Annotated in this window: 50 protein-coding genes and 1 pseudogene (1 of these 51 running past the window's edge); 18 read left to right on the top strand and 33 right to left on the bottom strand. The window is 54.8% G+C overall.

Annotated features, from left to right (window positions below):
* Positions 1-137, bottom strand: the 5' end (the start) of a protein-coding gene (fbaA, locus tag HMPREF2981_RS06175; RefSeq protein ID WP_048778035.1) for a class II fructose-bisphosphate aldolase. 889 nt of this gene lie to the left of the window's left edge; only the first 137 of its 1,026 coding nucleotides appear in the window; it begins with the start codon at positions 135-137; its stop codon lies off the left edge, out of view.
* A 207-nt stretch (positions 138-344) separates the two neighbouring features.
* On the opposite strand from fbaA, the gene HMPREF2981_RS06170 reads away from it, so the two are divergent.
* The 3 genes from HMPREF2981_RS06170 to HMPREF2981_RS06160 all read left to right on the top strand — a co-directional run bounded on the left by HMPREF2981_RS06170 (position 345) and on the right by HMPREF2981_RS06160 (position 3,821).
* The gene (locus HMPREF2981_RS06170) at positions 345-650 is read left to right on the top strand and encodes a hypothetical protein (RefSeq protein WP_013398058.1); all 306 of its coding nucleotides are present in this window, start codon (positions 345-347) and stop codon (positions 648-650) included.
* 370 nt (positions 651-1,020) lie between these two features.
* A complete protein-coding gene (locus HMPREF2981_RS06165) occupies positions 1,021-2,604 on the top strand; it encodes an amino acid permease (protein ID WP_048755366.1) in 1,584 nt (527 codons plus the stop codon).
* A gap of 176 nt (positions 2,605-2,780) precedes the next feature.
* Entirely contained in the window at positions 2,781-3,821 is a 1,041-nt protein-coding gene (locus HMPREF2981_RS06160) for an ornithine cyclodeaminase (RefSeq protein WP_048753558.1), read from the top strand.
* 106 nt (positions 3,822-3,927) lie between these two features.
* Here the strand turns inward: HMPREF2981_RS06160 and HMPREF2981_RS06155 are convergent, their stop codons facing one another.
* The 5 genes from HMPREF2981_RS06155 to HMPREF2981_RS06135 all read right to left on the bottom strand — a co-directional run bounded on the left by HMPREF2981_RS06155 (position 3,928) and on the right by HMPREF2981_RS06135 (position 9,101).
* Positions 3,928-4,668: a TrmH family RNA methyltransferase gene (locus HMPREF2981_RS06155; protein ID WP_070661681.1), complete on the bottom strand. Its 741-nt coding sequence runs from the start codon at positions 4,666-4,668 to the stop codon at positions 3,928-3,930.
* A gap of 123 nt (positions 4,669-4,791) precedes the next feature.
* Positions 4,792-5,373 carry an orotate phosphoribosyltransferase gene (pyrE, locus tag HMPREF2981_RS06150; protein ID WP_070661679.1) on the bottom strand — a complete coding sequence of 194 codons (582 nt, stop codon included), beginning with the start codon at positions 5,371-5,373 and terminating at the stop codon, positions 4,792-4,794.
* Between the two features lie 930 nt (positions 5,374-6,303).
* Positions 6,304-7,089, bottom strand: coding sequence for an HAD-IIB family hydrolase (locus HMPREF2981_RS06145; RefSeq protein ID WP_070661676.1), 786 nt, complete (start codon positions 7,087-7,089; stop codon positions 6,304-6,306).
* Positions 7,086-8,591: an anthranilate synthase component I family protein gene (locus tag HMPREF2981_RS06140; protein ID WP_070661675.1), complete on the bottom strand. Its 1,506-nt coding sequence runs from the start codon at positions 8,589-8,591 to the stop codon at positions 7,086-7,088. Before HMPREF2981_RS06140 ends, HMPREF2981_RS06145 begins: the two co-directional genes overlap by 4 nt.
* 177 nt (positions 8,592-8,768) lie before the next feature.
* A complete protein-coding gene (locus HMPREF2981_RS06135; RefSeq protein ID WP_070661672.1) occupies positions 8,769-9,101 on the bottom strand; it encodes a rhodanese-like domain-containing protein in 333 nt (110 codons plus the stop codon).
* 242 nt (positions 9,102-9,343) lie between these two features.
* On the opposite strand from HMPREF2981_RS06135, the gene HMPREF2981_RS06130 reads away from it, so the two are divergent.
* Positions 9,344-10,798, top strand: coding sequence for a peptide MFS transporter (locus HMPREF2981_RS06130; RefSeq protein ID WP_070661668.1), 1,455 nt, complete (start codon positions 9,344-9,346; stop codon positions 10,796-10,798).
* Between the two features lie 143 nt (positions 10,799-10,941).
* On the opposite strand, the gene HMPREF2981_RS06125 is transcribed toward HMPREF2981_RS06130, so the two are convergent.
* Positions 10,942-12,138, bottom strand: coding sequence for a Fic family protein (locus tag HMPREF2981_RS06125; RefSeq protein ID WP_048755371.1), 1,197 nt, complete (start codon positions 12,136-12,138; stop codon positions 10,942-10,944).
* A gap of 557 nt (positions 12,139-12,695) precedes the next feature.
* Here HMPREF2981_RS06125 and HMPREF2981_RS06120 point away from each other — a divergent pair.
* The 3 genes from HMPREF2981_RS06120 (at position 12,696) to HMPREF2981_RS06110 (ending at position 15,845) form a co-directional block, all read left to right on the top strand.
* Positions 12,696-13,220: a DUF4242 domain-containing protein gene (locus HMPREF2981_RS06120; RefSeq protein ID WP_004005853.1), complete on the top strand. Its 525-nt coding sequence runs from the start codon at positions 12,696-12,698 to the stop codon at positions 13,218-13,220.
* A 35-nt stretch (positions 13,221-13,255) separates the two neighbouring features.
* Entirely contained in the window at positions 13,256-14,338 is a 1,083-nt protein-coding gene (locus tag HMPREF2981_RS06115; RefSeq protein ID WP_004005854.1) for an acyl-CoA dehydrogenase family protein, read from the top strand.
* Positions 14,339-14,510: 172 nt separating this feature from the next.
* Complete coding sequence (locus HMPREF2981_RS06110; protein ID WP_070661665.1) at positions 14,511-15,845, top strand: uracil-xanthine permease family protein; 1,335 nt, start codon at positions 14,511-14,513, stop codon at positions 15,843-15,845.
* Between the two features lie 114 nt (positions 15,846-15,959).
* Here HMPREF2981_RS06110 and HMPREF2981_RS10630 read toward each other — a convergent pair whose 3' ends face one another.
* Together HMPREF2981_RS10630 and HMPREF2981_RS06100 are read right to left on the bottom strand one after the other, a co-directional pair.
* A complete protein-coding gene (locus HMPREF2981_RS10630; protein ID WP_083313869.1) occupies positions 15,960-16,625 on the bottom strand; it encodes an RES family NAD+ phosphorylase in 666 nt (221 codons plus the stop codon).
* Positions 16,625-17,167 (bottom strand): hypothetical protein, encoded by a 543-nt coding sequence (locus tag HMPREF2981_RS06100; RefSeq protein ID WP_048778056.1) that lies wholly within the window; start codon positions 17,165-17,167, stop codon positions 16,625-16,627. Before HMPREF2981_RS06100 ends, HMPREF2981_RS10630 begins: the two co-directional genes overlap by 1 nt.
* 104 nt (positions 17,168-17,271) lie before the next feature.
* Here HMPREF2981_RS06100 and HMPREF2981_RS06095 point away from each other — a divergent pair, with 104 nt between their 5' ends.
* A complete protein-coding gene (locus tag HMPREF2981_RS06095) occupies positions 17,272-17,466 on the top strand; it encodes a hypothetical protein (protein WP_013398076.1) in 195 nt (64 codons plus the stop codon).
* A 133-nt stretch (positions 17,467-17,599) separates the two neighbouring features.
* Here the strand turns inward: HMPREF2981_RS06095 and HMPREF2981_RS06090 are convergent, their stop codons facing one another.
* The 7 genes from HMPREF2981_RS06090 to HMPREF2981_RS06065 form a co-directional block, all read right to left on the bottom strand.
* Positions 17,600-18,454 carry a type II toxin-antitoxin system HipA family toxin gene (locus HMPREF2981_RS06090; protein ID WP_083313868.1) on the bottom strand — a complete coding sequence of 285 codons (855 nt, stop codon included), beginning with the start codon at positions 18,452-18,454 and terminating at the stop codon, positions 17,600-17,602.
* A complete protein-coding gene (locus HMPREF2981_RS10625) occupies positions 18,435-18,800 on the bottom strand; it encodes a HipA N-terminal domain-containing protein (RefSeq protein ID WP_083313867.1) in 366 nt (121 codons plus the stop codon). Before HMPREF2981_RS10625 ends, HMPREF2981_RS06090 begins: the two co-directional genes overlap by 20 nt.
* 2 nt (positions 18,801-18,802) lie before the next feature.
* Complete coding sequence (locus HMPREF2981_RS06085; protein WP_004005858.1) at positions 18,803-19,117, bottom strand: helix-turn-helix domain-containing protein; 315 nt, start codon at positions 19,115-19,117, stop codon at positions 18,803-18,805.
* A gap of 93 nt (positions 19,118-19,210) precedes the next feature.
* A complete protein-coding gene (locus tag HMPREF2981_RS06080) occupies positions 19,211-20,707 on the bottom strand; it encodes an RNA-binding domain-containing protein (protein WP_070661660.1) in 1,497 nt (498 codons plus the stop codon).
* 409 nt (positions 20,708-21,116) lie between these two features.
* The gene (locus HMPREF2981_RS06075; protein ID WP_070661659.1) at positions 21,117-21,962 is read right to left on the bottom strand and encodes an HAD-IIB family hydrolase; all 846 of its coding nucleotides are present in this window, start codon (positions 21,960-21,962) and stop codon (positions 21,117-21,119) included.
* A 14-nt stretch (positions 21,963-21,976) separates the two neighbouring features.
* A complete protein-coding gene (locus tag HMPREF2981_RS06070) occupies positions 21,977-22,555 on the bottom strand; it encodes a YbhB/YbcL family Raf kinase inhibitor-like protein (protein ID WP_083313866.1) in 579 nt (192 codons plus the stop codon).
* A gap of 32 nt (positions 22,556-22,587) precedes the next feature.
* On the bottom strand, positions 22,588-23,523 hold the full coding sequence (locus tag HMPREF2981_RS06065) for a carbohydrate kinase family protein (protein WP_070618141.1): 936 nt from the start codon (positions 23,521-23,523) through the stop codon (positions 22,588-22,590).
* A 290-nt stretch (positions 23,524-23,813) separates the two neighbouring features.
* On the opposite strand from HMPREF2981_RS06065, the gene HMPREF2981_RS06060 reads away from it, so the two are divergent.
* Positions 23,814-25,256 carry a glyceraldehyde-3-phosphate dehydrogenase gene (locus tag HMPREF2981_RS06060; RefSeq protein ID WP_048755381.1) on the top strand — a complete coding sequence of 481 codons (1,443 nt, stop codon included), beginning with the start codon at positions 23,814-23,816 and terminating at the stop codon, positions 25,254-25,256.
* Positions 25,257-25,418: 162 nt separating this feature from the next.
* Here HMPREF2981_RS06060 and HMPREF2981_RS06055 read toward each other — a convergent pair whose 3' ends face one another.
* From HMPREF2981_RS06055 to HMPREF2981_RS06010, 11 genes and pseudogenes are all read right to left on the bottom strand, one after another.
* Positions 25,419-26,207: a carboxymuconolactone decarboxylase family protein gene (locus tag HMPREF2981_RS06055; RefSeq protein WP_048755382.1), complete on the bottom strand. Its 789-nt coding sequence runs from the start codon at positions 26,205-26,207 to the stop codon at positions 25,419-25,421.
* A 124-nt stretch (positions 26,208-26,331) separates the two neighbouring features.
* Positions 26,332-26,916, bottom strand: coding sequence for an NAD(P)H-dependent oxidoreductase (locus tag HMPREF2981_RS06050; protein ID WP_013398083.1), 585 nt, complete (start codon positions 26,914-26,916; stop codon positions 26,332-26,334).
* A gap of 372 nt (positions 26,917-27,288) precedes the next feature.
* Positions 27,289-27,411: pseudogene (locus HMPREF2981_RS11270) on the bottom strand (hypothetical protein); the annotation flags it as partial.
* A 218-nt stretch (positions 27,412-27,629) separates the two neighbouring features.
* The gene (locus tag HMPREF2981_RS06045) at positions 27,630-28,742 is read right to left on the bottom strand and encodes an MFS transporter (protein ID WP_141756670.1); all 1,113 of its coding nucleotides are present in this window, start codon (positions 28,740-28,742) and stop codon (positions 27,630-27,632) included.
* A gap of 439 nt (positions 28,743-29,181) precedes the next feature.
* Positions 29,182-30,399 (bottom strand): putative glycoside hydrolase, encoded by a 1,218-nt coding sequence (locus HMPREF2981_RS06040; protein WP_013398084.1) that lies wholly within the window; start codon positions 30,397-30,399, stop codon positions 29,182-29,184.
* On the bottom strand, positions 30,396-32,084 hold the full coding sequence (gene pelF, locus HMPREF2981_RS06035) for a GT4 family glycosyltransferase PelF (RefSeq protein WP_048779562.1): 1,689 nt from the start codon (positions 32,082-32,084) through the stop codon (positions 30,396-30,398). The genes HMPREF2981_RS06040 and pelF overlap by 4 nt, the downstream gene beginning before the upstream one ends.
* 32 nt (positions 32,085-32,116) lie before the next feature.
* Positions 32,117-33,475 (bottom strand): hypothetical protein, encoded by a 1,359-nt coding sequence (locus tag HMPREF2981_RS06030; protein ID WP_238382410.1) that lies wholly within the window; start codon positions 33,473-33,475, stop codon positions 32,117-32,119.
* A gap of 504 nt (positions 33,476-33,979) precedes the next feature.
* Complete coding sequence (locus tag HMPREF2981_RS06025) at positions 33,980-38,857, bottom strand: NAD-glutamate dehydrogenase (protein ID WP_246825349.1); 4,878 nt, start codon at positions 38,855-38,857, stop codon at positions 33,980-33,982.
* A 432-nt stretch (positions 38,858-39,289) separates the two neighbouring features.
* Positions 39,290-40,270 carry a quinone oxidoreductase family protein gene (locus HMPREF2981_RS06020; protein ID WP_048779557.1) on the bottom strand — a complete coding sequence of 327 codons (981 nt, stop codon included), beginning with the start codon at positions 40,268-40,270 and terminating at the stop codon, positions 39,290-39,292.
* Between the two features lie 244 nt (positions 40,271-40,514).
* Complete coding sequence (locus tag HMPREF2981_RS06015; protein WP_048753507.1) at positions 40,515-40,916, bottom strand: ImmA/IrrE family metallo-endopeptidase; 402 nt, start codon at positions 40,914-40,916, stop codon at positions 40,515-40,517.
* Positions 40,909-41,415: a helix-turn-helix domain-containing protein gene (locus tag HMPREF2981_RS06010; RefSeq protein ID WP_070661653.1), complete on the bottom strand. Its 507-nt coding sequence runs from the start codon at positions 41,413-41,415 to the stop codon at positions 40,909-40,911. The genes HMPREF2981_RS06015 and HMPREF2981_RS06010 overlap by 8 nt, the downstream gene beginning before the upstream one ends.
* Before the next feature lie 221 nt (positions 41,416-41,636).
* On the opposite strand from HMPREF2981_RS06010, the gene HMPREF2981_RS06005 reads away from it, so the two are divergent.
* The 5 genes from HMPREF2981_RS06005 to HMPREF2981_RS05985 all read left to right on the top strand — a co-directional run bounded on the left by HMPREF2981_RS06005 (position 41,637) and on the right by HMPREF2981_RS05985 (position 46,766).
* Positions 41,637-41,888 carry a hypothetical protein gene (locus tag HMPREF2981_RS06005; protein WP_070661651.1) on the top strand — a complete coding sequence of 84 codons (252 nt, stop codon included), beginning with the start codon at positions 41,637-41,639 and terminating at the stop codon, positions 41,886-41,888.
* A 262-nt stretch (positions 41,889-42,150) separates the two neighbouring features.
* On the top strand, positions 42,151-43,137 hold the full coding sequence (locus HMPREF2981_RS06000) for a glycosyltransferase family 2 protein (RefSeq protein ID WP_070661649.1): 987 nt from the start codon (positions 42,151-42,153) through the stop codon (positions 43,135-43,137).
* Between the two features lie 26 nt (positions 43,138-43,163).
* Entirely contained in the window at positions 43,164-44,147 is a 984-nt protein-coding gene (locus HMPREF2981_RS05995) for a glycosyltransferase family 2 protein (protein WP_070661646.1), read from the top strand.
* Positions 44,148-44,215: 68 nt separating this feature from the next.
* Positions 44,216-45,310 (top strand): acyltransferase, encoded by a 1,095-nt coding sequence (locus HMPREF2981_RS05990; protein WP_070661643.1) that lies wholly within the window; start codon positions 44,216-44,218, stop codon positions 45,308-45,310.
* 226 nt (positions 45,311-45,536) lie between these two features.
* Positions 45,537-46,766: an acyltransferase family protein gene (locus HMPREF2981_RS05985; protein ID WP_246825347.1), complete on the top strand. Its 1,230-nt coding sequence runs from the start codon at positions 45,537-45,539 to the stop codon at positions 46,764-46,766.
* Positions 46,767-46,812: 46 nt separating this feature from the next.
* Here HMPREF2981_RS05985 and HMPREF2981_RS05980 read toward each other — a convergent pair whose 3' ends face one another.
* From HMPREF2981_RS05980 to HMPREF2981_RS05960, 5 genes are all read right to left on the bottom strand, one after another.
* The gene (locus tag HMPREF2981_RS05980) at positions 46,813-48,222 is read right to left on the bottom strand and encodes a hypothetical protein (RefSeq protein WP_070661641.1); all 1,410 of its coding nucleotides are present in this window, start codon (positions 48,220-48,222) and stop codon (positions 46,813-46,815) included.
* 6 nt (positions 48,223-48,228) lie between these two features.
* Entirely contained in the window at positions 48,229-49,104 is an 876-nt protein-coding gene (locus HMPREF2981_RS05975; protein WP_070661638.1) for a glycosyltransferase family 2 protein, read from the bottom strand.
* Complete coding sequence (locus tag HMPREF2981_RS05970; protein ID WP_004005880.1) at positions 49,094-49,513, bottom strand: DUF2304 domain-containing protein; 420 nt, start codon at positions 49,511-49,513, stop codon at positions 49,094-49,096. The genes HMPREF2981_RS05975 and HMPREF2981_RS05970 overlap by 11 nt, the downstream gene beginning before the upstream one ends.
* Positions 49,503-50,249 (bottom strand): glycosyltransferase family 2 protein, encoded by a 747-nt coding sequence (locus HMPREF2981_RS05965; RefSeq protein WP_070661635.1) that lies wholly within the window; start codon positions 50,247-50,249, stop codon positions 49,503-49,505. Before HMPREF2981_RS05965 ends, HMPREF2981_RS05970 begins: the two co-directional genes overlap by 11 nt.
* Before the next feature lie 153 nt (positions 50,250-50,402).
* Entirely contained in the window at positions 50,403-52,457 is a 2,055-nt protein-coding gene (locus tag HMPREF2981_RS05960; RefSeq protein ID WP_070661632.1) for a DUF6541 family protein, read from the bottom strand.
* A gap of 534 nt (positions 52,458-52,991) precedes the next feature.
* Between HMPREF2981_RS05960 and HMPREF2981_RS05950 the strand changes: the two genes are divergently transcribed.
* From HMPREF2981_RS05950 to HMPREF2981_RS05935, 4 genes are all read left to right on the top strand, one after another.
* Positions 52,992-53,516, top strand: a complete 525-nt coding sequence (locus HMPREF2981_RS05950; RefSeq protein ID WP_004005883.1) for a flavin reductase family protein — start codon at positions 52,992-52,994, stop codon at positions 53,514-53,516.
* 209 nt (positions 53,517-53,725) lie between these two features.
* Positions 53,726-55,000 carry an acetylornithine deacetylase gene (gene argE / locus HMPREF2981_RS05945; RefSeq protein ID WP_083313865.1) on the top strand — a complete coding sequence of 425 codons (1,275 nt, stop codon included), beginning with the start codon at positions 53,726-53,728 and terminating at the stop codon, positions 54,998-55,000.
* 149 nt (positions 55,001-55,149) lie between these two features.
* Complete coding sequence (locus tag HMPREF2981_RS05940; RefSeq protein WP_070661749.1) at positions 55,150-55,743, top strand: helix-turn-helix domain-containing protein; 594 nt, start codon at positions 55,150-55,152, stop codon at positions 55,741-55,743.
* Positions 55,736-56,239, top strand: coding sequence for a HEPN domain-containing protein (locus tag HMPREF2981_RS05935; RefSeq protein WP_083313864.1), 504 nt, complete (start codon positions 55,736-55,738; stop codon positions 56,237-56,239). The genes HMPREF2981_RS05940 and HMPREF2981_RS05935 overlap by 8 nt, the downstream gene beginning before the upstream one ends.
* Positions 56,240-56,340: 101 nt before the next feature.
* On the opposite strand, the gene HMPREF2981_RS05930 is transcribed toward HMPREF2981_RS05935, so the two are convergent.
* Complete coding sequence (locus tag HMPREF2981_RS05930; protein ID WP_246825344.1) at positions 56,341-57,573, bottom strand: MFS transporter; 1,233 nt, start codon at positions 57,571-57,573, stop codon at positions 56,341-56,343.
* Positions 57,574-57,671 lie beyond the last annotated feature (98 nt).

Genomic DNA, 57,671 nt, shown 5'->3' with positions numbered 1-57,671 from the left:
GAACCAGCCTCAGCGAAACCGCGAAGAGCGGCGTTGAGGGTCTGCGAGGAGGTGACGTTTACTGCCGGGTAGGCGAAGCCTTTTGCTTTCGCGTTCTCCAGCATCTCTGCGTAGACTTCGGGGGTTGCAATAGCCATGCTGACTCCTTGACTAGGGTGCGGGAAAACGTAAATTCCCGTGGTTTTGTCGGCGTGTCTGAACGCCATCTACAGAGACTATTTTACCAAGGGGGTTAGGGTTTTCTGTAGACTGAAAGCGCCGGTTTTTCGGCTTATTTCGGGCTTTGATGAGGCATTTTAGTCCGTAGTTGAGAGTCATTGTCATCATAATGAGGGGGACGCCGAATGGGTGAAAATAACCCTAAGAACGCACGGCTGGCACGCCTGCAAGAACGCCGCGCGGCGATTCAAGCCCGCATGGACGCGCACGTCATCGGCGGCGGACCCGTCGCCAAATCCCTCGCCCTCATTGAACGGATGCGCGCCGAAGGTGCCACCGATCTTGAGATCGACACCACCCTCGCCAAGAAGAAGCTCCCCTCCGTCATCGAGGTGGGGCGCAAATCCGCGCTTCACGTACCCGGCTGGTGGCTGCTGACCCGCCGCAAGAAGCGCCTCGACCGAAAGATTCACGCACTAGGCGGCAGCTAAACCCACGACAAGCGAGCGCCGTCTCCTCGCATCCTGTACACCCTGCCTGTATACATACACGCATTTTTTCTGTGAGCCAGGGATAATTTTATGTTCCCTGCTATAGCAGGGAACAAACTGTATTTATTAAATTCCAATAACAATTTTCGGAATATTCCCGGCATCACAGCAGTACGTACATTATGCATTGACACGCATATTATCGGGGTGTGCTCCCCGTAACATTCTTATACTTGGTCTGCTATAGTCTTAAAAAACTCCATGCGGTTTCCGGGATTTACTATATATCCGCATGGAACAATACCGTATTGTGGCGCCTGAGAAGGTACACCATCGTTCCCGCTGGGCGCTGCAGGTCATAAGGAAAAATATGAGTCTCGATTCACCTAAAAAACCTATGACGCGACCAGACCACGAAGACGCCTTCGCTCATGAGCAGGAAGGTCTGCACAAGGGGCTAGGCGCTCGACAACTTCAAATGATTGCGATCGGTTCCGCTATCGGTACCGGTCTATTCTTGGGGACAGGCGGGCGCCTCGAAAAGGCCGGTCCTATGCTTGCGATCATTTTCGCCGTCTGCGGGTTCTTCGGCTATCTGATCCTGCGCGCACTGGGCGAGCTGATCCTGCACCGCCCCTCCTCTGGTTCGTTCGTCTCATACACCCGCGAATTCTACGGCGAAAAGGCGGCGTTCGTCTCCGGCTGGCTGTACTGGCTCAACTGGGCCATGACAGCGGTGGCGGATGCGACCGCAATTGCTATCTACATCTCCTGGTTTGGGCGATATAACCAATTCTTTGCCGACCTACCACAATGGCTCACCGCCTTCATCGTGGTGATTGTGACCGTGTCCCTGAACCTAGTCTCGGTTAAGCTCTTCGGCGAGCTGGAGTTCTGGTTTGCACTCATCAAGATTCTGGCACTGCTGACCTTCATGGCGGTTGGTATTTGGTACCTCATCTTCGGACAGCCCATCAACGGCGTGCAGCCCGGTATTCCGCTGATTATGTCACATGACGGGCTCTTCCCGCAGGGTGTTCTTCCGGCGTTAATTGTTGTGCAGGGCGTTGTGTTCGCATACGCCGGTATCGAACTGGTGGGCACCACCTCCGGCGAAACAAAGGACGTCAAGAAGATTATTCCGCGCGCTATCAACGCTGTGGTGTGGCGCATTGCCATCTTCTACGTGGGCGCCGTAGTGCTGCTGTGCCTGCTCATGCCGTACACCGTCTACAGCGATGACGAGTCGCCCTTCGTAACCTTCTTCGACAATATTGGCGTGACCGCAAGTGCCCCAATCATGCAGCTGGTCGTGATTACCGCCGCCGCATCGTCGCTGAACGCAGGCCTGTATTCGACTGGTCGTATTCTGCATTCGATGGGTGTTGCCGGGTCTGCGCCGAAGTTCGCAACTAAGGTTTCTAAGTCCGGCGTTCCGGTGGCGGGTATTCTGCTGACCGGCGTGGTGGGGCTTTTCGGTGTAGTCCTGAATTTCATTGTTCCCGAACAGGCGTTTGAGGTCGTCCTTAATATTGCGGCCTTCGGTACGATGGCGTCCTGGGTTGCTATTTCGCTCTCGCACCAGAAGTTCCTCAAGCTGGCCAAGGAAGGAAAGTACACACGTCCCGAGTACCGTGCTCCCGGCGGGCGCTTTGCCGACTGGTCGGTTCTGGCTTTCATGGCTATTGTTATTGTGCTGATGGCACTCGACTACCCCGTGGGCACATGGACTCTTATCTCGCTTCTTTTCGTGATTCCGCTGCTCATTGTTGGTTGGTTTGTGGTGCGTGATCGCGTGAATGAGATTGCGCGTGTTCGTGAGGGCTTCACGGGCGCTGTTCCGGTGATTGCGGCTCCTCCGATGGCGCGTAAGCTCTCGAATGAGGGCGTGTACAAGAATTACTTCACGGAACTTGCCGAACACGACGATGATTCGGATGAGGATCGGAAGTAGCTTTTTACACACATTATTTTCCGGATATTGCACACACTACGCTGACATAATGTCATGCATATTGTCAGCGTATTCCGGGGAATATTATATACATCACAGTAATAATCTATACATTTGACCGCTGATATACTGGTTCAGTATTTCATGTCAGCCTCTCACGACTAAGGAGATTTATCGTGACCGACCACAGGGTTGAATTTGTTGATGTTGCATCCATGGCACAGTGGATTCAGCGTGACGGCGTTGGGAATATTATTGCCGGTATGGTGAATTTCTTGGAAGAAGATTTCAAGAAATGGCAGAGCTTCGATAAGATTCCGCGCGTGGCATCCCACACCCCCTTCGGCGTGATTGAGTTAATGCCGACCTCAGATAACATCACCTATTCCTTCAAGTACGTGAACGGGCACCCCTCAAACCCTGCACGTGGATACCAGACCGTAACCGCGTTCGGTCTGCTGGCTGATGTGGATAACGGATACCCCGTCTTCCTCGCGGAGATGACCCTGCTGACCGCCCTTCGTACCGCCGCTGTTTCTGCCATGGTGGCTAAACATCTAGCACGCAAGGATTCGCGGAAGATAGCAATGATCGGCGCCGGTTCACAGTCCGAGTTCCAGGCCCTTGGGATGCGCGCCGTCCTCGGCATCGAAGACCTTGTGGTGTACGATGTTGATCCTGCCGCTATCGAGAAGTTCCGCCGTAATCTGGAGCCGCTGGGGTTCAGGATTCATGCCGCATCCAGCGTGGACGAGGCCGTTGCAGATGCCGATATTATTACCACCTGCACCGCCGATAAGCAGCAGGCAAAGGTGCTTCTAAATTCGCAGGTGAAGCCCGGCGTGCATCTGAATGCTATTGGAGGCGACTGCCCCGGCAAGACCGAGCTGGAGAGCGAGATTTTGGATCGTTCGACCGTGTTCGTGGAGTTCCCGCCGCAGACCCGCATCGAGGGTGAAATTCAGCAGAAGGATCCGGACTTCCCCGTGGTGGAGTTCTGGAAGGTGCTGACTGGCGAGGAACCCGGGCGCGTCTCGGATGAGCAGATTACTCTCTTCGATTCGGTGGGCTTTGCGATCGCTGATTTCTCGGCGCTGCGCTATGCACGCGAGGCAACCCGGGGAACCGATCTGCAGCAGTTCATTGACCTGGTGGCGAACCCGGACGATCCGAAGGATCTTTTCTCGCTCGTGAACGTGAACGTTCCGGTGGGCTAGGGGTTCACTCCCCTACACAACACCGCGAGCAGGTGGTTTTTGGTTCGAGCAGGTAGGATTTTCCTACCTTTTCGGCAAAATCCTACCTGCTCGCGGTGTATTTGCTTTAAGGTTTCTGTCCGAAAACGTGGCGGCGCACCCAGGCGTGCATCGCGATCCCGGCGGCGGTTGCCGCGTTCATCGAGCGGGTTGAACCGAATTGTTCGATCGAGAGCGTATCGCGTGCGGCGGCGTGAATTTCCTCCGACAACCCTGGGCCTTCCTGCCCAAAGACCAGCACACAGTTCTTCGGCAGATCATAGGTTTCAAGCGGCACCGAATCCGGGAAAATATCGATGCCGATAATGTCCAGCCCCTCGCCCTGCGCCCACGCCACAAAGTCCTCAATCGTGGGGTGATGCCGCACATGCTGATACCGGTCGGTCACCATCGCACCGCGTCGGTTCCAGCGTTTCTTACCAATAATGTGCACTTCCTTCGCCAAAAAGGCGTTCGCGGTGCGCACCACGGTACCGATATTCAGATCGTGCTGCCAGTTCTCGATTGCGACGTGAAAATCATGGCGGCGCGTGTCAAGGTCGGCGATAATCGCCTCCATGCTCCAGTAACGGTACTTATCCACCACATTGCGACGGTCGCCCTCACGCAGAAGCTGTTCATCCCAATGCTCGCCCTCGGGCCACTCGCCCTCCCAGGGGCCGACTCCAACCTCAAACCGGGGCGTTCCAAAAGCCTCGCTTTCGGGGTACTCCCGCGGTATATTCTGCGGTTCTGCAGATTCGTTCACGCAGGAACCCTGCCCGGAATCTGAGGGCTCAAGGGGTGTCTGATGGCTTGGGGAACTCATGGTTTCTTTCTGATGGCGCGTACATATAGTGCCGGATGCGCGGCGAAGGAATCTGGCGGGCGGGCGGTGCGGCAATGCCCGCACGCCGCTAACTACCGGCACGCGCGGGCATCTATAAAGCCCCTAGTCGAGCCCTAAATCATCCTTGGAGTAGGCGTAGAAGCAGGGAACCCCGGCAACCTCTTCGATATGTTCTTTCGCCCCGGTTACACGGTCTACGATGACGGCGACGGCGACGACCTCGGCGCCCGCTGTGCGCAGCGCATCCACGGCGGTTAACGCGGACCCGCCGGTGGTGGAAGTATCTTCAACGGCAACCACACGGCGACCCTCAACGCTGGGCCCCTCAACCTGGCGACCCATGCCGTAGGACTTTTGCGCCTTACGCACCACAAACGAATCGATAGCGCGGTCCTGATCGCCCGCCGCGCGCATAATTGCGGAACCAACCGGGTCGGCGCCCATAGTCAGACCCCCGGCGGCCTCAAATTCGATGCCGTTGCGGTCGAGCAGATCGAGCATCACCTGACCGACCAGGCGCGACGCTTCGTGATGCAGGGTGATACGGCGCAAGTCGACGTAGTAGTCGGCTTCTTTCCCGGAGGCAAGAGTCACTTTACCGCGCACCACGGCAAGCTCGGAGATGAGCTGGCGCAGGCGTTCGCGGGCTTTTTCGATGGGCAGGGTTTCGGAAAGTTTAGTCATATTTCAAGTTTAGCGGGTTACCCCGGGCACGGGCTGGCGGTGGGTGTCCAGGGCTATGCCTTAGGTGCCTTAGGGGTGCGTCCCGGCTCTCTGCCGCGTAAAAAAGGCTCTTTATTCACATAAAGAGCCTTTTTAGCACCTACTGCCCCTAAATATGCAGGTTAGTTCTGGTGCGGCGCCTGGGGCTGAACGGGCTGCGCCTGTACAACTGTGGGCTGAGCCATCGGATTCTGTGCCAGACGGTACGCCTTAGAACCATGCCCGGCACCTACAAAAACGAGAGCACAGAGGCTGTCGAAAAAGATCTAAACAGCATGTGCTCTCATATATACAGGACCAATACCTGCGAAAAACTGCGGAGCCAATTCCCCGCTAAGGTGCCTATAATTGTACGCAGAACATGCAGTTTTGTCCATAACCAGTAGGCTATCCATGTATCCTCATTACAACATTCATCCACTCTTTAATACTCTTCCCGCTGCAAGACAAAAGACTTACCTTAAAGTCGCTCAGAGCGATCACTCCCTAGCTCAAGATCTATACCTTTGGAATCTGGAAACTACATCTGCCGTATTTCAAACAATTTCCTTTGTAGAAGTAACAATGCGGAACATCGCCAACATGAATATTGGACCAAAATATTATGTTCTACCGATAACAACATTAATGTGGTAAAGACGGTTTTAACACATCAGCTCGACAAGCATATCTGTGGATTTCCAAATTACGATACGCACGTAATAGGGCGGCGCATCTGGAACCCATGCTCAACAGCGACGATCTGAGAGAGTATCATCGTATAGCCATAGAGACTTGGCGAGCACTTCAGCCCGGGAGTGAAGACTGGGTCTTAGCCGCTCGGAAGATTCCATCTGCTATACAGAACAAACCTTCTTCTTATACGCATACACTCTGGGCTCCCAATTGTTCTCAATACATATCGTAGAGGGTGTGGATGGCGGCGGCGACCGCATCCGGATGCGGGTCCACCGTCAGATCTGCGAGCGGCAGCAAGGATTCATGCGAGCCCACCGCGACCGCATACTGAGCACCCTCAAGCAGCCCTACATCGTTCATATCGTTGCCAAACGCGATATAAGGATCGGGTTTTTCGCCCGAACGCGCGCCAAGCGCCTGCGGGAGAGCCGAAACTTTATGCACGCCCCCGGGCGCCAAGTCAATACTCGTGGTGGCATCCTGGTGCTTAGTCACATGCAGGTTTAGGCTCGCAATAGTCTCTTCAAGCTCGGCGTAAAGATGCGGATTATTGATATCAAGCAGAATTATTTTGACCGGATTCTCCAGGTCTTTCAGGGAAACTAGGCGGTCCGTTCCCTCGGGGTTTAGCCGCTCCACGAGCACATGCGCATCGGGCAAATCAAAGGCGTAAGAATCCAGGGAGTCCACGATATAGTGCAGTCTGTGACGTTCGATAAGGTCCCGAATTTTCGCATAGCTATGCGCATCTAGGTGTTCCCGCGCCCGCAGCTGCCCGTCCCGATACAGCAGCGAACCGTTCGCGCCGATCAGCGCCAGCCCGCTATGCGTGCGCACATCCTCAGAGAGCATGGGCAGAATATCGCGCACCGGTCGGGCAGAGGCAAAAACTACGCGGTGTCCCGCCCGCAGCAGCGCATAAATTTCACTCTCAATTGCAGGTTCGATCACCATGCCATTAAAGCTAGTGGTGCCATCAATATCGAAGACAAAATTCATAATATTCCTGGGCTTTCTCGGTCGGTCGCGGCGACGCTCTGCTTACTCACACCCTTTTCAACGATGTGCCCCACACTCGGCGGAAGCGCCGCGCGTAGTTTCGTCAGCATTTCTTCGTACTCGGCGTTCGGGTCTGAATCGGCGACAATCGCGCCGCCGGCGGCGAGGGTTATAAGCCCGTTATCGTAAGCGATCAGGGTGCGTATAACAATAGAGAGATTGGCACCGCCATCCGCCGAGAAGAATCCGAGAGCACCCGAGTATACGCCGCGGGGGCGTGCCTCTAGATCCTCAATAATATTCATTGTTGAGGGCTTGGGTGCGCCGGTCATAGATCCGCCAGGGAAGCACGCCGCACTGGCATGTACCGCGGAAATTTCGGGTTTAAGGCGCGCCGTGACGGTCGAAACAAGCTGATGCACCGTTGCATAACTTTCCACCCCCATGAGTATAGGAACCTGAACGCTCGCGGGGTCACTCACCGTCGAGAGGTCGTTGCGCAAAAGATCGACGATCATCAGATTCTCGGCACGGGTTTTCGCATCGTGCTGCAGCCAGTGAGCCGCAGCGGCGTCATCCTGAGGATTCGCACCGCGCGGGCATGTCCCTTTAATCGGCTTCGTTTCGGCGTTTCCGTGCGTATCAACCATCAGAAAACGCTCAGGAGACGAAGAAAGCACCGAGAAGTCACCGCATCGCAAATAAGCGGCATAGGGCGCGGGATTATGCCTGCGCTGAGTGCGGTATAGCTCAAAAAGCTGATCTGGCGTGAGAGGATGTTCTACCCGCGCGGTACTTTCAGCGCTCAGGCAGACCTCATAACTATTCCCCTCGTAAATATGCCGTTGTGCGTGCTCAATATCTGCGCAATAGCTTTCGCATTCAGGGGCTTCAAAGCGTAGATGCTCCACATGCTGACTCAATGGTTTATCGCCGTCATGTGCGTTATCGCTCAATATCTCGTCGCACAAAGAATCTTCCCGCGCCAATTCGCGCAAACGCGGCTCGATTTCCTCAATCCAGGGTTTATCACCCAGCAGCCACGCGCGACGGGTTTCATGTTCATAGACCAGGTACCGCACGGCGGGCATCCAGAGAGAATCCGGGGTTTGCGCCGTGTGCCGGGGCGTGTATCCGATGCGCCCGGGGTGCAGGGCGGCGCGCGCCTCGTACCCGAAATAACCCACGTAACCACCGCGCAAGCCTTCGGGCAGCCCGGCAATGTCATCGGGTTCAGGCATACTGGCAAGCGCAGTATCGAGGGCATCCCAAGGAGTCGTGTTTGTTGCCTCGCGTGCGTTTTCGATGCGCAACACAGCCGCCCAATGCGGGACGACGCCCACATACGAGACGCGAGACATAGGCGATTCTTCTCGTGCGGAATCAAGCCAATAGGCGTACCGAGCACCCGCAGCGATCACGGGGTATGCAGCCTCGGGCATGATCTCAAAGTCGAGGGCGCGCACGTGCAGCGTTGGGTATTGATCGGGCTGAAGAATCACGTTTCCTATTGTAGAGTGCGTTGCCGTCGGTCTTGAGCAGTGTGGCTTCGACCCAAATACAAAGGATGCGGCACCAGCAGCCATTTCGGGGGCTGGGGTGCCGCATCTTTATATGTCGTTTTGGCTATATACACTAGTCAAAATGGATATATTCCAAAGTTTTAGGGTATAGCGTCATTAGTGAACGACGGCAGGTTCCTGCCCGTTTTCGCTTTCCATGGGCAGCTTTGCGGTGAACCAAGCACTTGTTCCGCCAGCAATATTTTTCGCCTGGTATCCGTTCTGGCGCAGGTATTCAGCCGCACGATTTGAGCGCCCGCCGCCGTGGCAGATCACATAGAATTCTTCATCTTTGCCGGGCAACTCTGAAAGTCGTTCGGTCAGCGTTCCTAGGGTGATGTGCTGGGCACCAGCAACGTGACCGCCTTCCCACTCGTAGTCTTCGCGCACATCGATGATCTTGGCGTCGGCAGGAACATCGACAGGGGTTACCTGGGGTACGTTATTCATGGATTCTCCTCTGTAGTCTCGTGAGATACATTATCAACTCTACAAAATTTTGAGGTCATAAGACACGCGCGCGTGCGCAATACACCCCAGCCCCACCATTCGATATGAGATTTCATGCAGAGTAAATACGGAATTTATGCCTAATTTCTGCACAGTCTTCTGTATACATATGCACTTCATAGGTATAGACTAAGGAAATATAACCTAGAACACTTCTGGTCTGTGTATTCTTGGGAGGCTTTATGGTAGCCACACAACCAGCGGCGCAGAAGCCGCGAACATTCTTTGGGCATCCGCCGATGCTCGCCAATCTTTTCACCGTGGAAATGTGGGAACGGTTCTCATTCTATGGGATGCAGGCTCTTGCCCTCTACTACCTGTACTACACTATCGAAGACGGCGGATTAGGGATCCCCAAAGAAGCAGCCACCGGCGCTATAGGAGCGTATGGTGCAACCGTTTACCTCATGGCGATCCTCGGCGGTATTTTGGGCGACCGTGTTTTAGGCCCCGAACGTACCCTCTTTTATTCCGCTATCGGTATTATGGCGGGGCACATTGTTCTTGCCGTCATGCCCGGCGCAGCTGGCGTGATCACTGGTCTGCTTCTGGTCGCGATTGGCTCAGGGTGCCTCAAAAGCAGCGCATCGGTTCTGGTCGGCTCGCTCTACAGCAAAGACGACCCCAAACGCGAAGCGGGGTTCACGCTTTTCTATATCGGCATCAACATCGGTGCGCTTTTAGGCCCGGCACTAACCGGCTGGGGATGGGGTTGGCTAGGCTTCCACTTCGGCTTCGGAATCGCGGCTATCGGCATGGCGGCCGGGCTTATTCAGTATGTACTCACTCGCAAGAACCTGCCAGAGTCGGTGCACGAGGTAACTGTTCCTTTCACCCCACGTCAGAACGGTATTTTAGCCGGTGTTCTGGCAGGTATAGCTCTCATAATATTCCTGCTGGTCATGATGGGCTGGATGACTACAGGCAACCTCGCCACGTGGGTGGTAAGCGCGGTCGGCATCGGAGCCGTAGCTCTTTTCATACAGTTGCTCACCGCGAAGAACGTGACCAGCACCGAACGCTCGCGGGTGTGGGCGTTCATTCCCCTCTGGATTGCCAACGCTATTTTCTGGGCACTTTACCAGCAGCAGTTTACGGTCATTCCCATCTATTCTGAGGAACGGCTCGACTGGCATATTCTGGGAATGGATCTTCCTCCGACCCTTGTCAATTCTCTTGCCCCTATTTTCGTGATTCTTCTGGGGTCGGGGTTCGCCGCTATGTGGACGAAACTGGGCGATCGGCAGCCGCGCACAACCGCCAAGTTCTCACTCGCGCTCGTGATTATCGGCCCGGCATACTGGGTTTTCCTCACGCAGGTGGGTGTCTCTCGCGTGGCGGTCTACTGGATGGTTATCATCATGTTTATCTTCACTGTTGCGGAGCTTACGATTTCGCCCACGGGCATGGCGCTGACCACCAGGCTCGCACCCGAAGCTTATAAGGTGAATATGATGGCGCTTTACTGGACCTCGCTGGCGATGGGTACCGCATTCGCGGGCTGGTGCGCACAGTTCTACAGCCAAGACACTGAGGCTTCCTACTTTATGTGGGTGGGTGCCGTCTCGGTTGTTGCCGGTATTGTACTCTTTCTCTGCCGTGCGCCCATCCAGAAACTTATGCGCGATGTGAGGTAGTATTCCGTTTTAGGCATATATAGCGGTGGGTGCATCTTCAACACTAGAAGATGCACCCACCAGTTTTAATTTCTGCAGTTTGACTTGGGTATATGCCGCCTACGTTATATTCCAGGAGGGGTATAGAGCCTCTCACAACATGATTATTCAGCCTGGATGCGCCGCCCGGCACGCGCCGCGAATGCATCAAGCGCATCGTTAAGGTGAGGAACCGTCCATACGCGCTGACCCGCAACAAAGGTTTTCTCACGGCGTATCACCCCCGCTTTCTCAAGGGTTGCGATAATGCGGTATATCGTTGCCGGTGCCACAGACGTATTCTGCTCCACCATCTGTACCGTAAAAGCCGGTTCGGTGCAGCAAAAATCGGCGACCGCCTTCAAAGCGGATGTTGTTCGACGTGCTGTTCCCAGAATTTTATCGCGCAATCCGGAGATATCCTCTGCCAGAATACGAGCGTTCTCGACGGCAGCATTTGAAGCTTGAATAAAGCACCGGATCATAGGCTCTATATCTCCAGCGCGGTATGCGGTAAGCGCCGCAATATAGTCTGCGACGTCATGCAGAAGCCCCGAAGAAATTGGCAGCACAACATGTTCGGTGACTCCACGTGCCATGAGCAAAGCCGAAATAAGTGCCCGACCGGTACGCCCATTCCCATCAGTAAAAGGGTGAATAGTCTCAAATTGTGCATGAGCGATGGCAGCCTGCACCAGCGGGTCAAGATCACGACGCGCCATAAATTCAACGAGGTCATTCATGGCGGCGGGTACTAGCTTCCAGTGCGGTGCCACATAATCTGCTGTTACAGGCGACTGCCCGCCAACCCACACCCACTGTTGGCGGAACTTCCCGGCGTCATCTAGGGTGCCAGCCGTCAGTTCATGGTGCATATGCACGATAGATTCAATGGTCAGGCTCTCTGCCGCCCCTAAAGCTGCCTGCATGGCGCGAACATTGCGTGCCACCAACTCGGCATTATGCCCCACGGCAGAGCTGGAAGCGCCCATCACCGCCAACGATAACCTACGTGCTGAAACCGTCAGGTTTTCAATCTGCGAACTTGATGCCGATTCACCCCGCAAAAGCACCGCTGCAAATGGCACACCACCTAACGCCGCATGCTGCTCGTCGAAGCGAGTAATCGTGCGCGTGCAGTCCTGCACCAGAGTATGTAGCTGCGGGGAAAGCTGAGGTGTTTGTTCGGCGATGCGTGGTGTAACGGCACTTTTAAACTCGCCAGTGTTCCGCCGACGAGCACGATGGGATGCGAGTGGGTCACGATGCTGCCACAGAGCCTGCTGTTCCCAATCGAGAGAAGCCCATGAGATGGCTGGCATATCCCACGCTCCTTTCTGCTGCATGATAGGGAATGCCCTAAAAAATGAGGTAAGTACGGGCAGTTAATGAGAATTTGGACCTCTATTTTCTCATTAAGAATACTATTGAGAAAATAGAGGTCTCATTTCTCGCTAGGGCAAGCTACTGCACGCTATTCAGTCAGCAGGGGCATAAGGGCAGAATAAACCCCTCGCCAGCAGATCTGACAAAACGCGTATTTTCACTAGTCAGATAGTAAATAGAGGCATTCTACACTACCAAAAGTCAGGTGTTTACGCTACCAAAAGTCAGGTTTTGCTCGCTGCGCATCCTACCCGTCAGCATCTTAAACCCGCCCCGAACATTAGACGCCGTATAAATATTCCCGTCACCGCTGTAACATGACGTTTTGTGTCTCCGCATTACTTCATGTGACGGGTGAAGGGTTCTTAAATCTTCGTTTTAGGACTCATAGCGAAAAACATTATGCGCCGCGCCCGCGACCGGTTTAGGGTATATGCCAGACCCGCCGCACAGGCAGGTAAAAGACAACGTTCTATCTAAGGAGAAAACAGACATGGCACTGTACCTGATCGAGCTGACCCCAGCAACCGCATCCAAGGACGAGGCAACCGCGCTCATCGAAACCGTTTCCAACTCCCTGAGCGAAGGCGCGGAGCTCATCGAAACTCAGGTTTCCGCCGATCACAAGCTGATCTTCGCCATCATTGAGTCAGAAAACACCGCGTTCGCACCCGCCCTCACTGCGGCTATTGGCGAGCGCGCATCCGTGGTTGGACCCGACGAGGTTCGCTTGGTGGGCGCAGAACTCGACGACATCAAGAAGCTCAAGAAAGATGCAGACTACCTTGTCGAGTGGGATATTCCCGCCGAAATCACGATGGAGCAGTACCTGACCCGCAAGAAGGCGAACGCGCCCAAATACGCCGAGGTGCCCGAGGTTTCCTTCCTGCGCACCTACGTGCGTGAGGATACCGCTAAGTGCCTGTGCTTCTACGACGCCCCCGATGAGGATGCGGTACTTCGCGCCCGCAAAGCCGTGAGCACCCCCATCGACCGTCTCTTCAAGCTACACGCATAAGCACACCTGCACATTGCATATAGGAGCTCTCTACCATGTCTGAATTCACTCTTGAACCTCTTGAGGATTATCCTCAGCGCGAGCGCGTGCTTGCGCTTGCCGCCGAACACGCAGATGCCGTCGATGCCGGTGAGCGTTCCCCGTTTGAGAATCTGCGCGAGATTGCGAAGGATGGTCTGCTGACTCTGGGGCGCACCGGGTCTTTGCTTCCGCAGGTTTCGGTTGCTTTTGACCTTGCTTCGCAGGATGCGACAACCGGGTTCTCGCTGTGGGCGCATCGTTCTACGATTGCGTTCTTTGATGCGGTGAACCGTGAGCTGCCCGAGGGTTTGGCTGAGGCCACGACGAGCGGTACGAGCGCGATGGCGGCGGCATATAAGGAGGCTTCGGGGCTTGCGCCGATCAAGGTTTTGGGCACTTTGGTAGAGGGCGGTGTGAAGCTCAACGGCACGGTGTCGTGGGCTTCTAACCTGTACCCGGGCGGCGTGATTGTGCTGCCGGTAGCTGTGCAGAATGCGCAGGAGGGGCATCCGAACCGGTATATTGTGACGGTTCGCCAGGATGCTCCGGGGTTGAAGGTTGTATATCACCGTAACCTGCTGGCGCTCAACGGAACCGAGTCTGGCACGATCATTTTTGAGGATGTTTTTGTGCCGACCGAGGATATTCTGACCGATAATTTTGAGGGTTTCCTCAACGATGTGACCGCGCCGTTCTTGCTGGTGCAGTCCGCGTTCTGCTTGGGTCTTGCCGCCGGTGCGCTGGTGGAGGCTTCGAAGCATCTTGAGGCTTCGCAGGGTATTTTCAGTTCTGAGTTCCCGCTGATTGTGGGCGAGTACGAGAGTTTGCGCGATGAGCTGGTGCGTTTAGCGCGTGAGCCGCAGCGTGCCGAGCGTCGCGATCTGTTGAGCCTGCGCCTGGGTGTTTCGCATCTGGCGACGATTGCTACGCATTTTGAGCTGCAGGTTGTTGGAGGCGCCGGTTACGTTGCTTCCTCGCCGACTGCGCGGCGTTTGCGTGAGGCTTCGTTCCTGCCGGTGCAGTCGCCGACTGAGGGGCATCTGCGTTTCGAGCTCTCGAAGTATGACCACTTAGAGGATTTGCAGGCGGCGCTGTAGCAGCAACCTGCCACCGCCTCCCCCCAACCCTAAAAAGGCTCTTTATTTGAATAAAGCGGCAAAAAACACTCTTTATTCAAATAAAGAGCCTTTTTACAATGCGCGTGCAGGAGCCAACAGGTGTAAAATTACTGGGAATTTTGTCCTCACCTTCACCTGGAGATCGCATCCCATGAGCACACAGAAATCCGGTTTCGGCTGGCGTCTGCACGGCGACGGCAGAAGTATTAAACCCGGCTCGGTCGTGGCACCGAGCGAACGCCTCGCCTGGCCTATTACAATCGGCATCGGCGCCCAGCATGTGGTGGCGATGTTCGGCGCAACCTTCCTGGTCCCGCTGCTGACCGGGTTCCCACCCGCAACCACGCTGTTCTTCTCGGGCCTGGGCACCGTCTTATTCCTGCTGATCACACGCGGGCGTGTGCCTTCTTATCTGGGCTCTTCCTTCGCATTTATCGCACCTCTGGCGGCGGCGACAAACCAGCACGGCCCGGCGGGTGCGCTCGGCGGTATCGTCATGGCGGGTCTGTCGCTCTTCCTGGTGGGCGTTATTGTGCAGTTTGCGGGTACCAGCTGGCTAACGAAGCTCATGCCGCCCGTGGTAACCGGCGCGATTGTGGCACTCATCGGCTTCAACCTGGCACCGAGTGCGAAAGCGAACTTCATGAAGGCGCCCATCACCGCGCTCGTAACCCTTATCTCGATTATCCTGATTTCGGTGCTATTCAAGGGTATTATTGGTCGCCTCTCGATTCTGTTGGGCGTGATCATCGGGTATGTGACTGCGGTTGTGCGCGGCGAGGTAGACTTCTCGACCATCGAAAAGACCGTGCAGCAGCAGGGCATCATCGGACTGCCGCATTTTCAGAGCCCCGAGTTCCACTGGGAGCTTGCCGGGCTGTTTATCCCCGTAATTCTGGTGCTGGTTGCCGAGAACATTGGACACGTGAAGTCAGTGGCGCTCATGACGGGCGAGAACCTGGATGAGTACTCGGGTCGCGCGCTCATGGCAGACGGTTTAGCGACCACCGTCGCCGGTTTTGGCGGCGGTTCCGGTACGACCACCTACGCCGAGAATATCGGTGTCATGGCGGCAACCAAGGTGTATTCGACGGCGGCATACTGGGTAGCCGCGATTTTCGCGATCGCTCTCTCGCTTTTCCCGGCGTTCGGCGCGGCAATTGCGACCGTTCCGGCAGGTGTTCTTGGAGGTGCCGCAACCGTGCTCTACGGCATGATCGGGATGCTCGGCGTGCGCATCTGGAGCGAAAACCGCGTGGATTTCTCAAACCAGATTAACTTGACGACCGCCGCTGTTGCGCTGATTGTGGGCATCGCGGATTACACCTGGGAGTTCTCGGGCTTGTCGTTCGCGGGTATTGCACTCGGCACTGCGGCGACCCTGATCGTGTTCCATCTGATGACGTTCATCGCCAAATACACCAGGGCGGCAGGTGATCCGCTCGACCCCTTTACCGACAGGGACCACGACGAGCTGGGACACTAGACCGGCAAACGTTTTCCTTCCGAGGACGCCAAAATGCCTTGGTGCACATAACACGCTATGTGCGCCAAGGCATTTTTAGATGTCATATGAGTATGAAGATGCAGCCCGTACTCATTACTCGAATTCGAACTCTTCCTCTTCAACACTCACGATCTCAGGGAAGAAGGGTATAGCGCGCGCTACGCTGAGTGCTGTCTCTTCGCCGCCGATGCTGCCAAACTCCCGGTTTTCGCCACTGGCTCCAAAAAGGTATAGAGCACTTCCACTGCTGAACCTAGAACGTGCAATAATCCCCTCTAACCCTGCTTCCCGAACCGCTTCTGCCCACTGTTGAGTAACAGAATAGCCCTCAGCGTGGGACAACGCAGAAGAAATATCCCCGGGCGCAAAGCCACCAAATGCTTGACGAAAATCAGCAACTTTAAACACACGCGGGAGCTGAACACGAGCCACATAAACGCCGTCGAACTCATCCATCGGTACCATATCTCGGTTAATGAGTTCAGCCCCTAGCTTCTCTCGAATAGCGACTTCCTCAGTGCCAGCCAGATTAAGCGTTCCTCCGGGGAAAGATATATCGTACCTTCCGGAGCCGGAGGAAAAATAGCGGCAGTCTCTTTGACCTCCAGGTGCATCTCGTAGATATGCACGATACCAGGTACCTGTTTCATGACAACCTGATCCATACCCTACTGAAACTGTAGGTATTTTAGTAGGATCAAGCGGACGGCGAGCCGGACGCAAAGTAGAATCATGCCGTTCAGCAGGCGTCCTAGTCATCAGTAGTTTGCCCTCCGGTTAGCAGCGTCCTCATGAGCATGAGCAACAACGAGCTTGAAGTTCTCTTCGGAGTCCTTCATGTACTCAGCTGCGGGGCGATTATCGTAGAATTTCGACGGACGAGCAAGCCAAAAAGCTACACCCCACTCGGTAAGGCCGCTATCTAACAATATTTTAATAACCTGCCGAACCTGCGGGTCCACTGCCCCGTCTTTGAACTGAAAAACCGGATATCCGTTACGTCCCGCCTTATTTTTGAGGCGCAGGATATTGTTCTTGCGCACCCTATCGTTGAGGGCCTGCAGACTGATGCCGCCAAGGTATTCGCGGGTGCTGCGGCTGTCCTTCACCTTGCCGATATATTTCCCAGACCCCCGCGTGCCCTTGCGCACTTCAACCGTATGCGAGAGCGCGTTCGAGAGCTCCTGCATAGACTCGGCAGTGGGTGTGATTTCACCCCGATCGATCTGTTCACGGATGCGCCGCTCAGTATCGTGCAGAACACCTGTGATGAACTCTTCGGTCGCTAAACTCTTAGGCATGATGCGCTCCTTCCCTTGTACACACCACCCTATCAGCTTTATATGGCTTTATAAAGCTGATAGGTGCAAGAATTCTTGCACTCGGTGATGTTAGAGTGGGAAAGATGAAGACGAAATCGAACTACCTCATGGTCTTTCTGATTATCACCTTCGGCGTGGATGTGCTGGATCGGCACATGAAAATCGAATATATAACGGTTCCAATAATCCTCATCATCATGCTGATCGTTTTTGTTCAAATTATTTACTATTCCTTCTTTAAAAGAAATGATGCGGAAGATAATCAGCAAAACCGCTAATGCGACGGGTCAGCTCTTGAGCATTGATAAATGCGCACTGATAGATAATTTATCCTTAGATATAAATCTAAAACATACTTAATAATTATTATCGCTAAATAACTCTCTGAAATACACCGCTTATCATAAACTTCTAATCCCTCAGTTCCCGCACCGTTTGTGTTGCACGCTCAAAACGCGGGCGCATCACAGAGGCGCTGGGTGCATCCACCCCATAGCCGCGAGCGCGTTCCGGGGCACGTTCCAGCAGAGGGGCTGCAGTTCGCAGCCAGCCGTGCGCATCCTGCTCAGATACTCCAAAAAGAGAAAGCGAATCTTTAGAGACAAGCGCAGAAGGTTCATACGAGGGGTCGCCGAAGAGACCCAGCTTATGGGTGTCACCGTCAGGGGTTGGGTTCATATCGAAACATGGGGCTACTCCCCACTCACGCCCAAACCGCAAAAACCCGTGGTTACGCAAATGGTCGTCGGTATTTCCCACCAGAGCCCCAAACATAGCGCGCTTCCACAACTGCCCGGTATTTGCGCCTTCTTCTCGGGCGTATTCCACCACATCGACCCAGTCCCCGCCATCGCCGTCTGACGCTTCCAGTGCCGTCATCGCAGAAATATAGGGGATGCGCTGCCGATTGTCCTGCAGGCGGTCAAAACGACGCGCCACATAGATATGCCGATCTTCCCCATTAACATCAGTGATTTTCAGCAGGTGCGCTTGCGGCACGGTAATGCCCAGGTCGGCGCCCAGGCGGTTGAGGGTGTACTCCCACCCCATGAGATCCCACTCATCACCCACAGACTTAGGAAATTTTGCGAGCCACAACTCGCCATTGATCAGCACATTTGCCTTTGGGCGAGCACCACCCAGCGAGCCGGTAGCACTGAAAAGGCGCCGCGCCTGAATATCATCTACGGCAGACGGATCAAGCTCTATAGCATCCGCTGTCGTCAGTAGTTCGGGCAAATCCAGCTCATGGGGTATACGTACCATCGGAGCTTAACGGGGTATCGTTTATCCAATATCGTAAAGATCCCTGCCGCCCGGCATCATCTACTCCGAGAAGATAGTCGAACTCACTGAGCGAGGTGCGTTTACGTGTCCGCTGCAAGAGTTTACGTCCCCACCTGTCAGGAGCAGAATCACTCAACCCGCCCAATCCATCAAGGGGCTGTGCGCCAGTAACAAGAGGGAGCGATGGGGCAAGAGCATAGGCGGCAGGATTCGCTAGATATGCTGCATCGTAGTGAAATACTCCGGTTCCACGGTTAATGAAAAGGCGACCAGCGGTTACCTCACGGTCGCCTGCCACTGTAGTAACCTGCACTGTTTCACTCATAGTTACCAGCCCATTTCGCTTTTGGGGATGCGCACCGACTTAGGGAGTTTTTCGCTGGCACGCAGGCGGCCGACATCCGTGAGATACGGATCGGTAGCAGTGACGACCGCATCCAGCATGCCGAGCACCCGCAGCACACGGAAAAGCACGTCAGTACGCACCGATTCGCCCTGCTCAATGCGCCGCAGGGTCACGGTCGTAATGTCTGCACGTTCCGCAACCATCTGAGCCGTCAGACCCATCAGTTTACGTTGGATGCGCAGCTGCTCGCCGATCGTCCGCGCGGCCCGGCGCACCTTAGTGGGAATATACGCCATAATCTCCATACCCTCATATAGAAAGAACTATTTCTATTATAAGCGATAATAGAAAGAATTATTTTTGTTTGAGCCTTGGACTGATTTCTGAAATTACACACTCTTATAAACGGTGCTCCGGCTCCCCTGCCCACCTTCACGAGCCGCATAACCTCGAGCAATAAGCTTGTTCAAGGTGTACCTTACCTGCGCTTTATTCAAGGTTGAATACTCAGGCGGCAAGTGCTTATGGAGATCCTCAATATTCAGCGGATACGGTGCATCACGCAACACAGCTAGAATCGCTTCTTCACGGTCTTGAGGGGCAGGCTCCACAGTATGTTGCTGAGAACCCACACGTTCTTCACCTTCGGATACCGCCTCACGACTCAGAATAGCCGTAAATTTAGTGGATCCATCCATGAAGCGTATAGGCTTCAGCCCAGCCGCGCGTACGGCTTTCTGCGCTGTCGGAATACCGCTGCCTTCCCCTTCAATCACCCGATATCCTTGGCCCGGTACCCGCAAAACGGTACAGATATCGTACAGTAGCGGGTTTACACGGGAATGCGTACCATATTTTTGCAGATCTTCATCCGTAATACCCCACAGACCACCGGGGTTTACAACCTGTACCTCATGGGGAAGAATACGAATCTGCACTTCATGCGAGTACGTATTGGGGTTGAGGCTTCGATGAACCAGGGCATTAGCGACAATCTCACGCAAAGCAACCGCAGGAATTTCTTCTCCATCAATGAGATGTCCATTTTCCAGCTGACGTACGGGCCTGCGCAGATTCCGTTCAAGCCAGAGAAGAGTTTCTTGGAGCATAAAAGGAATAGGTCCATCTGCCTCGAATTTGTCAAGGTTACGCACCTTACCTTCAGGGTCCACCACTACACCGGTTACTTTGAGTGAGGGGAGGAACTGTTGTGGATAGTCCCCCATAGCGTAGAGTCCGGCAAGCGTCAGATTCTCACTATCCCCCAGAGCTATCACTCGTTTTCGTTTGAGAACCTGCTCACTATCAAGGGCGCTAGTAATCCTTGCGGAAGTTCGGCGTACAGAACTCACATATGAGTCTGTAAGCTCATGATCAAGATCTTCGAATGATGTGTATTCTACTGGCTCTGCGTCATAGTTGCGACGCTCCCGCTGGGAGAGCATAAGCGTTACCTCATACTCATCCATCAAATGGTCACCATCACCCACCCGAATATAGTAATCCTTGCCAATGCGGGCCGGACGCTGGGATGCAGGAAGACCTGGAATTTCCATCACAAGAATGTCGTGGCCCTTATATTCAACCTGGTAGAATGTGCACGTATTTGGGGGTACGAGCTGCTTACGGAGTTTACTCGCAACAGTTTTTTCTAGCCGATCGATGTCATAGACACCTACAGGTTTAAAGTTCTCTTTTTCTGCAACACCGCAGATAATGGTTCCCCCACCATGAATATTTGAAAAACTGCACAGAGTGTCGTCTAGGCTCTTAGGGTAACCCTCGTGAGCCTTTTTCACTTCGATGCGGTGGGTGTCACCACCATAACGCCGAAGGTCAAGCAGGGTATTTTCTAGGCGTTCGGGGGTCCAATCATAGGTGCTCATCTAAAAATTATATCCCTCATCCAAAAAAATTTAGATGAGCAGAAGAAAATTTAGATGAGGATTTAGATCTGCACACTACGACAAAATCCCTTGAAATACTAGGGTTACCACGTGCTTTTCCGGTGGGTGAAGGGGTCAGAATTATACGTCCTCATCTCAAAAATTGTGCTTCTCATCCAAAAAAATACGTCCCTCATCCAAAAATTTTGAGATGAGGGAGCAAAATTTAGATGAGGATTTGGATGAGGCCGCACAGCATCGGGTGCACCTGCGAAGGGACATCACCCACCACCGACTCACTCAAGATCCACTAAAAAGGCTCTTTATTTGAATAAAGCGTATTTTTCGCCGCTTTATTCAAATAAAGAGCCTTTTTAGACGGGGGGGGATCCACAGGCTACACAGAACCTTACACCGAATCCCACACAGCTTCCTCGGCACTCCCGGAGTGCCCCTCAAGCAGGTTCTCAATCACCTGCGCCACCCCATCCTCGCCGAAGGGCGGGCAGGTGCGCCCCACCTTCTTAATCAGCGCAGGCTCGCCGGATGCCATCGCATACCCGCGACCCGCCCAGCACAGCATTTCGGCATCGTTAGGCATATCGCCAAAAGCCATCACCTCATGCGCCTCAATACCGTGTCTTGCGGCAAATTGGGCGAGAGTGCGCCCCTTATTCACGGTCTTCGAGCCCATCTCGATCAGCGGCTCACCCACAACCCCGCGCGTAACCGACACCAGCTCACCCACGGTCTGCGCTACACGCACATGCAGAATATCGGGGTCCATACCAGGCACCCGAACCAGATATTTAATGATTGGAGTATCGCCGAGCGCCACGAATGCCTCCGCTATAGAGGATTCAACCACGCGAGCGCCCTCAAGCACGTCTCCCCCGTCGTGCGGCCCCTGAATGTAGACGGTATCTACGGTTTCGAGGGTGTAGGTGACCTCGGGGAATATCGGCTCAAGCCGAGTGTGGGCACGCTCGATCACGGCGGGTTCGGCACCGTTAACCGCCTCTACTTCGTTGGCGCCCAGATGATACACCACGGCGCCGTTCGAGCAAATGGCGTAGGAGTCAAAATCGGTTTGTTCCCGCAGCGGGGTAAGCCAACGGCTCGGGCGCCCGGTCACGAACACGATGTCGATGCCCGCCGCACGTGCCGCCTCTAGGGCATGCAGGGTGCGGGGGCGAAAACGAAAATCAGGCCCGATGAGCGTGCCGTCCAGATCGCTGGCGATGAGCTTAATCATGCGAGAATAAGCACCTAAGCCGCCGGTTCTGCGTAGGTGACGGTTAAGAAGGCGCGCGCGATGCCGTGGAAGAAGAGGTTGAAGTTCACGACGGCAGGTGAGGTGTTCTCGTCTACCTCAAGTTCGGGTACGTCCACGGCAGTCACGCAGAATATGTAGCGGTGCGGCCCGTGCCCTGCTGGAGGCGCCGCACCCACGAATCCGGGGGTTCCGGCGTCGTTGCGATGCGCTATCGCCCCAGCGGGAAGCGCTGCGCCACCCTGACCGCCGACGATAGCGCCCGCGTTGGTCTCAAGCGCGGTGACCGCTGCGGGGATGTTTGATACGGTCCAGTGCCAGAAGCCGCTGGGGGTGGGCGCATCCGGGTCGTAGCAGGTGACAACGAAGGATTTGGTCTCTTCGGGGAATCCCGACCAGCTCAGCTGCGGAGACTGATCCTGCCCGCCGGGCACGCCGAAGAGCGCCGAGAGCATGGTAGTGGGCGCGGCGGCGCCGTTTTCAAGGTCGGTGGAGGTCAGGTTGAAGAGCGGCAGGTCGGGCAGCCCGGCGTAGGGTTCACGCGGCAGGGGTGCGGTGCCGAGGTTGTTAGTCACGGTAGTCCTCCTCGTTTGGTTGGGTGGCTGACTTAGCCGTTGAGCACGGCGTTAAGTTCTTCGCGGGTGGGCGGGTTCGCGCCGGAACGCGAGACGGTAATTCCCGCCGCCGTTGCGGAAAATCGTAGCAGATTTTGAATATCTTCGCGGGTGAGTGCGGCAAGTTTGCTGCGTGCTTGAGCACCGCTGATGCCTCTGTCGAGGAGCGCGGCGATCAGCGCCGCCATGAGCGAATCGCCCGCTCCTACAGTATCTGCAACCTCCACGCGATAGGCCGGTTCTTCAATCCCGTTGGGGTATGCACGGGTGTAGGCGATCGACCCGCCTTCACCGCGGGTTATCACCATCAGCTCTACGCCGAGGTCGAGCCAGGCATGCGCGGTTTCTGCAAGGGAACGGTCAGGATATAGCCACATCAGGTCTTCGTCACTTGCCTTCACCACCGACGCGAGCGCAGCAAATTTTTCTGCCCAGCCCCGGGCGAGGGCACGGTCGCTAATAATGGTGGGGCGGCAGTTTGGATCGTAGCTGATGAGAGCGCTTTCGCGTGCCGCCGTGAGCGCTTGAGCAACTACGTGGGCGCCCGGTTCGAGCATCGCCCCGATAGAGCCGGTGTGCAGCGCTTCGCAGCTGGGGGCTAGGGCCAGAATGTCGTCGGCGTAGCTGTCGAGGCTCCAGTCGATATCGAATTCGTAGCGTGCCGCGCCGTCTTCCCCAATATACGCCTGCGCGGTTGAGGTTCGTGCGGCGCGCGGCTCGAAGGGTACTTGCACTTTGGATGCGCTCAGGTGCGCGGCGATGCTGGCGCCGTGTTCGTCGGTTCCGTAGTGGCCGATAAACCGGGTCTTGTGTCCTAGCCGCGCGGCGCCGACGGCGACGTTGAGGGGAGATCCGCCGGGGTAGGCATGCATGGGGGCGTCGTTGCTGTGGACGACGTCTACGAGTGCTTCACCGATGACAGTTAACATGTCTCAATTCTACTCAAGGTTGCCGCGCGACGGATGTGTTTCTGTGTGTTATTCCCGTTGTTTTCGCTTCTTGTGTGAGGGCTTGTGTGGGCTTTATTGGCTTCGGGCGTAGTGCATTGTGCAAAGCGTGCTAGATTTCACAGATTCGACGGCGTGAGGGAATAAAACCATTCGCCGCAGAGGTTAGACTTAAAGCAGAGTCGGTTGCGTGCTGCCCGATAAGCTGGGCATGCGCATCGGCGCGAACAACAAATTCCGACGAAGACGTCCATTGAGGAAGAAGGTCAAGAGTGACGACTCCCGAAAACACTCACGAGCAGTGGATTGCCCGCGAAACCCAGGCCGAAGAGATGATTCCCCTCATCGGTAAGCTAAACCGCGAGAACGGTGTAGTTCTTAATATTCACGGTCGCAGCCTGGTTAATAAGTCCGTTATTCAGCTGTTGCGCCTGCATGATGGTGCCGCGAAGGTTGATGGAACCCCGCTGAACCCCGAGCATACGCTAGAGCTGGTTCAGGCACTTTTTGACCTTAACCTTGGTCCCTGCTCGATCAACATTGCGGCTCTGCATCGCCAGCATGTTGATGCGGGCTCCCCCGACTTCTCCATGTGGTTGCCCGAGCAGGTTGGCGCATCGGTTGGTAAGAAGGGCGAGACCGTTAAGCAGCAGGATGTGGTGCTCTATGGTTTCGGGCGCATTGGCCGTCTGTTGGCGCGTATTCTGCTGGAGCGTTCCTCATCGCTGGGGGCAAACCTGCGTCTGCGTGCGGTGGTGGTGCGCAAGAATACCGAGAACGATCTTGAGAAGCGTGCTTCTTTGCTGGCGCGCGATTCGGTGCACGGTCCGTTCAAGGGCACGATTAAGGTAGATGCCGAGAACGACACCATTATTGCTAACGGTCTGCCGGTGCGTTTCATCTATTCGTCAGATCCGACCACTGTGGATTACACCGAGTACGGTATTGAGGATGCGCTTCTGGTCGATAACACCGGCCGCTGGCGCGATGTTCCGGGGCTGACCCAGCACCTTGAGCGCCCCGGTATTTCCCGCGTTCTGCTGACCGCTCCCGGTAAGGGCGATATGAAGAATATTGTCTTCGGCGTGAACGATAGCATCATTACCGACGACGATAAGATTCTTTCGGCGGCATCCTGCACGACCAACGCGATTACCCCCGCGCTGAAGGTTCTTGATGACGTGTACGGTGTGGAACGCGGTCACGTGGAGACCGTGCACGCTTTCACGAATGATCAGAACCTGATCGATAACTTCCACAAGGGTGATCGTCGCGGCCGTTCGGCGGTGCTGAACATGGTGATTACCGAAACCGGCGCGGCACGTGCTGTTTCTAAGGCACTCCCCCAGTTGGAGGGCAAGCTGACCGGTAACGCTATTCGCGTTCCCACCCCGGACGTTTCGATGGCTATTCTGAACGTGAAGCTGGCTAAGCCCGCCGGTTCTAAGGATGAGCTGAACGAGGTCTTCCGCCAGGTTGCCCTCAACGGTGAGCTTCGCCGCCAGATCGGTTACTCCGATTCGCATGAGGCCGTCTCCACCGACTTTGTGGGTTCCCGTAACGCAGGTGTCGTGGATGCGCTTGCCACCGTCGTCACCGACGACTCAGCCATCCTGTACGTCTGGTACGACAACGAGTTCGGTTACTCCTGCCAGGTAGTACGCGTGCTCGAACGCATGGCTGGCGAAGAAGCACCTTCGTACCCCACAAAATAAGGTTTGAGTAGTACATATAGCCGAATAGCTATATAACTTGATAAGAATATACGGGTGGCTCCCTGACATATTTTCAGGGAGCCACCCGTATATTTTTATGCGCCGACCTGCGAACAGAGCCACCTTTAAACCCCTGGTTTCACCACTTCGCGCGCATCGTCATTATGCATTATTCTCCGTTAATACTTTCCGCAAACTGGCGATAGCATTTAGGGCGGCGGGGAATCCTGCATAGACCGCTATCTGAATCATCAGTTCCACAAGTTCGTCTTGAGTGCCGCCTACATTCAAGAAGCCGTTGATATGAACATGCAGCTGAGGCACGCACGTTCCTAAAGCGCTGCACGCAGCCACAGAGACCAGTTCGCGTTCCCACAGGCTCAGCCCGGGTCGAGAATAAACATCGCCAAATGAGTACTCGACAATGTAGCGGCCTAAATCTGGTGCAATATCTTGAAGCGATTCAACCACAGCCTCGCCACCAGCTCCATCTACACGCTCAAGATACGAAGAGCCTACCTCGAAACGCTTGTCAGGCTCGGTGCTATGCGTATCTAAGTTCACGTCAATACCGCGTTCGGTGAAAACCTTACGGGCAACAGAGACGGCATTTAATGCAGCGGGGAAACCAGCGTATATGGTCACATGGATAAAAGTCTCGATAATCTGTTCAGGAGAACAGCCCACATTGAGGGCACCATTAATGTGGAATTCCAGCTGCGGAGCTGCATTCCCAAGTGCGGCCAGAGCAGATATGGTGATGAGCTGGCGGGCCTGATCGGATAAACCTTCCCGATCAAAAACATCTGCATACCCAAACTCCACGACAAACCGTTCTAAGTCAGGCGAAAAAGAAGCTAAGCTATCAAGAATAGATCCGTGAGGGTTCTGCTCTACCCGGGCAAGTACCTCTTTCCCACGCAGATAACGTTCATTGTTTTCAGCAGCCATAATCTTAACTACCTTCCTGGTGATGACATGATGCGATAGAGAAATCTGCATCCGATTCTATGCGGTCAGCTTTCACGTGATGCCGCCCTCCCTAATGCTTATGAGGGTATGCAGGCTTAAACCCTTACGCCCGACCGAAGACCTCGTTGAGGTGGGCAGTATAGTCAGCGATATACTGTTCGACCTGCGGATTTTTAATCACATCATTGCAAATAAAGGTGGGTAATTGGGTAGTCCCCAAGAACTCATTGGCTTTATGAAAATGCATGTAGAGGGCATCTACCCCGACTCCCTCGAAGAAGTCACCCTCCCGGATAAAAGCTTCGCGAGGCGCGTTCCATGTCAGCGACAGCATATGCCGCCGCCCCTGAAGAAGACCGCCCGTGCCGTATCCTTCAGTGGGGTTGGCGCTGCTGCGACCGTCATTAGCGTACAGGGTGCCCGCGCCGGTGGTAAACACCTCGTCCATATATTTTTTCACGGTCCACGGCTCATGCATCCACCAACCGGGCATCTGCCAGATGACCGCATCCATCCACTGGAATTTTTCTACTTCCTGGTGAATATCGTACCCGTCGTCAATCACAGTTTCTCGCACATGATGACCGAGCGCCGATAACGTATCACGGGCTGTTTGATGCAGGGTGTGGTTCAGGCGACCCGCCGAGTGTCCAAATGCTTTACCGCCGTCGATCAAAAGAATATTCACTGTAATTCACTCCTTAAACTCAACACCACGAGAACGGCTGGCTGTATTCCAGCCGCTTGTTCCACAGTACAGGGCTGCTACGCTGTGAATCAGCCCGTTTCTTGACATGAAACGGACTTTATTCCGGTATGCTCTCCACCATGTGGAAACGAATAGGCGGTATTCCAACCCGGACAGGGTACAGAATACCGCCGTATATACGCTATAGCAAGAGACCTTAAAATTACCGCTTACGGTAAATAACCCCGCGGTGGCCGCCTTCTAGGTCGAGACGGCGCTGCGGCAGACGGTCAAAAGTTGTACATCATCCACTGCTCACCGTCTATACGTGCACTGACAATGTATCGCCCGTCGTGCGGTGTGATGAGGCAGTCACCGTGGGCGTTGCTCTGCATACTCTGGTCTTCTAGGCGGGGTGCTGGGGCACAGTCCGCCGAAACCCGCATCAACAATCCACGTCCGGTTATCGAACATTACCTCAAGCAGCATATATGTGCGTGCACCGTATTCATCTGGTTTAGATCCTTAAACGTGACCGGTGAGCGGACGGGCGGGGTAGCCCAGGAGCATGAGCGCATCCAGCAGGAGTAGATTGAGTTCTTAACAGTAGCCCCCGCGCCGTTGCAGCACGAGTTTATAAAAGATACTGTCACTATCATGTGACACAGACTGACCCAGCGCGACGCTCAAGGTGTATGCACATTTAGGCGTCTTTAGGTTCTTTTCGTCACCAAGAACAAGGACCCGCTGAGCGTAACCAGTATTGAAATAAGGAGGATGAGAATATGTGAGATATTCCAGATGCCTCCGATACCGTAGAGCAGCATTCCGAGGGGAACCGCCACTGAAGAGACAATACTGTCTATATTGGCGAACGACTGCAGTTCATCCTGCTCTAAAGAGGTTTGCACCTTCACATCCCATGACACCGCAGCGGCGGATAAGGTCAAAGATGCGGCAAAGGTGCACATGAAGATCACGATAATCTGCGTTCCGTACCCGTACAGATAGACTTGAAGACCCAAGAGAACGGCGGTAGCCATAGCAAGGTAACGCCAGGAGATTTTCTTCCAAACACCCATCAGGATGCTTGCCGAACCCGTTATAGAGCCCAAAGCAAGGGAGGTTGCAACAGCAGCCCAGGATTCCTCATTCAAACGTGAAATCATCTGATGCGGGCCTTCAGCACCCGAAAACCCTAGAGTCAAAGAGATTAACGACCACGCAGCTATTCCCGCTACTATCCAGCGGGGAAAACTAACTTTTGCCAGGGAGGAAGCACCGAAAGAAGACTCATGATCGTTGACAGATGTTGACCCGTTTTGCCCTGCAGCCTTCATGAGGAATATGAGTAAAAATATTCCGACCATAAAGGTTGCAGAGTCAATGAATAAGATAACGGGAAACCCGTAGACAATATATATGAAGGTGGATACTGCGGGAGCTAAAATTCCAAAAGCATCCGTGAAAAAATTACTAAAAGCATTGAAGCTCGTAAGAATATCTTCGGCAACAAGTGCAGGAGTTAGCGTATACCTGGAAGGAACAAAGAAAGAAGTTCCAAATCCGTATATGCATGATGAAATACACAGAGACAGTATGGAATTGTAGCCAGCTATGACCCAAATTCCAAGAATGAACTGTGCTAAGAACCTGATAACATCTGCGTATATCATGGTCCTGATAAGGGGGAATATATTACCGTACCTGCGGTACAGCACTGACCCGAAAAGACGTGCACCCCAAAGGCTCAATAGAACTGCAGTAAAGCCGTATCCGCTATTCTCAAGCTCAACGGCAGAGAGTGCAAAAGCAATCGGTATCATCGAATCACCAAGAGTTGAAATAACTATTGATGATAAGAAAATTGCCTCATGCTTACTATATTTAGCTATTTTCAACACAAGCAATGTCTTTCTTGATATAAAATTTTAAAATAATGGGTTTTCGTCATAAGAAAACCCGCTGCATTATTCAAAAACATAAAATCCACGATACGTTTCATGGCAACCTCCTCTAGAGTGATGCAGATCTATAATCTGCGTTGTAGATATATACTACATACACCGTCTCAGAACGTGCAAACGCTTACGCAGAGTTGAAATACCTCCACCCTGCGCGCAATATATCCCAGACATAAATACGCAACGAAGATAATATCCAGGAATACATACCCGAGTTTTATACAAATAAAGGGCGGTATTTCGTGCTATATATCAAGCACGGAATACCGCCGTATATACGCTATAGCAAGAGACCTTAAAATTACCGCTTACGGTAAATAACCCCGCGATGGCCTTCTAGGGTGAGGGTGGCCGGTGCCGCGTTGTTTTGCGCATCTACGAGCCCTTGATCCTGCGGAACCCGCACCATCGTGGTGCGGTCACTCGTATTCAGAGCCGCCCAGCCGTGCGTGAAAGCACGGGTCTGCACACTGTCCTGAGCCTCAATCTCACCGGATGCAGCCCCCAAGTCAAAGGACAGCTCGGGCGCGTTCGGAGTACCGTCATAGGCATCGTGCTGAGTTGCATTGATACCGGTAAAGCGACCGCCTCCAAAAACCCAGAACCCAGCCAGACCATACAGCAGATTCTCATCCGTGCCGCTAATCGGCGACGTCGAGTACCCGTGCGGGGTGCGCAAAATCGTAACCTTAGGAAGGGACTGCTGGGTATTCACAGCGCCGTAGGCATCGCCCGAGCGGTCCTGCACCGCATTCAGCGTTACCAGGCCTTCGGCGCCGCGCCCAATATGGTTTCCCTGCATGGTGGCGTAGGCGCCGCTGAGGAATTCTTGTGCGCCCCAGCCGAGCCACACTTCCTCGAACCCGCCGCCGTAGGCACTGTGGCTTTCCCATTTGCCCCAGCGCAGGCGCGATTCGGCAATATTAGGCACCAGGATTTTGCCGATCTTATTCAGCTCAATACCGGCGAAGGAGATCAAGAAATCGAGATGCTGCCGAATCGTGGTGATGCTTTCAACGCCCTGAATCGGCAGGTTTAGTCCGTAATAATCATTCTCTACGTCGTTATCAGCCATCACCCCGTCAAAGGGCGAGTTACGAAGTTCTTCCACCACGGAGTGCACCCACTGCCAGCGGTAGTCTGCGCTCCACACCGCCATCTGGTAGTGCTGCCAATAGCCCGACCACTCGATCAAAGAGCCGTCTAGGCGGCGGGCGAACAAATCCTTACCGGTTGTGTTCAGAAGATCTTGCGCATATTTATAAGAGACGCCCGAAGAGTAGATGGGGCCGGGTTCATAGGCACGACTGGAAGAAAGGCACTTATAGGCGAGCACCACCATATTAGGTGACTGCTCTTTGAGGTAGCGTGCCGCATCCAGCTCCCAGGGCTGCAGAATAGCTACCGCGTAGTTCTGCGCCGCAAAGGCCAGCTGCTCTTCCGATATAGGGTCGCCGCCGTACCGAATCCAGGCACCAAATTTTCCGGGAGTGCCGGCTCGTAGAGAATTATCGCTCATTCTTCAATCTGCTCCGTAACTCGCTGAGGTATTTTACCTAGCTTACGGTATATCTGGTCATAACGGTCCATAACCAGGCGAAGTTGGAAGAACTTTACAACTCGGTTGTAAGCGTTAACGCAGTAACGCTCGTAGATGCTGGGCTCCTCCATCATGGTGCGAAGCGCCTGCGTGAAGCCTTCGATATCGCCCGGAATGGTTAGAATACCGCAGTTACCTATTTCACTGCCATCCGAGGTGACCAGCACATCATCGATCAGCTGCGACATACCGCCCACGTCGGTACTCACCAGCGGAATGGATGCTGCCATCGCTTCCAGCGCCACAATGGGCTGACCTTCGTTGTAGCTGGGCATGAGCAGAACATCGAAGCGGTCCAGCATTTCGCGCACCTTCACGGTGCCGTGGAAGGTGATGAAGTCGCCCATATTGAGCTCTTCGATCGTGCGCACGCACAGCTCATAGTATTCGGGCATGTGGTTCTTCGGTCCGAGCACATCCAGGTGGAAGTTGTCGAGCCCGGCATCACGCAGCAGCGCAAGCGACTTCACGAGGTCTGTGAGTCCCTTAATGGGCACCACACGCGCAATAAAGACGAAACGCCACATGTGCCCGCGACCCTCCGCCAGGATGCGCGCCCGGGCAGTCTGGCGCCCCACATACGCCGGGTACACGCTCTCGATGAGCATACCGTTCGGCAGCACGACCGCGCGGTCTTCTTCACCCTCGTTGTACTGATCGATGGGCGCGCCAATACCGCGTGCCTCTTCAATCGCTTTGGGGTACAGATAGGTCACCATATCGGCGCTGGGGTAGCAGAAACGTCCCATTTCCAGGAACCAGACGCACCACGCGGTCTCTTCGAGCGTGACGGGACCCAGCTCGGGTTTATCGCGCGGCTCCTTCAGGAAGGCGTAATCCGTGGTGACGGGCTTGGCCATATTGCGTTCCAGCTTGGTGTTGATAGTATCGCGCACATACAGGTTGTGTTCGGTCAGCAGGAAGCTGGTGCCGTAATCGCGCGCACCCGCAGCGCCCAAAAGTGAGGCGTAGCCGGTGGTGTGGGCATGGTACACGCGGGCATAGGGCAGGCGCTCATGCAACAGGGCGTACACGATAGAGACGAAGTTACGGATCTCCCAGAAGAGTTCGCCGAACGGAACCTGTGCGAGGAAGCCCCAGTTACCGACTGCCTCCATAAACTCGCGGGTGCCGGTGAGGGCGAAGAGTGAGTAGGTGCGGGTGCGGGGGTTAATTCCTTCATCGTAGAACGACCAGAGCGGGTTTACATCGCCGTGAATAAGAGCATCGAAAGCACTCATAAGTCTCGCCACCAGTTTCTTGCGTTGGCGACGATTCATCTTGAGGTTTTTCGGGTTACATTCTTGGGCGAATTCTTCCTTATGCTCCTCTAGGCTCAGGTAGATCACCTTCACCCATTTGACGTTTTCGGGCATACCGTACAGGTCTTTAAGTTCCTGTTTACTATCCCAAGAAATATGAATAATTCCGAAGCTGATGCTCGGGTTTTCCACGATAATATCGTGAACCACTGCGGAAACCCCGCCCTTAAGGTAGGGGTAGGTCGATTCCATCACCAGCGCAACATCGACCTCAGGATAATCAGGGTCGGGTGTTCGGGGTCCCGGCGCGGGCAATTGCAGCGGGGCATAGTGGTTACGCATTGCGGTGTTTATCAATGTATATGACCTCTCATCTACCAGGCTAGGGCACGACGCCAGAAGAGTGAGTATTCGGGATTAGCCCAGGCACGACGGTAGAGTATCCACGTGACGAGGGCGAGAATTGCTTCGCCGATAATGATGGGCAGATAACCGCCATCGTTCGGGATGATTGAAAAGGCGACAGTGACGATCAGCAGGTGTACCGCACAGATAATGTGCACAGTCTTAAACATGGTCATGTATTCCAGCTGATAGATGAAGAGCGCCATCGCCAGGAACAACCATGCCACCGTCAGTCCCGCATAGGCGAGCGGGAAGGTGTTCGGTACGAAGATATACATCAGAATGCCCGTAATGACCGAGCAGATAACTGAGACAATCAACGTGTTGCGCACGGAGGCGTGAGAAATACGCACTACAGCGTGCGCCTCCGGCTCAATTTCACTGAAGGGAAGTTTATTGAAGAGGGTCCACAGACGCTGAATCGAGCCGTTCACGCGGTTAGATTCAACCACGAAGAAGTAGTTGTAGGCGATCACGCAGGGAACCAGGCTCATGTAGATGGCGATAACGTCAATCTTGCCGTTCGTCACCAAGAAGAGCACGTATTTATCAGCCCAGAGGATAGAACCGGTCAGCAGGCCGCGAATGACGTCGCGGTAGGCGGCTCCTAGGGGAAGGCGGCTGAAGTGGAACAGCTGCTTAATTTCACGCCCAATACCACTGAACAGAATGGCCGACCCCACCAGCGGAGGCAGGAACCACACGGTCGGCAAAGTCAGCAGAACAATCGTGTAACCCAACCATGCGAAGAACCACAGCGGACGGTTTTTTGCCACGTTCGGCACAATAAGCAGCTGCGCATACGCAACGTTGAGCATACTCAAAAAGAGGAAGGATACCAGCGCCACCATATCCCAGTGCAGTACGAGCACCACGGGAATGGCGAAAAGGAACGCGATGGGCAGACCCACCAGATAGAGGTAGCCCCAGTGGCGGCTAAACGCCCTCAGCTCGCTAATATGCTGATATTTCGGGTCGGTATCGAGAGTAGCAAGAAGTTCTTGCGCCTCTTTGGATTTATGGTCCCGTTTGAGAATCGCCGCTTCTTCCTGAACCTCGCGGCGCGCATCCTCAACTTTCAGATGTTCGGATTCGAGGGCGCGGTAAATAGGCATGCATACCGCCTGGCTTAGCCAGGGAACCACGATGGACGCCGCCAGAATAATCTGGATAAGCGGTACCGACCCCACATAGTTCTTGCTGAGAATGGGGGTTACGAACGGGAATGCGACTGTTAGGAGTGCAACGGGAGATACATAGAGAAGAAAATTGTAGAGGAGTCTCCAGCTCCAGCGGTTTTTCGGGATGTCTGCATGGTGGGAAGACAAGACGGGAACTTCTTTCAGCGCTATTCTCACCTAATGCCTATATGTATATTGCCCCTGTACCTGTGGTTTAAGGGCAGGGATGGGCTACGCGCAGGAAAAACTGCGCTGAACGACTAGGTGATCGGTTTTCGGGATTTCAACCCCTTGTATTGTATACGTGTAAACTATTTTTGACACGCAGCCCGCAACTGGGATTTATGCCACATATCCCCCGCTTTTTTAAGGCAGGGCAAGCCGCATACATGCATCACAAGGTTTCACTACTACTTGAGTATAGCGGTACCGAACCAAGTTTGCGGGGTTTACCGTCAGATGTGCACAAAAATATCTCACGCGCCATGCGCTGAAATACTTAAAAATCCCTGATAAATAGCGGAATATCGGCTAAAAATATTCTTTATTTTAATCAGCATCACACCGCGACACGACGACAAAAAGCTGTTCCCTGCCCCACCCACACGCGGGCGGAGAGGGAACAGCTTTTGTTATATCTTAAGAAGAGCTTTAGGACGCGCTCGACAGGGTTCGCAGTGCCACCGAGATCACGGCTAGGCGCGGGTGCGATGCGCTGTCGGGCTCGGCATTGCGAACCTCTTCAAAGATGCGGTCGATATTGCCCACACGGGTCGGGTGGTTCTTAATCCAGGAATCCAACGCCTGCAAAGCCCCCTCGGGGTTGCTTGGCGCGTGGCCTGCGTCTTCCTCCGCCACCGACGTTGCAAGCTCTGCGGCGGTCTCGTAGAGGCTGCCGCGCAGAGCCTGGCGTGAGAGGGTTTCCCAGCGGTCGTTACGGGGCAGCTCGCTGATGAGGCCGAGCAGTTCATCAACCTTGAAGCGGTCGTAGGTTGCGAAGTAAATCGGTGCCAGCTCAACCGCATTGAAGTCGTTATCGCGTGCAGAGCGAATAACATCCAAGAGAGCGTACCCCTCGAATCCGCGAATCCAGATGACGATGAGTTCTTCGGGAAGACCCCAAGCCTCGCCAGCATCGCGCTTGGAACGAACCCGTGCGCGGGAAACATCCGAGAGGTATGCGGGCAGGTTCTTGCGAAGCTCCACCACATCGCCAAAGCGTTCCAGCAGGGAGCTGAGCGGGTTGCCCGCAACCACGCCGCGCTCGGCGATAAACCAACGCACCACGCGGTCAAGAACACGCTGATCATCGTGCAGCACGGTGTTCCATGCATCCAGGGCGGTGTGTGCGGGCAGTTCGCGGTGCAGTTTCGCGGCCTTACCCAGCTCGAAGAGCTCGCGGGCGATGATGAAAGCGCGGGCGACCGCATCCACCCCAACGCTGGTTTCTTCGACCGCGCGGTAAGCGAAGGTGATGCCGCCCAGGTTCACCATCTCGTTGGCAACGCGGGTGCAGATAATCTCCTTGCGCAGCGGGTGCGAATTCAGGTACTCGCCGAAACGCTCCACCAGAGGTGCCGGGAAGTATTCGCGCAGCAGGCCCTCCAGGTAAGGATCGTCTGCGAAGTCGGTCTCTTCCAGAGCGTGCGTGAGGTAAATCTTCACGTAGGCGGCCAGCACGGAAAGCTCAGGGCGGGTCAGCATCTCGCCGGTGGTGTCAAACCGTGCCTGCAGTTCCTTATCCGTGGGCAGGAACTCGACGGTGCGGTTCAGACCGGCGTGCTTTTCGAGATCGCGCATCAGGCGCTTATAGACGTCAATGCCCAACGTTCCATAGTTGAACTCGCCCTGCAGCAGAACATTCTGCTCAACATTGGTTTCAAGCACCTTGGCGCCGACTTCGTCCCGCAGGGATTCGATGAACGATGCGCGCTCATCCGGGGCAAGCTCGCCGCGTGCCACTAGGCGGTCCACCAGAATCTTGATGTTCACCTCACGGTCACTGGTTTCCACACCTGCGGAGTTGTCAATGGCGTCGGTATTGATGATGACTCCGTTGCGTGCAGCCTCCACACGGCCCAGCTGGGTGAAGCCGAGGTTGCCGCCCTCGCCCACGATCTTGGCGCGCAGCTCGTTGCCGTTCACGCGCAGGGCGTCGTTTGCCTTATCGCCCACCTGCGCGTTCGTTTCGGTAGATGCCTTCACGTAAGTACCAATACCGCCGTTGTAGAGCAGATCAACCGGAGCCCTCAGAATCGCGGAAAGCAGCTCGGAGGGTGCCAGCTCGGTAACATCGTCCTCAAGACCCAGCACCTCGCGCACCTGCGGGGTGATCTCAATGGACTTCAAACCGCGCGAGTACACGCCGCCGCCCTCAGAAATCAGCTCGCGGTTGTAATCCTGCCACGAAGAACGCGGCAGCTTGTACAGGCGCACGCGCTCCTCGAAGGAGACGGCGGGGTCCGGGTTCGGATCCAGGAAAATATCGCGGTGGTCGAAGGCGGCGACCAGGCGGGTTTTCTCGGAGCGCATCAGGCCGTTGCCGAAGACATCGCCGGACATATCGCCAATGCCCACGGCGGTGAATTCTTCGCTCTGGCAGTCGTGGCCGAGTTCGGCAAAGTGACGTTTGACGGATTCCCAGGCGCCGCGGGCGGTAATGCCCATCGCCTTGTGGTCGTAGCCAACCGAGCCGCCGGATGCGAACGCATCGCCCAGCCAGAACCCATACTCGGCGCTGATCGCGTTTGCAGTATCCGAGAATGCGGCAGTCCCCTTATCGGCGGCAACCACCAGGTAGTAGTCGTCACCGTCGCGGGCGATCACGCCCTCGGGGCGTACTACGGTTTCGGTGCCGTCGGTAGCAACGGAGAGGTTATCGGTCACATCCAGCAGGGAGCGGATAAAGACCTTGTAGGATTCGCGACCCTCGGTAATCCAGGCGTCGCGGTCCACGGCGGGATCGGGCAGCTGCTTGGGATAGAAACCACCCTTGGCACCGGTCGGAATAATAACGGCATTCTTAACCATCTGCGCCTTGACCAGGCCCAAAACCTCGGTGCGGAAGTCGTCGCGGCGGTCGGACCAGCGCAGACCGCCACGCGCCACATTGCCAAAGCGCAGGTGCACACCTTCCACACGCGGGGAGTATACGAAAATCTCGAACTTGGGGTGCGGAAGAGGCGCAAAATCGATCTGCTCGGGCGCAATCTTGAACGCAAGCGCTTCTCGACCCAAGTAGGCGTTGGTGCGCAGAATAGCCTTGAGAATTTTCAGGAGCGAGCGCAGGTAGCGATCGGCATCCAGGGTTGGAATCTTGTTGAGTTCTTCGCGAATCTGCTCCAGGATTTCTTCGCGTTGAGCTTCGCGCTGCTCATCGGTGAGCCCATTGTTCGAGTCGAAGCTAGTGTGGAAGAACTGGACGTAAAGCTTCGCGATCTGCGGGTACGCCATCAACGTATTTGACATGAACGAAGGCGTGTAGCCCAAGCCCAGCTGAATCAGGTAGTGGTTGAAGGCGCGGAATAAGCGAACTTCTTTCCAGGTGAGCCCATCGGCTAAAATAAGCCGGTCCAGGGTATCGGAGTCGCGTTCTCCCAACAGATAAGCGTTGAGCGCATCCTCGTAGAGCGTTGCGACAGCGTGCGGGTCTACACCTTCGGGGAACTGCACACCAAAGTCGTACAGGTATCCGTAGTCCTGCCCATCTTCGGGTGCGAACTCGTAGGGCCTTTGGTCAACGACGACCAGTCCCATATTCTGCATCACCGGGAGCAGCTCGGTGAGGGTATGCGGTGCTGACAGGTAGGTCTTCAGACGGGTGGTAGCTAAGTCGCCGGTCTCGACTTTGATAGCGGCGGGCCTCTGGGTATCGCCCGAGAGAGATTCAAAAATCACAATATCCTCGATCGCGTTTTCTACTTCATAGTCGGCGCGGTAGGTTGCTGGCGCGGCTTCCGCCCAGGCGGAGGCGAGCCGGCGTCCTTCTGCACCGGGTTTCCAGCCCTCAAGCGCGGCGGCGGTAGCCTCTCCCCAGGAGCGGGTAGCGGCTTGCAGGCGCTTCTCAAGGGCGCTTACATCAACATCCGGCACGACGTTCGGGTCGGCGAGCCGGATGCGGAAAAACACACGCGCCAGCGACGATGCCGAGAGGTAAATCTGGTAGTCGATGGCGGTTAAATCAAATTCTTCGCGGAATACCTGCTGGATGCGGGTGCGCACAGAGGTGTTGTACCGATCGCGCGGCAGATACACCACCGCAGAGATAAACCGTGCGAACTGGTCGGGGCGCAGGAAAAGGCGGGTCTTGCGCCGTTCCTCCAGACCCATAATGCCGCGGAAAGTTTCGGTGAGTGTATTCACCGTGGCGTGCATGAGCTCAAGGCGCGGGTAGTCTTCGATGAAGCCGATGAGCATCTTATCGGAGTAAGAGCCGGGGTGGAATCCCAAGCGACGGCGCACCATGGCGATACGTTCGCGAATGAGCGGGGTTTCTATGGCTGGCAGAGAGTATGCCTGGCGGGTAAACAGCCCCAGAATCACGTATTCGCCGACCACGCGCCCGCTCGCGTTGAAGCGGCGCACCCCAATGTAGTCGAGGTAGTCGGTACTCTGAATGGTGGAGCGGGTGTTCGCCTTCGTAATGTAGAGTGGGCGCGGCCTGAGCGCGCGAGCGAGGGTGTCGTTTTCCAGCCGGATGCGGTGCTGCCCTTCGGTGGACCGCAGGATACCCAGTGCCGAGTGAGGGCGGTCTGCCAGTTCGAGTACCCCCGAGGAGCCGTCGAGCAGACGCTCTTTGATACCCATAAAGAGGAAGTTGCCGCGGGCGAGCCAGCGCAAAAAGTCCTGTGCGATTTCAATACGTGAGGAAGGTTCGTTACCGCCGGGATGCGCGGTGAAAGATTCTTCGCCTTCGCCGAGGGTTATGCCGCGCAGCGCATCCAGGGATTCGGCGATGGTGTTCACGCGCTCGGCCATGGCTTCGGCATCGGTTTCGCAGGCTTTAATATCGTCGAGGATTTTCAGGGCGGTAGCGCGCAGGCGGTCGCTGTCTTCGTCGTTGAGCTTGCGGGTGAGGCGAATCGCGATCCAAGACTCGATCATGGGATGCGCCGTGAGCTTGCCGTCCTTCGCTGAGAGCACAGGCAGCCCGTAGGTTGCGGTATCGCCGCTGGCGAGGTTACTGGCGCGACCAGCGCCGCGTGCCGAGAGAAGTTTTCCGTTGGGGTCGCGATCCACGATGAAGATGGGGTGGAAGAGCGAGTAGACGCCGCCGAAGTCTGAGGCGATTTCAGCGGTGAGGGAACTGACGAGGTACCCCATATCGTCGGTGACGACGAGCAGCGTGGTGGAGTATTCGTCGTTATGCACGGTGACCGCAGGGGTATTGGGTTCGCGCGTCTCAGCGAGCGCACGGTGCGCTCGCGCTAACTCTTCTAGTTCTTCCGTTGAGAAGACTTCTCGGTCTTCAACGGGGCTGTTCTGGTAATACTGTTCAATCCACGCATCATCGCCAGACCAGCGTTTCATAGCGTTGTCATTCACTGACAAGGTATGCCTCCGAAGTTTGTATCACTTCTCTGTGACGTTCTGTCTGTGTTTTATACGGCGTTGTGTGTAATCTCTTCCTAGCTTATACCCTGTACACCGGTGCAGGCTTCCATTTTAGGGAAATCCGGCAGGAAAATATTTTTATTGCGGAGATAAATCACATATGCTTCTGCTCTAAGCAATATTTGAGGCTTTTCGCGTTGTTTTTGAGGCATTAAACCCGTATTTATGGTGTTTGCATGTATTCCGGTGTCTGTCATGTTTTTAGCCGGAAAGCTGCATGCAATGAGGGCCTTTATTCCGAGCGCGTGTCATGAACACAGTTCCGGGAGCGATGGTTTGCCTTGGAAGTGCATTCTTCAAAGCCATAACCATCGCCCCCGGAATTTTTATCTATCCTCCCGTTTGGTCTTATTCCCCGTATGGTTCGTGCCTGAAGACGAACTTTCCGATAGTTTTACCGGCGCGAAGCCGCTCTAAAGCCTGGGCACCGTCGCGAATATCGACTTCTTCCTGAATAGGCACCGTCACCTCGCCGGATGCAACCAACGCCAAAGCGCGGCGCAGATAGGCAGTAGCGATATCGGGGTAGGCATTGGAGAGCAGCCCGATGTTGAAGCCCATCATGCTGATGCCGTCGAACCAGAAGGTATTGGTGCCCACCGTCTGATCACCGTCTTGAGCGGCGTTGCCCACCACGATCAGCCGCCCCTCAAAACGCAGAAGTTTAAGGAGTTCGGGGCGGGCACGCCCAGAAACCGGGTCGATAATCACGTCGAATTGCCGCCCGCTCTTATCCGCGAGTTCATCGCGCAGCCACACCTCGTCATAGCCGAGTTCGAGGGCGAGTCGGCGTTTTTCTTCGGTACTGACAATGCCAACCACCTTTTCGGCGCCCATGAGCTTGGCGACCTGCCCGAATTGCGTACCCAAACCGCCCATAGCGGCCTGCACCAGCACGTGTTCGCCGGGCTGCAGACGCGCCGTGCGTTCGAGCGCCGCAAGGGCGGTAGGGGTATTGGCAGGAACGACCGCCGCCAAGGCCGGGTTCATGCCCGCAGGCAGGGGTGCCACAAGGTTTGCCTGCGCCAGGCAGATTTGGCCGAAGCCGCCTCCTGAACCCAGCAGAGTCAGCGGAGCCGCAACCTTGTCTCCCACTCGCAGGCCGGTTACTCCTTCACCGAGGGCATGGATGCGCCCCGCGGCTTCGATACCCGGTGCCCAGGGAAGCGGCAGCTCCGCCATGCCTTCGGCGAGAAGCGCATCAACATACCCGACTCCCGCGTATTCTGCGCGAATGGTAACCTGCCCGGGGCCTGGGGTGGGTTCGGGCACGTCCTGGTACTGCAGCCCGTCGATGCCGGTGTACTGCGTGATGTTGAGGGCTTTCATGGGATTATCCTTTCTATAGCAGATACCTTAATAGTAACAGCTATCTGTTATAGAAGATACAGAAACGTATCTCTCACACAAAGAATGGGTGCTGGCAGTAATACACTCGCCCGTAAAGCGGGAGCATTTTCTTCATCCGGGAGCACTTAAACTGCTCCCGGATGAAGAAAATGCTCCCGAAATTTCTGCTCACCCGAATACCCGAAATAGCGCTGCTTCTAGTGACAGCGAGCCCTCGCTCAAATTACGCCTGCGCCACGGTAAGTGGATGCGCATCCAAGTAAATCACCAAAAGCTCTTCGGTCACGTCAAGCTCATAGGCAAGCGCGGGCAGGTTATCCGGGTAGAAGGCGGCGGCACGGCGCAGATCCCCCGGGTCGATCAGATTTTCTGCGGCCAACAGGTCACAGCTGCGCTCACGGCGTGCACTGTAGGATGCGTCCCAGGCGTCGTGCTCGTCTCCGCGCACGGCGTGCACGAGTTCGTGGGCGAGTACGGAGCGTTCTTGCCGGGTGCGCATTCCTTCGCGCAGGGTAATGGTGCGGCTGGCATGGTCGTAGCGACCGAGCATCCCGTGCCCGGGCGTTCCCCAGACTATATCGACCCCGAGCGTATGTGCATGAGTGTAGGGATCGTAGCTAGGCACCAAAGAATCCCTCCTCACTGTCGTAGATTTCGCCGCGCTTTGCAGCCAGGGCGTAGTCCTCTGCCGTGTATTTGCGCTCCCCTTCGCCGGATGCACCACTCACTGCACCCGCGACTGCTCGCCCAGCTTGTGCGGATGCGGCAGCAGGCACCTCCACGGGGGTGGCGGGAGGCACTGTGGCCCGCACCGACTGTTCCCGAGTTTGCGCCGCCGTCATGCGGCGCAGCACCTCGCCCATTAAGTCTTCGTTGGAAACATCGCGAATAGACCCGCCCACCCGCAGGGATTTGGCGCGAGCGGTGGTGATAAGCCCGCTTTCGACCATGAGGTCGAGCAGGTCAAGCCCGAAGCGGTCGGCTATCTTGACGAGGGTTTCTACATCCATTACTCCAGCACCCGAGAATCGCCGCTGAATAGCGTTGGGGTTCATGCCGAGTTCGGCGGCGAGCGCCCGCTGGGAGAGTCCTGTCTTGTATTTGATGTAGTCACCGATAGCCATGCCACCAGTCTAGCAGACTGATTTATTTTTCGGGTCATAAATATTACAAAGTCATTTATTCTGCCCGAAATTCTAGGGTTTTAATCGTATTTTGCATTAATAATTCAATCAAAACGCATGACTTTTTCTTTCGTTTCGGGTATGCTGGCACAAGATCCCACAGCATACCCCTCCAGATAGAACCTGCCCCCCCCCGTATCTCAACCAGCAGAAAGGACGATATGACACGCACACAAAAACCGCGCCAGCAAAAACAACGAGCAATTCAGCGGTTCAATTGGTTTAAGCATCTCAACGCGATCATTCCTGCGGTAGCCACTCTTCTGCAGGTGTACGGTCTGCTCAGCCATGAGCAGGCGAGCGCCTGGGCTGCGCTGGCATTAACCATCATCAGGTTGTGGTTAAACTGGCGCGCAGAACGGATCTCGCACGCAGCTGAGAGCACCTCACATTCCGTGTCACAACGCAGGTAGTACGTGCGATCTCCAAAAGCGGCGGAGAAAAACGCCCCCGGCATTCTGCCTCTGCTAGAGAAGATTGCGCACCATGAAGGCATCTAAAATCTATCCGAGATTTTAGACCATGAGCTTTCTCAAGATATAAGTTCCCGCAGATTTCCCGCATATATAGGGAGACCTGCGGGAGCTTTATCCGTCTTAAACGCGCTTCCGATAGGTAAACTTTTATACTCGCGGTAGCATGAGTAGCAGACTACCCTACAAAGACGGAGATCCTATGCGTACCCCTCGTACCAGCATCATCATGCCGGTCTACAACACCGCCAACACCGTCATCAACGCCATACAATCCGTCCGAAACCAAACAGACCCCAACTTTGAACTGCTCATCATGATCGACGGATCCCCCGATAACTCCGCCGACATCATCACCGACTACCACAAACAAAACCCCGACACCCGCATCCACATCTTCAACAACCCCAACAACCAAGGTGTCTCCGCCGTACGCAACCAAGGCCTTGACGCCGCCCGCGGCGACTGGATCACCTTCATCGACTCAGACGACGAATATCACCCCGAATTCCTCGAAAAACTTCACGAGGCGGCACGCACTCACGATGCCGACATTGCCGTATGCGGGCATACCATCAGACACAGCGACGGTACTGAAGTGCACCGGGTAAAAGTTACTCCCGGAGTGCACGAAGGCGAAGATATTGCCATTGAGTTTTTGGAAGACCGTTACACCGGGTTCATGTGCGATAAAATTTTCCGTTCCCAGCTATTTGACGGGGTGCGGTTCGCCGAAGACATTCATCGCGCTGAAGACGCCCTCGTTGTCTTTGCCTGCTGCATGAAGGCAAAACGCCTGGTCGGCATTACCGATTACCTCTACACCTACAGGATGGAACAGGGCGGGTTGACCTGGGGGCGCATCACACCCGTTGAAGAGAGTATTCGCCACACCAACTATATGCGCCGCGTTGCCGGAGATTTACTGAAAACCCCGCGAGGCAAAAACGCTTTTGCCGCATCTACAAGCGTCACCTTTCTCAATAATGCGCAGCAGGCTCTTCTTGCAGGCGGTTCGGATGCACCCGCCGTTATCGCCGCATGCCGGAAACAGCTTTCGTGGGGTCAGGTTTTTGCGACTCTGCGTTCACGCCCGCTCATGGGTGCTGCGGGTGCTCTCTTGAAGCTCTCGCCAAAGCTATACCGCGTGCTCTACGGCGCTTATGTCAAACGTAACTATGGCCTTTAACCCTATATCGATCCAGGAAAAATTTTATGCGTACCCCTCGTACCAGCATCATCATGCCGGTCTACAACACCGCCAACACCGTCATCAACGCCATACAATCCGTCCGAAACCAAACAGACCCCAACTTTGAACTGCTCATCATGATCGACGGATCCCCCGATAACTCCGCCGACATCATCACCGACTACCACAAACAAAACCCCGACACCCGCATCCACATCTTCAACAACCCCGAAAACAAAGGCCTCTCTGCCATGCGTAATCAGGGGCTCGAACATGCACGGGGTGAATGGGTAGTTTTCCCCGATTCTGATGATGCCCTCGAACCCACCTTTTTGGAACGGCTACATCAGCAGGCTGAGCTTACCGGTGCAGACGTGGTGAATTGTGCTCATAACATGGTAGATACGCGGGGGCACAAGACTAAACGACTCAAGGGTGCACCGGGTATACGCACCGGTGAACAAGCAGCTTACGAGCTTCTGCAAGATGAACTTTCCCCCTACGCTTGGGATAAAATCATTCGCCGTTCTCTTTTCAACGATGTTCGTTACCCCGATATTGAGCGCGCCGAAGATGAATGTGCTCTCCTCAAGTGCTATTTGGCGGCACAGAGCGTATCAGTGATAGTCGATCCTCTCTACAACTACTCCGTAACTCCAGACAGTCTGACGTGGAGTCGCATCACCCCGGTAGAAGAAACACATCGCCTTATCGCATATTTTGAGGAAGCTCTCGGAGAGCACCGCAGCGAACCCGATGCGCAAAAAGCACTAACCGTCGCACGAGTCCTTGCATTTCTTAACAACGCCCAGCAAGCATTAGTGGTCGGCGGTGACAGTGCACGAGAGACACTACGTGAATGCCGCAAAGGCTTCACCCATGCGCAAGCACTCACAACGCTTCACACCAATCGAATCTTTGGAGCAGCGGGAGTACTTCTTAAAACTTCCCCAAAACTCTACCGTGTTTTATACGGAATATATATAAAACGTACTTATAAAATGTAGAATATAAATTTTGGTACTGTCATGTATCTATAAGCATAAATAGCAGTCATAGAACACAAAGGGTTGGTATGGTAGGCTCCACACGCGATAATTCCCTTCACCTTAAGGGAACAAAATCCTCAAAACAGCGCCGTGTGTACCTTGACCTCATCAATTCGGTGGCAATCATGTGGGTGGTACTCCTGCATGTGCGTTTTATTACCCCGGATAATCCATCATCTTCGGCATGGTGGGTTGAAAATATCCTATCTGGCTTCGGGGTTGCGGCAGTTCCTCTGTTCTTTATGGCAACCGGTATTAATCTCTTGGATTTTACTCGCCGCGAGTCTATAGGAACGTTCTATCGCAAGCGTTTTACCAAAATTCTGATTCCCATGATCTTGTGGGCGCAAATCTATCTTTTCGTTCATATGTGGACGGGCTCTACTCCATTTCCCGGAGTTCACGAAATTCTGCGAACATTAGTAGCTCCCAGCAGCGAGGCAGCCACCTTCTGGTACCTTGAGACCTTAGTCGGCGTCTATTTAGTGCTTCCGATTTTCTCTTACGCCATACGTGGTGTTCAGACGGAACAAGCTACCACGGCACGCACCGGATTCTTCTGGCTTATGGCGGCGCTCGGGCTTTTTCTACCGATTATTACCCAAGCAATCCACCTGATCTACCCTCACGTCCTACCCGAGTTTGTTGCACCCATCACCGGGTATCTTGGGTTCTGTCTTCTTGGGTATGCGCTTGCCAATACCGAATTTTCTCGTGCGTGGCGCATCGTTATTTATCTGTTGGGCATCGTGGGATTAGGAGGATTTATCTTCGGCAGTGCTTATTTAATTGAGCATCGCCCAACATTCGTGCCTCTGGTACACGGATACCTTGCAGTTCCAGCAATTTTATGGGCAAGCGCGGTCTTGGTGTTCTGCAAGTATTCACGTATTGGCCAAGCATCGCCCACGGTGCAGAATATTCTAAAACGCCTTGCGGCCCTCACGTTCGGGGTTTATCTGGTACATCTTCTTATCATCCAAATTCTACAGGCGGTAAACTTCTCTCTGACTAAAGTGCAGTGGGAAGTTCCCTATGCACTCTTCGTGTGGGCTTTATCCGCCGTGATTGTGTGGATGCTGCGGCTCATTCCTCAGGTACGCCGCTGGATTCTGCCCTAATAAGTTTTACCCCGAGAAATCGTCGAGAGGTTTATTCATACAGCGCTGCGAAATTTGTGGAAGCGTAAATTCGCTCTCAATATATAAGTGAGCTCACCGAGAAAGATTGTTAAATTTCTACCGTTAAATAAAATCATTTAAAGTACACTGTTCAGGTAGAATTTAGATAGTTTGTGTCACTCACTGATGATCACGGTAGATCGTCTAATAACTCAGGAGCAACCGCGTGCTGCATAAAAACATACAGAGATACCCTACGCTTTATGAAGGGGTATTTGAGCGTGCCAATTCACTCAATTTTTTAAGACTTATTCTCGCCTCTTGCGTGATTTTCTCCCATACACCCTACCTTGTCATGGGTGCCAAGGTAGATGAGCATCCTCTTGTGCATAACTTTTATGTATTTGGTGACTACGCGGTTAATGCATTTTTCTGTATTTCAGGTTTTCTGATTGCGCATAGCGCCTACCGCAGCGGGGCAGGTTCTTATCTTGTTAAACGTGTGCTCCGTATTTTTCCCGGTTATTGGGTTTCTATTCTTTTTGTGGTTGCTCTTGGCGGCCCGATCTCGGTCATAACGGGGCACACCGCAACGGGGTGGAACTGGGCAGATGCTCTTCACTACATTCGCAGCAATTACGATCTGATGGCACTTCAATATCCGCTCTTTGGCGGGCCCATTGACGTTCCTCTGGAATTTCCTTCATGGAATGGGTCTGTCTGGAGCCTAGAATATGAATTCTTCTGCTATCTCCTATTACTTCCGCTCTTTTACCTACCCTTTATTCGCAAGAATCTGAAAATCTTTATTCCGCTGGCATACCTCATAAGCCTGAGCTACTACCTGTGTAACCAATATCTGGGGTACGACTTTATGAGCCAAGCCTTCGGGCTTCACCCGCGCGACCTCAATGCTTCGGCACGTATGTACCCGCTCTTCTTTGCGGGCTCCCTACTCTACCTGCTGAGCCGCAAAATCAGGGTTTATCCGGTGCTGTCGGTTCTGTGCGTTGCAGCCGGGGTGTACTTCACCTGGTTGGCGCCGCATGCGGATGTTTTGCAGTGGACCCAGCTTATTCTCGCCTACGGAATCATTGGTTTAGGATGCTCCATCAACGTTTCGTGGGCGCGCACCAATGATATTTCCTACGGCGTATATGTGTATGCGTGGCCAGTACAGCAAATCCTGGTGATGCTCGGGTCGGTATCCCTGGGCTTAGCGGCCAATATTTTCTTGGATCTGATACTCACCTTTGGCGTTGCCTGGCTTTCCTGGATGTTTATCGAAAAACCCGCGATGAACCTGGCACGGCACCCTATTGTGACGGGCAGCAAACACAGGAAACCATCCCCGCCGCCTACGCACAGTACATCAGATACGCCCGCATCACAGGCGGATGAGCCCGCAGCAGCTCAGATACCGCGTCCTCTGGGGCATCCCATACAGTTCTCATAAAAGCGTCAAGGGGCGGCTTATCGTAGCCGCCCCTTTTCTATACGTATTAGTGGGTTTCACCTCGTGCGGTATTCTCAACCAGCATCTCCCGTAAAGCCTCGCCCTCACTGAGCGCCTGCGCGGAACGGGCGTGAATCCTCATCGCCGCCAGATGCACCACGAACCCGCAGATAGGGCCCGCATAGAGCGCAACTAGGGCTCGCCCCACCACCGGAAGAGGAGTTAAAAACGCTACCGCGATAACTACCACAGCGGCGGTTGCCCACCCCGTTACATACGCACGATGGCGCCCAATTGCCAACACCATATTCCCCGACAGGGAAATTAACGCCAGCACGGCGGAGGCAAAAACCAATACCGCCATGACTGTACCGGTGATAACTTCGGCATAAGCATCATTCTGATTAGCTTCCGGCGGGTAAATCAGCCTAAAAAGCATAGGAGCTACCAGGTATGCGGCACCGGCGCCGAAAGCCCCAAGCCCCAGCACCGCCACAGCAGGCTTTAGAAAAGCCGCTAACGGGCGATGCTGCTGCTTCAAGAACGCCGAAACAGCCACCCCCTGAAACGCCTGCAAGGGAATCATAATCGGCGAGCGCGTAATAGAAATCGCCAAAAAGAGCGCACCCATAACGAGTTTGGTGTGTTCACTCTGGTTCGGCTCGCTGCCGTCCAAAATATTGGGAAAGCCCATCATAATCACAGCAGCGGATGCCGAGGACAGGAACGACCAGATCAGGTTCATGCTGAGCTGTTTGACCTCAATATCGGCGCGTGCCGCCCAGGCTTTGCGCCCGCCGGGAAGAAAGAGGGCAAGAAGTATCCACAACGCCATAGGGGTTACGGTGGCGACTTCCAGACCCGTGAGCGTGGGAACCGCGAATGCTGCGGCGATCATCAGCACGAGACGACCCGCCGATTCTAGGGCACCGATCCCGGCGAAGAGATACCAGCTGTCGCGCCCAGCACTGGCACCGCTCATGGTTGCCTGCAATGCGTAAAAGGCTACACCTGCGGCAATGGATCCTACCGCCCACGGGGTATTTGTAGGAATTTGATCATGCGCCCACAGCGGGGAGGTGAGCACCACGAGAAGCCCCGCTAACAGACCGAAAGCACCGGCAACATATACCACGCGCACCCGGTATACGCCGTCACGCCGTGCTGCGCCAACCGCGCGGGTTACTTCCGGCTGAATGCCCGTAATAATACCGGTTACCGCGAAGAGCGCACCCCAGAACAGCAGAAACTCTTTCATCTGGATACCGCCGAGCGCATGATTAGCGATAACGGTAGTGCCTAAAGTCGCCAGCGCCGTCAGCACCGAGGACGCTAAAAGCGCCATCGATTGATACCGGCTGATAGTCCCGCCGGCTGTGCCCTGCTGATCCGTATTCTCGGGGATTATGTTCTCTGGGGCGGGGTCATCCTGGGGTGTGTTCTTCGCGCCAGCCATTGGACCTTACTTCACCACATGAATGGCAAGGTTCTTCACACCCTGCCATTTCTTCGCCAGGGCCGCCTTCGGAAGCAGCGTCAGCGCGTGAGCACGGGATGAAAAGCGGATGCGCGCCACCCGCGCTGCCTTCTTCCACCCGAGCTCGTCCATCTCTGCGGCCATCGTCTTGTAGTAGCCGCGTTCCTCTTCAAAGCGGGTGCCTTCCAGGGCACGCCATGACGAATCGGAACCGCCGTGACGCCGGTACATGAAGGCTACCTGCGGATCGTAGTAGAGGGCGCCGCCGCGCATCGTAATGTCGAGGATAAGCGCCATGTCTTGGATAACGTTAAGACCTTCACGGAATCCGGTATCTACAATAGCCTCAGCACGCCAACCGAGCGAGGGGAAATAGAACCAGGCGCCACGCAGCAGAGAAACCGCGAGTTCTTCACCCTGAAGAACAGCCTCTGCCGCAGGACGGTAGTGTTCTTTCGTACGCTCCACAAGGGTGTTAGACAGCGCATTATTCTCATCAATAACCACCACACCGGGCTGGAAAATACTGGCTTCTGGGTGGGCGGCGGCGGAATCTACCAGCCACTGCACATAGTTGGGGAGCATCACGTCATCCGCGCCCATAACGGTTACAAGGTCGTTCTCTACGAAGGTCAGACACTTACGGTAGTTGGCGTTTGCGCCCAGATTCGTTTCGTTGCGCATATAGGTGATGCGCTCATCGTTCAGCGAGGCAAACCAGCCGGGGATAGACTCGTCCGGGTAGCCGTCATCCACTACAATCAGGCGCCAGTCGGGGTTGGTCTGCCGCACGATAGAGAGCACAGCCTGCTTCATCATTGAAACATCGCCGTAGTAGGGGAAGAGGATATCAACGGTCATCGTGTTCAGCTCCAGAGGTTGAGTCTTGGGGGTCTTGATCGGGATCTTGCGGGGTGCGATGCGCTGGCGCACCACCGGGCTGCTCGTGAAGCGCCCGCAAGATAGCAACTTCTTCGGCAAGGATGCGCGTCTTCTCCGAAAGCCTAGAGACCTCTAAGGTGAGGTGCAGGCATACGGACATCAACAGCACGATAGAGAGCAGGAAGAGCAGGTTAACCGGCAGCGTTAAACCCACAAATTCGGTAATACCGTCCAGCAGTCCGGGGAATATTCCCAGCACAATAATGGCAGCACCGACGCCCAGCCACAGGGCCGCGTATTTTTCTTTCATCTTCAGGTTGCGCACCTGAATAATAACGAGCGTACAAATACACAGCGCAACGATAAGGAAGAATATACTAGCGCTCATGCTGATCCTTCCTATCAGTCTTTTTACGGTTCATCGAAATCCAGTAGGCAAAGAGTGAACGAACAAGATAAACCGCCGATTTCACCGGACCGGAGGAAGGGGTTCCGCCTTGACGCTCGCGCATTCTCACGGGGGTCTGCTTCACACGCAGACCCTGTCGAATAGCCATAGCGGTAACGTCGATGGTATCGCCTAAATACTCGGCGGGCAGGAATTTACAGTAGAACTTGATACCTCTGCGGTTGGCGATTTTGAATCCGCTCGTCACATCGGTGAAAGGGGTTTTCGCGGCGCGGGTGAAAAGGTGTGAAAGCAGGTTCATCGCCCATTTCCGAGGGCCAGATACGTTGTAGTCGCCCGAGCCCGCAAATCGGGAGCCAATAACAATATCCCAGTCCTGCGCGTGCGCAATCAAATCTGGAATGCACATAGGATCATGTTGACCGTCGGAATCCACCTGCATCGCATAATCGTAGTCGGCTCGGCGAGCATATTTATACCCGGTGCGCATTGCCGCCCCTACCCCCATGTTGTAGGGCAGATCGATCACAAAAGCACCGGCTCTGCGCGCGATTTCTGAAGTATGATCCGTGGAGCCATCATTCACCACAACCAGGTCTACCTCGGGAACCCTCTGTAAGAGCTCAGTGATGGTGTTACCGATAACCTCTTCCTCATTCCACGCAGGCATAATGACGAGTGTGCGCGGCGTCGGCTGCGAACTCTCTGAACTCATGCGTAGGGGATTCCTCTCGGTGATACTGGAATACACGTGTTATGACTGTACTCAGTCTATCAGTCAAAGGCAGAGAGCACTGAAACACTCGTGACAGCCGCCGCTACCCCCGTGTATGTCTACTCCGCCGAGCTCAACAGGGAATACCGCTCATTACTGAGGGGTGCCACAAGCCGTAATGCGGTAAAGAGTTGCCTCGCCCTTGGAGTACACAGGCTCTGCAACACCTTTCTGCTGCAGATTTTCCAGACCGGGGTACTGGGAATGGTGATCTCCACGAATCTCTTCGTTAATCTCCCGTCCCTTAAAGTCCAGGTAGTAGTATGCCTTTGAATTTTGCACCGCAGAGCATACGGCAGGGTTATCGGCGGCCTCATTGAGGTGCTGATAGATCTCGCGGGCATCGGGGGTAGCCGTGTACAGAGGATGCGCAGCCGTCACCTTATATCCGGTGAGCGCATACGTCACTGCGCTGCCGGTCCAGGGCTGCACAATTACGGTCTCTCCAGTTGGCACGTAATCATGCAGATGCTCAATCACGTCACGTTCATCGGTCGAGAGGAGCAAGGCGTCTGACTTGGGAAGATACCGTTCCTGGGTGCCCTTAATATAACCCTGGATATTAGGATCTGTCTGCAGGTTGATACCCAGCGGAATCAAGAGAATAACTGCCAGCGCCAAGGATATAATTCCGCCGTGTTCTTTAAGTGGTGCGATGCGCTCGCCCAGAACCGCAATCACCGCTTTAAGCCACTGATACGCGGCGTGCACGCCAACAACGGCCATCGGAGCCGCCAGAATTGGCACATTCGCGGCCAGGCGGAACGGATCGTGGTACCACACGCCCAAAACCCAGTCGCGCCCGTCGTCCCAGACCATCCACCGGGCGGCAACATAGAAGTACATCACATACACCCAGCTGAGCAGCAGCCAAACGCCGATGCTTCGGGTACGCAGCAGATAGTACGCGCCCATCAAAGCAAGCACGGAAACGGTCCAGAGCAAACCATTACTCATTTGACCGTTCAGAAGAGCTTCACCCACGGCCGTGCTGTCCCATTGTGTGGGTTCCCAGCCGCCCGCCTCGCGAGGCGGACGAACGATACCCCACAGGATATTTAGGGTAATCGGGTATATCGCCAAGAGAACTAACTGTATAACGCAAACAAGCGGTTTGAGTTCGCCGCGCCACGCCGCACGAATCTGAAGCACCGCACGCACCAAAATAATAGGCAGAGCGAGCGCGAGCATGGTCATCAAGACGTTAGGATGCGCCAGTGCGAGCCCTAGCGCCATGAAAAAGCCCATGTACAGCGCCGGAACCGTCTCGATGCGGCGCACCTGTACCGTGCGCAGAAGCTGGGCGAACAGCCCCAGCACGGTGGGAAGAAGCGCAAGACCCAGGCTATTGGGGTAGAGCACACCGAAGTTGATGAGCAGCATGGGGAACGCCGTAAACGATGCCGAAACAACGCCCACGCTGAGCAGGGCCGGAATGCTGGCGCGCATCGTGGAACGCACCAAATACATGACCGACAGCGGCCAGATTACCGCCCCCACCAACACGCTCATAAGGTTTGCGGTAGCGGGTACGCTTATGCCCGTTACCTGGTAGATAACCGTGGCAATACCGTGCCAAACGGCGGGATAGAAAGTTGGTGCTTCCCCGCCCGAGGTCATATTTGCGATGGTCAGCGAGGAAGCATCGCCTGTATCTGCCATATAGCGAATGGCGTTGAGGTGAAAGTTTACGTCATAGGTTTGCGAAATGTATTCGGGGCGTCCGATAGCGCGGGCAATGCTGATGTACAGCAAGATAAAGCCGACGAGAACGCTAAGCCCCGCCGCAAGAGTCTGCGGGGTAAACCAGCCAGAACGCACAATTGCGGTGTTTTCCTGCTGATCGCGCCGTTTCTGTGGGGCGGGAAAATCCAGCCAGCCTCGACTGCCAAGCAGACGACAGATCAAATACCCCAGACCGGCGAGAATAACCGCGAAAGCGAGCGGAATCAGGAATGAAAAACGCACTCCCACTTTGGAGGCAAAAATCGCGCTCACCCCAAATATACCCACGGAAATAGGGGCGGCAAGACCTAACGCTTCCACGCCGCGCTGCCGCATAGCCAAAGCAACGATAAGACCCGGAATAAGGATTATCAGAGCACCCACTATCAACGGGATAGTGAGCGAAGCCCAGGTCGTTTCCATGCGGTTATCTCCTTGTGACTATGTTTTGCCGTGGCGGGCTCAAGTGTGCCGTATGCTGCTTGTGTACGTTTTATATGTGTTGCGATGTAAACCTTTAGTTTCCATAGTAGTGGCAATACGCCTGAGTACAATTTTTCACACCTTTTTGTGTATGTCTGTGTGGCGATTCATAGGTTTCCGCGAGGTATCAGCGGCATACGATTCGCTGAGAGAGCCTTTCCGAATGTTTTGCGCGGTTATCCCCGGAACTCGATGGTCTTTGTGCGTTTCAAATACCGGAACCTGCTGCATCACAAATTCCGGAGCAGGTTTGCTTTCGGTCATGGAGCCTCCACCTGTTGTACTGTGGACGCATTCGACACAGAAACCTGCCAAAATCCCAGGTTTTATTACGTAATGTTGCTTGGTTCCCGTCATAAAAGCCCTGTCAGAGAAATATTGAGCAATAAACGTGTGCTGGGGGCGGCGGCGTTTTACTCTAAAGATAGTTTGCCCCACATTCACTGGCGGTGCAGTATGAGAAAGGTCTTAACTATGGCTGAGCCTCTAGAATCAGAAACATCAGAGCTTTTCAAACAAGCATTCGGGCATCATCCTGCCGGAGTTGCCGTTATTACCGCCACCGATGATGCTGGCGAACCTGCGGGTTTTACCGCGTCCTCACTCACCTCGGTCGCCGCCGAACCCGCGATTGTAGCGTTCTCCCTCAAGGCAGACAGCGGATCTGCCGGTAAGATCGCGGCCGCTCCCTCATTCCTCATCCACATGCTTGATGCCGAGAATGTGCAGCTCGCCAAGAATTTTGCCACCCACGGCTACCCTCGTTTTGCGGATAAGTCTTCATGGGAGTTCCTCTCCAGCGGCGAGCCGCTCGTGCATGGGGTGCGGCGTGTGCTGCGTGCCACCCCGCTCAGCCGTGTGGAGGCTGGCCCCGCTCTCGTATTCACCGCCAGGGTCGAGGAGTTTATTCGTCACGATTTGGGCGGCACTCCCCTGGTTTATCATTCGCGTTCATTCCATGCGCTCGGAAAGCATTCCAACGTAGACTACGCCATCTGAATCTGCCGCAGACTGCATCATATGGCTGCATCAAGGCTTTTGGGAGTGAATTAAAGAGTTAGAAAACCCGCTTTAATTCACTCCCAAGAGCCTTTTTACTATGCATGAAAGCCAATTCACAGGTCCATAGAGGCGGCAGACGCGCTAAGGTATTAAGAGAACGTAAGCCACATAACCCCACACAGAGCCACAGCATCGAAGGAGAATCCGTGAGCACCGAGGACCCCGCCCAGAGCGCAGCGCACGCCGGCGGCACAGTATCCGACATCCCTATAGAGCCTCAGTCCTTGGAGTGGATGTGCCGCCTAGTTGCCATTCCCAGCATTTCAGGCACCTCAAATCTGGGCGTTATCGAGCTTATCGAGGCGGAATTCGCGCGCTACGGGTACACCGGGCAGCGCACTTATAACGCGGATCAGACTCGCGCGAACCTGTGGGTTACCGTGCCCGCTGCTGATGGTTCGACTGAGGGCGGCATCGTGATTTCCGGTCACACCGATGTGGTTCCGGTCGAGGGGCAAACCTGGGATTCCGATCCGTTCACGCTGCGGGTTGAGGGTTCGCGCGCCTACGGGCGTGGCGTATGCGATATGAAAGGCTTCCTGGGTGTGGCACTGTGGCTTTTGCCGCAGGTCGCACGGGCGCAGCTGAGGGTTCCGCTGCATTTCGCGTTCTCCTACGACGAGGAAATCGGGTGCGTGGGCGCCCCCACCATGCTTAAAGATGTTGTGAACCGCAATATCAGACCTCAGTTCGCGATCGTGGGTGAGCCGTCGAGTATGCGCGTGATTTCTGCGCATAAGGGGGCGCATCGTGGTCGCGTGGAGATCACCGGCACGGCGAAGCACGCATCGTTGGCGCCGCACGGCGTGAGCGCGGTCAATGCCGCTGGCGAGTTCATTACTTTCTTCTCTCGCCTCGCCGACACGTGGCAGTCTGAGGGGCCTTTTGACGATGCATTCATGGTTCCCTATGCGACCGGCGGCGTGAATTTTGTGCGCGGCGGGCTGCAATACAATATTGTGGCAGAATACGCCGAGCTTGAGTACGATCTGCGCACGCTCCCCTCAATGACCACCGAGTCTGTGGTGGAGTTGATTGAGGATGAGCTTTTCGACAAGATCCTGCCGAATTTGAAGGCGCGTGCTCAGAAGGCAGAGGAGCTTTCCGGCGCACATTCGGGGGTTTTGCAGGAGCGTGTTCAGATCAAACATGAGCTTCTTGCCGCCGTGCCCGGCCTGGGAACGGCAGACGACGCCCCCATCATAGCCCTCATGAACGAGCTTTTAGGCACGAACGAGGCCCCCGAAAAAGTCACCTACGGTACGGAGGCGGGGCAATTCCAGCGCGCGGGTATTGAGAGCGTGGTATGCGGCCCCGGCGATATCGCCCAAGCGCACTCCGCCAATGAATGGATTGAGCTGGAACAGCTTCGCGAATGCGAGCGCTTCTTTGAGGCAATCCTGAGGTGGGCCTCGCAGTAGGATCATCCCCCGCTTTTCTACCTGGCGAGTTATTGCGCATGCGGCGACTTAATAACCCGCGAAATGCACAATAACTCACCGAATAGAAAGTCTGCGTGAGGCGCACCCACCTAGGACATTTTCATAAAATGATTGTTATAATTCATGTTATGAAAACGTCTGCACCCACGCTACTGCCCCTGCTGCGCAGCAACCTGCAAGGTGAGGTGACTGCACTTCTTTTTCTGCATCCCGAACGGCAGTACACGGTTTCCGAAATTGCGGCTCTTACGAATGCATCGCAGGCTACCGTCTCGCGGGAACTGAGCCGACTTGAGAACGCAGGGCTATTAGAGTCTCGCCAGGTTGGCAAAAGTCGCCTCGTCAATGCGCTTGTGCATACCCCAGTTGGGCAAGCGTTGCAGCAGCTTATGTATGTTACCTACGGTCCCGTCCCGGCGCTTCGTGAGGCTTTAGCACAGGTTCCGCGTCTTGAAGCTGCGGCAATTTACGGCTCGTGGGCCAAGCGCCGCAGTGGAGAGCCCGGGCAAGTTCCCCACGACCTTGATGTGCTCGCTATCGGCACTCCATCACGACATGCTCTTTACGAGGCTATTGATGATGTTGAGCAGCGTCTCGGTCTAGAAATCAACGTCAAAAAACTCTCTCGTGAAGGCTGGAATTCGGATGATCCTTTCGTAAAAACCGTGCGTTCGCGCCCCATAACCCCGCTTTTCGGCGATTTAGGAGATAACGATGACTGAAAGGCCAAAACCGGCTAAGCCTATGAAAAACTCGTGGACAACTGGGCGTGAGAAAGTTACTGAGCTTCTGGGCAGAGGAGAGCTAGAGCATGTTGAGGTAAACCCCGAACATGCCAAAGCTTTGATAAACCGTGCAGATAAACACCTTGCGACGGCACACATGCTCGTTGAGACTGATCCGGAAGGCGCATACACCCTGCTCTATGATGCATCCCGATTGGCTTTGACCGCAGCGCTTGCAGTGCAGGGGTTACGCCCTACAACTCGTGGAGGACATGTGGTCGTAGGAGACGCATTGCGTGCCCAGCGCGGTCCGCACGATATGGTGAGCAAAATTTTTTCCCGCCTGCGCCGCACTCGGCATGAAGTCGAATACCCAGATGTAGATTATGAACCCGTATCTTCGGATGAAGCCGAAGAAGCTCTGGAAGATGCGCGGTATATTGTGGCTCAGATGAAGAAGTTTATTCCGCAGCTGGGTGCTTTTGTAGGGTAGAGCTTCTATTGGATTAAGCCCGACCCAGATATAGACGAGGAATTATGTATCCGGCGAGTTATTGTGCATTTCGCGGGTTATTTCGCCGCATGCGCAATAGCCTACGAAACGTGGGCTTCCGACATGTCAGCATCCTCATCTGCTTCCAAATAACGGTTAGCAATTGGAATCCAGGTGAGGGTTAGTGCCAGCAACACCCCGCCGATCGCCAGCACGGTGAGGCGCGTGCTCGCTTCCGCACCCAGACCTACGAGCGGGTTCACCACAATACCCACGAGGCTCCCGACAGAGCTTGCCACGTTCAGCACTGTGGCGCGGCGATGTGCAGGAATCAGTTTATTGGTTACAGCAGAGGTGATCGGCCCGCGCGCGTGAATACCCACCACCACGAGTAAGAACCCCGATACCACGGCAAGGACATGCGGCACCGCCATCAGGCAGAAGCCCGCGGCACCATACCCCATGGCCAGCAGAAGCGCGGTTTTGCGCCCCACCCGCTTCTCGATACGCCCTGCCGCATAGTTATACCCTGCCGCAAGGAGCTGACCGGCACCAGCGATCACGCCCCATGTTGCAATAGGAACATCTTGTGCGGCAAAAAGCGGCTGGTTCAGCGTGTACACCGCGTTGAAAAGTGCAAAGGATGCGCTCGAACCTACCGCAACGTATAGCAGAAGCGGTGAGGTAAAAAGTAGTTTCACACCTATTTTTAGCGAAATCCACGAAGTTTCAGGGTGTTTATCGTGAGTTTTCGGGTTCTGCTGCGGCAAAAACGCCACACAAACTGCCGCAACTACGGCCATTGCCGCCGATAACAGAGCGGGCAGTGAAATATCGACGGCCCCCAACGCAGAACCCACCACGGAACCTGTTACCCCCGCGGTGAGCATCAGGGCGCTAAGATGCCCCCACGCGCCAACCGCTTTCGCATCAGCATCATCGCCAAGGGAATCATAAATATAGGCGTCTTGCACCCCCGTAAGCATGGCAATACTCAGCCCACTCATCACAAATGAAAGAGCATAAATGGAGAAATTTGTGCCAGTGGCAAAAAGAATCTCAGCAATCGCGTTGAACACAAAACCGGCACCTACGAGTCTCCGGCGGTCGAAACGGTCGCCAATAACCCCGGCAGGAATTTCAGCCACCAAAATACTAGCGACCAAAATACTTTCCAGCATGAAAATATCGGTGAGCGATAACCCACGGCTTTCCAGGAAGAACGCGCTGACCGGCACATAGAATTCAAATCCGGCGGCAATCATGGCGAGCGCCATGGGTATTAGGGATTTGCTCGACCAGACAATCCGACGTGCGGTATATGTGGTGCTCACCTGTTTCTCCTGATTTTTATAGCTAGTCAGGACGCGAATATGGAAGAGGATCCCATGTGCCGTGCATCCTTATTTTCTATTCTCCAGCATCCCGCATA

It is taken from the genome of Rothia sp. HMSC069C01 (assembly GCF_001814655.1).
GTDB lineage: Bacteria > Actinomycetota > Actinomycetes > Actinomycetales > Micrococcaceae > Rothia > Rothia dentocariosa.
This window is presented reverse-complemented; position numbering and strand designations above follow the sequence as displayed.

Excerpts from the sequence above, each read along its gene's own strand:
- HMPREF2981_RS05970 (WP_004005880.1), bottom strand. The coding sequence starts at position 49,513 with ATGAGCGCTAGTATATTCTTCCTTATCGTTGCGCTGTGTATTTGTACG.
- HMPREF2981_RS06090 (WP_083313868.1), bottom strand. The coding sequence starts at position 18,454 with ATGGTACGTATACCCCATGAGCTGGATTTGCCCGAACTACTGACGACA.
- HMPREF2981_RS05935 (WP_083313864.1), top strand. The coding sequence starts at position 55,736 with ATGACTGAAAGGCCAAAACCGGCTAAGCCTATGAAAAACTCGTGGACA.
- HMPREF2981_RS06145 (WP_070661676.1), bottom strand. The coding sequence starts at position 7,089 with ATGAATTTTGTCTTCGATATTGATGGCACCACTAGCTTTAATGGCATG.
- HMPREF2981_RS06080 (WP_070661660.1), bottom strand. The coding sequence starts at position 20,707 with ATGAGCACCTATGATTGGACCCCCGAACGCCTAGAAAATACCCTGCTT.
- HMPREF2981_RS06110 (WP_070661665.1), top strand. The coding sequence starts at position 14,511 with ATGAGCACACAGAAATCCGGTTTCGGCTGGCGTCTGCACGGCGACGGC.
- HMPREF2981_RS06170 (WP_013398058.1), top strand. The coding sequence starts at position 345 with ATGGGTGAAAATAACCCTAAGAACGCACGGCTGGCACGCCTGCAAGAA.
- HMPREF2981_RS05965 (WP_070661635.1), bottom strand. The coding sequence starts at position 50,249 with ATGAGTTCAGAGAGTTCGCAGCCGACGCCGCGCACACTCGTCATTATG.
- HMPREF2981_RS06120 (WP_004005853.1), top strand. The coding sequence starts at position 12,696 with ATGGCACTGTACCTGATCGAGCTGACCCCAGCAACCGCATCCAAGGAC.
- HMPREF2981_RS06115 (WP_004005854.1), top strand. The coding sequence starts at position 13,256 with ATGTCTGAATTCACTCTTGAACCTCTTGAGGATTATCCTCAGCGCGAG.
- pyrE (WP_070661679.1), bottom strand. The coding sequence starts at position 5,373 with ATGACTAAACTTTCCGAAACCCTGCCCATCGAAAAAGCCCGCGAACGC.
- HMPREF2981_RS05950 (WP_004005883.1), top strand. The coding sequence starts at position 52,992 with ATGGCTGAGCCTCTAGAATCAGAAACATCAGAGCTTTTCAAACAAGCA.
- HMPREF2981_RS06165 (WP_048755366.1), top strand. The coding sequence starts at position 1,021 with ATGAGTCTCGATTCACCTAAAAAACCTATGACGCGACCAGACCACGAA.
- HMPREF2981_RS05960 (WP_070661632.1), bottom strand. The coding sequence starts at position 52,457 with ATGGAAACGACCTGGGCTTCGCTCACTATCCCGTTGATAGTGGGTGCT.
- HMPREF2981_RS06045 (WP_141756670.1), bottom strand. The coding sequence starts at position 28,742 with ATGATACCGATTGCTTTTGCACTCTCTGCCGTTGAGCTTGAGAATAGC.
- HMPREF2981_RS06100 (WP_048778056.1), bottom strand. The coding sequence starts at position 17,167 with ATGCCTAAGAGTTTAGCGACCGAAGAGTTCATCACAGGTGTTCTGCAC.
- HMPREF2981_RS06010 (WP_070661653.1), bottom strand. The coding sequence starts at position 41,415 with ATGGCTATCGGTGACTACATCAAATACAAGACAGGACTCTCCCAGCGG.
- HMPREF2981_RS06000 (WP_070661649.1), top strand. The coding sequence starts at position 42,151 with ATGCGTACCCCTCGTACCAGCATCATCATGCCGGTCTACAACACCGCC.
- pelF (WP_048779562.1), bottom strand. The coding sequence starts at position 32,084 with ATGCGTAACCACTATGCCCCGCTGCAATTGCCCGCGCCGGGACCCCGA.
- HMPREF2981_RS05990 (WP_070661643.1), top strand. The coding sequence starts at position 44,216 with ATGGTAGGCTCCACACGCGATAATTCCCTTCACCTTAAGGGAACAAAA.
- HMPREF2981_RS05995 (WP_070661646.1), top strand. The coding sequence starts at position 43,164 with ATGCGTACCCCTCGTACCAGCATCATCATGCCGGTCTACAACACCGCC.
- HMPREF2981_RS06065 (WP_070618141.1), bottom strand. The coding sequence starts at position 23,523 with ATGTTAACTGTCATCGGTGAAGCACTCGTAGACGTCGTCCACAGCAAC.
- HMPREF2981_RS06020 (WP_048779557.1), bottom strand. The coding sequence starts at position 40,270 with ATGAAAGCCCTCAACATCACGCAGTACACCGGCATCGACGGGCTGCAG.
- HMPREF2981_RS06055 (WP_048755382.1), bottom strand. The coding sequence starts at position 26,207 with ATGGCTGCTGAAAACAATGAACGTTATCTGCGTGGGAAAGAGGTACTT.
- HMPREF2981_RS06085 (WP_004005858.1), bottom strand. The coding sequence starts at position 19,117 with ATGGCGTATATTCCCACTAAGGTGCGCCGGGCCGCGCGGACGATCGGC.
- HMPREF2981_RS06095 (WP_013398076.1), top strand. The coding sequence starts at position 17,272 with ATGAAGACGAAATCGAACTACCTCATGGTCTTTCTGATTATCACCTTC.
- HMPREF2981_RS10630 (WP_083313869.1), bottom strand. The coding sequence starts at position 16,625 with ATGACTAGGACGCCTGCTGAACGGCATGATTCTACTTTGCGTCCGGCT.
- HMPREF2981_RS06155 (WP_070661681.1), bottom strand. The coding sequence starts at position 4,668 with ATGAGTTCCCCAAGCCATCAGACACCCCTTGAGCCCTCAGATTCCGGG.
- HMPREF2981_RS06005 (WP_070661651.1), top strand. The coding sequence starts at position 41,637 with ATGACACGCACACAAAAACCGCGCCAGCAAAAACAACGAGCAATTCAG.
- HMPREF2981_RS05980 (WP_070661641.1), bottom strand. The coding sequence starts at position 48,222 with ATGGCTGGCGCGAAGAACACACCCCAGGATGACCCCGCCCCAGAGAAC.
- HMPREF2981_RS06125 (WP_048755371.1), bottom strand. The coding sequence starts at position 12,138 with ATGCCAGCCATCTCATGGGCTTCTCTCGATTGGGAACAGCAGGCTCTG.
- HMPREF2981_RS06135 (WP_070661672.1), bottom strand. The coding sequence starts at position 9,101 with ATGAATAACGTACCCCAGGTAACCCCTGTCGATGTTCCTGCCGACGCC.
- HMPREF2981_RS06130 (WP_070661668.1), top strand. The coding sequence starts at position 9,344 with ATGGTAGCCACACAACCAGCGGCGCAGAAGCCGCGAACATTCTTTGGG.
- HMPREF2981_RS10625 (WP_083313867.1), bottom strand. The coding sequence starts at position 18,800 with ATGAGTGAAACAGTGCAGGTTACTACAGTGGCAGGCGACCGTGAGGTA.
- HMPREF2981_RS06040 (WP_013398084.1), bottom strand. The coding sequence starts at position 30,399 with ATGAGCGATAATTCTCTACGAGCCGGCACTCCCGGAAAATTTGGTGCC.
- HMPREF2981_RS05975 (WP_070661638.1), bottom strand. The coding sequence starts at position 49,104 with ATGACCGTTGATATCCTCTTCCCCTACTACGGCGATGTTTCAATGATG.
- HMPREF2981_RS06025 (WP_246825349.1), bottom strand. The coding sequence starts at position 38,857 with ATGAAACGCTGGTCTGGCGATGATGCGTGGATTGAACAGTATTACCAG.
- HMPREF2981_RS06075 (WP_070661659.1), bottom strand. The coding sequence starts at position 21,962 with ATGATTAAGCTCATCGCCAGCGATCTGGACGGCACGCTCATCGGGCCT.
- HMPREF2981_RS05940 (WP_070661749.1), top strand. The coding sequence starts at position 55,150 with ATGAAAACGTCTGCACCCACGCTACTGCCCCTGCTGCGCAGCAACCTG.